Origin of the sequence: Enterobacter sp. GER_MD16_1505_Eko_090 (genome assembly GCF_003331015.1) — a bacterium.
Taxonomy (GTDB): domain Bacteria; phylum Pseudomonadota; class Gammaproteobacteria; order Enterobacterales; family Enterobacteriaceae; genus Enterobacter; species Enterobacter roggenkampii.
In genome coordinates this window covers 1-56,193 of sequence record NZ_PUQF01000009.1, presented here as the reverse complement: position 1 = coordinate 56,193, position 56,193 = coordinate 1, and the positions used below count along the sequence as shown (strand labels likewise).

The 56,193-nt window shown below is 57.0% G+C and carries 59 protein-coding genes (1 of these 59 only partly in view); 40 read left to right on the top strand and 19 right to left on the bottom strand.

Going from position 1 to position 56,193, the window contains the following annotated elements; genetic code table 11:
• The 5 genes from pckA to C6A40_RS11940 all read right to left on the bottom strand — a co-directional run.
• On the bottom strand, positions 1-965 hold the 5' portion of the coding sequence (pckA, locus tag C6A40_RS11960) for a phosphoenolpyruvate carboxykinase (ATP) (protein ID WP_021242192.1). Its footprint begins 655 nt before the window's first position; the window shows 965 of its 1,620 coding nt (coding positions 1-965); it begins with the start codon at positions 963-965; its stop codon lies off the left edge, out of view.
• A gap of 360 nt (positions 966-1,325) precedes the next feature.
• Positions 1,326-2,210, bottom strand: coding sequence for an Hsp33 family molecular chaperone HslO (hslO, locus tag C6A40_RS11955; RefSeq protein ID WP_161958630.1), 885 nt, complete (start codon positions 2,208-2,210; stop codon positions 1,326-1,328).
• A gap of 18 nt (positions 2,211-2,228) precedes the next feature.
• On the bottom strand, positions 2,229-2,630 hold the full coding sequence (gene hslR, locus C6A40_RS11950; protein WP_008503044.1) for a ribosome-associated heat shock protein Hsp15: 402 nt from the start codon (positions 2,628-2,630) through the stop codon (positions 2,229-2,231).
• On the bottom strand, positions 2,627-3,310 hold the full coding sequence (gene yrfG / locus C6A40_RS11945) for a GMP/IMP nucleotidase (protein ID WP_045333909.1): 684 nt from the start codon (positions 3,308-3,310) through the stop codon (positions 2,627-2,629). The genes hslR and yrfG overlap by 4 nt, the downstream gene beginning before the upstream one ends.
• 67 nt (positions 3,311-3,377) lie before the next feature.
• Positions 3,378-5,513: an intracellular growth attenuator family protein gene (locus C6A40_RS11940; RefSeq protein ID WP_058657457.1), complete on the bottom strand. Its 2,136-nt coding sequence runs from the start codon at positions 5,511-5,513 to the stop codon at positions 3,378-3,380.
• A gap of 324 nt (positions 5,514-5,837) precedes the next feature.
• Here C6A40_RS11940 and nudE point away from each other — a divergent pair, with 324 nt between their 5' ends.
• Positions 5,838-6,398 carry an ADP compounds hydrolase NudE gene (gene nudE, locus C6A40_RS11930; RefSeq protein WP_008503041.1) on the top strand — a complete coding sequence of 187 codons (561 nt, stop codon included), beginning with the start codon at positions 5,838-5,840 and terminating at the stop codon, positions 6,396-6,398.
• Between the two features lie 80 nt (positions 6,399-6,478).
• On the opposite strand, the gene mrcA is transcribed toward nudE, so the two are convergent.
• Complete coding sequence (mrcA, locus tag C6A40_RS11925) at positions 6,479-9,031, bottom strand: peptidoglycan glycosyltransferase/peptidoglycan DD-transpeptidase MrcA (RefSeq protein ID WP_023294724.1); 2,553 nt, start codon at positions 9,029-9,031, stop codon at positions 6,479-6,481.
• A 120-nt stretch (positions 9,032-9,151) separates the two neighbouring features.
• On the opposite strand from mrcA, the gene pilM reads away from it, so the two are divergent.
• The 12 genes from pilM to trpS all read left to right on the top strand — a co-directional run bounded on the left by pilM (position 9,152) and on the right by trpS (position 19,120).
• Positions 9,152-9,928 carry a pilus assembly protein PilM gene (gene pilM, locus C6A40_RS11920; RefSeq protein WP_045333914.1) on the top strand — a complete coding sequence of 259 codons (777 nt, stop codon included), beginning with the start codon at positions 9,152-9,154 and terminating at the stop codon, positions 9,926-9,928.
• Positions 9,925-10,419 (top strand): PilN domain-containing protein, encoded by a 495-nt coding sequence (locus C6A40_RS11915; protein WP_045333916.1) that lies wholly within the window; start codon positions 9,925-9,927, stop codon positions 10,417-10,419. The genes pilM and C6A40_RS11915 overlap by 4 nt, the downstream gene beginning before the upstream one ends.
• 3 nt (positions 10,420-10,422) lie before the next feature.
• A complete protein-coding gene (locus tag C6A40_RS11910; protein ID WP_045333918.1) occupies positions 10,423-10,878 on the top strand; it encodes a HofO family protein in 456 nt (151 codons plus the stop codon).
• On the top strand, positions 10,868-11,272 hold the full coding sequence (locus C6A40_RS11905; RefSeq protein WP_045333922.1) for a HofP DNA utilization family protein: 405 nt from the start codon (positions 10,868-10,870) through the stop codon (positions 11,270-11,272). The genes C6A40_RS11910 and C6A40_RS11905 overlap by 11 nt, the downstream gene beginning before the upstream one ends.
• Positions 11,184-12,422: a DNA uptake porin HofQ gene (gene hofQ, locus C6A40_RS11900; protein ID WP_045333924.1), complete on the top strand. Its 1,239-nt coding sequence runs from the start codon at positions 11,184-11,186 to the stop codon at positions 12,420-12,422. Before C6A40_RS11905 ends, hofQ begins: the two co-directional genes overlap by 89 nt.
• A 286-nt stretch (positions 12,423-12,708) precedes the next feature.
• Positions 12,709-13,230, top strand: a complete 522-nt coding sequence (gene aroK, locus C6A40_RS11890; RefSeq protein ID WP_003861630.1) for a shikimate kinase AroK — start codon at positions 12,709-12,711, stop codon at positions 13,228-13,230.
• 57 nt (positions 13,231-13,287) lie between these two features.
• On the top strand, positions 13,288-14,376 hold the full coding sequence (aroB, locus tag C6A40_RS11885) for a 3-dehydroquinate synthase (RefSeq protein WP_021242200.1): 1,089 nt from the start codon (positions 13,288-13,290) through the stop codon (positions 14,374-14,376).
• 92 nt (positions 14,377-14,468) lie between these two features.
• Positions 14,469-15,770, top strand: a complete 1,302-nt coding sequence (gene damX / locus C6A40_RS11880) for a cell division protein DamX (protein WP_045333925.1) — start codon at positions 14,469-14,471, stop codon at positions 15,768-15,770.
• Positions 15,771-15,837: 67 nt separating this feature from the next.
• On the top strand, positions 15,838-16,650 hold the full coding sequence (dam, locus tag C6A40_RS11875) for an adenine-specific DNA-methyltransferase (protein ID WP_008503033.1): 813 nt from the start codon (positions 15,838-15,840) through the stop codon (positions 16,648-16,650).
• Positions 16,651-16,691: 41 nt separating this feature from the next.
• Positions 16,692-17,369 carry a ribulose-phosphate 3-epimerase gene (rpe, locus tag C6A40_RS11870; protein ID WP_008503032.1) on the top strand — a complete coding sequence of 226 codons (678 nt, stop codon included), beginning with the start codon at positions 16,692-16,694 and terminating at the stop codon, positions 17,367-17,369.
• The gene (gene gph / locus C6A40_RS11865; protein ID WP_045333927.1) at positions 17,362-18,123 is read left to right on the top strand and encodes a phosphoglycolate phosphatase; all 762 of its coding nucleotides are present in this window, start codon (positions 17,362-17,364) and stop codon (positions 18,121-18,123) included. Before rpe ends, gph begins: the two co-directional genes overlap by 8 nt.
• The gene (trpS, locus tag C6A40_RS11860; RefSeq protein ID WP_045333928.1) at positions 18,116-19,120 is read left to right on the top strand and encodes a tryptophan--tRNA ligase; all 1,005 of its coding nucleotides are present in this window, start codon (positions 18,116-18,118) and stop codon (positions 19,118-19,120) included. Before gph ends, trpS begins: the two co-directional genes overlap by 8 nt.
• A gap of 144 nt (positions 19,121-19,264) precedes the next feature.
• On the opposite strand, the gene C6A40_RS11855 is transcribed toward trpS, so the two are convergent.
• From C6A40_RS11855 to nirB, 4 genes are all read right to left on the bottom strand, one after another.
• A complete protein-coding gene (locus tag C6A40_RS11855; RefSeq protein WP_008503029.1) occupies positions 19,265-19,435 on the bottom strand; it encodes a YhfL family protein in 171 nt (56 codons plus the stop codon).
• Between the two features lie 136 nt (positions 19,436-19,571).
• Positions 19,572-20,945, bottom strand: a complete 1,374-nt coding sequence (gene cysG, locus C6A40_RS11850; RefSeq protein WP_023326222.1) for a siroheme synthase CysG — start codon at positions 20,943-20,945, stop codon at positions 19,572-19,574.
• 134 nt (positions 20,946-21,079) lie between these two features.
• The gene (nirD, locus tag C6A40_RS11845) at positions 21,080-21,406 is read right to left on the bottom strand and encodes a nitrite reductase small subunit NirD (RefSeq protein WP_008503027.1); all 327 of its coding nucleotides are present in this window, start codon (positions 21,404-21,406) and stop codon (positions 21,080-21,082) included.
• The gene (gene nirB, locus C6A40_RS11840) at positions 21,403-23,946 is read right to left on the bottom strand and encodes a nitrite reductase large subunit NirB (protein ID WP_021242204.1); all 2,544 of its coding nucleotides are present in this window, start codon (positions 23,944-23,946) and stop codon (positions 21,403-21,405) included. Before nirB ends, nirD begins: the two co-directional genes overlap by 4 nt.
• Before the next feature lie 239 nt (positions 23,947-24,185).
• On the opposite strand from nirB, the gene C6A40_RS11835 reads away from it, so the two are divergent.
• Positions 24,186-25,487, top strand: a complete 1,302-nt coding sequence (locus C6A40_RS11835) for a cytosine deaminase (protein ID WP_045333946.1) — start codon at positions 24,186-24,188, stop codon at positions 25,485-25,487.
• Positions 25,488-25,505: 18 nt separating this feature from the next.
• On the opposite strand, the gene tsgA is transcribed toward C6A40_RS11835, so the two are convergent.
• Positions 25,506-26,690: an MFS transporter TsgA gene (gene tsgA / locus C6A40_RS11830; protein ID WP_045333929.1), complete on the bottom strand. Its 1,185-nt coding sequence runs from the start codon at positions 26,688-26,690 to the stop codon at positions 25,506-25,508.
• A 278-nt stretch (positions 26,691-26,968) separates the two neighbouring features.
• On the opposite strand from tsgA, the gene ppiA reads away from it, so the two are divergent.
• The 4 genes from ppiA to argD all read left to right on the top strand — a co-directional run bounded on the left by ppiA (position 26,969) and on the right by argD (position 30,131).
• Positions 26,969-27,541, top strand: a complete 573-nt coding sequence (ppiA, locus tag C6A40_RS11825) for a peptidylprolyl isomerase A (protein WP_014885514.1) — start codon at positions 26,969-26,971, stop codon at positions 27,539-27,541.
• 105 nt (positions 27,542-27,646) lie between these two features.
• The gene (locus C6A40_RS11820) at positions 27,647-28,231 is read left to right on the top strand and encodes a putative adenosine monophosphate-protein transferase Fic (RefSeq protein ID WP_008503022.1); all 585 of its coding nucleotides are present in this window, start codon (positions 27,647-27,649) and stop codon (positions 28,229-28,231) included.
• 30 nt (positions 28,232-28,261) lie between these two features.
• Positions 28,262-28,825, top strand: coding sequence for an aminodeoxychorismate synthase component 2 (gene pabA, locus C6A40_RS11815; protein WP_008503021.1), 564 nt, complete (start codon positions 28,262-28,264; stop codon positions 28,823-28,825).
• Between the two features lie 85 nt (positions 28,826-28,910).
• The gene (gene argD / locus C6A40_RS11810; protein ID WP_021242207.1) at positions 28,911-30,131 is read left to right on the top strand and encodes a bifunctional acetylornithine/succinyldiaminopimelate transaminase; all 1,221 of its coding nucleotides are present in this window, start codon (positions 28,911-28,913) and stop codon (positions 30,129-30,131) included.
• Here the strand turns inward: argD and C6A40_RS11805 are convergent.
• Both C6A40_RS11805 and crp read right to left on the bottom strand, forming a co-directional pair.
• Complete coding sequence (locus tag C6A40_RS11805) at positions 30,128-32,215, bottom strand: YccS/YhfK family putative transporter (protein WP_045333930.1); 2,088 nt, start codon at positions 32,213-32,215, stop codon at positions 30,128-30,130. The genes argD and C6A40_RS11805 overlap by 4 nt on opposite strands.
• Before the next feature lie 57 nt (positions 32,216-32,272).
• The gene (gene crp / locus C6A40_RS11800) at positions 32,273-32,905 is read right to left on the bottom strand and encodes a cAMP-activated global transcriptional regulator CRP (protein ID WP_000242758.1); all 633 of its coding nucleotides are present in this window, start codon (positions 32,903-32,905) and stop codon (positions 32,273-32,275) included.
• A 311-nt stretch (positions 32,906-33,216) separates the two neighbouring features.
• Between crp and C6A40_RS11795 the strand changes: the two genes are divergently transcribed.
• Complete coding sequence (locus C6A40_RS11795) at positions 33,217-33,621, top strand: OsmC family protein (protein WP_008503018.1); 405 nt, start codon at positions 33,217-33,219, stop codon at positions 33,619-33,621.
• Positions 33,622-33,706: 85 nt separating this feature from the next.
• On the opposite strand, the gene C6A40_RS11790 is transcribed toward C6A40_RS11795, so the two are convergent.
• From C6A40_RS11790 to C6A40_RS11780, 3 genes are read right to left on the bottom strand one after another with little or no spacing between them, the layout of a single operon-like run.
• Positions 33,707-34,576 (bottom strand): phosphoribulokinase, encoded by an 870-nt coding sequence (locus tag C6A40_RS11790; protein ID WP_008503017.1) that lies wholly within the window; start codon positions 34,574-34,576, stop codon positions 33,707-33,709.
• Positions 34,577-34,606: 30 nt separating this feature from the next.
• On the bottom strand, positions 34,607-34,825 hold the full coding sequence (locus C6A40_RS11785) for a YheU family protein (RefSeq protein WP_008503016.1): 219 nt from the start codon (positions 34,823-34,825) through the stop codon (positions 34,607-34,609).
• Positions 34,822-35,844 carry a hydrolase gene (locus C6A40_RS11780; protein WP_039267149.1) on the bottom strand — a complete coding sequence of 341 codons (1,023 nt, stop codon included), beginning with the start codon at positions 35,842-35,844 and terminating at the stop codon, positions 34,822-34,824. The genes C6A40_RS11785 and C6A40_RS11780 overlap by 4 nt, the downstream gene beginning before the upstream one ends.
• A gap of 228 nt (positions 35,845-36,072) precedes the next feature.
• Between C6A40_RS11780 and mdcA the strand changes: the two genes are divergently transcribed.
• From mdcA to mdcH, 8 genes are all read left to right on the top strand, one after another.
• Entirely contained in the window at positions 36,073-37,728 is a 1,656-nt protein-coding gene (gene mdcA / locus C6A40_RS11775) for a malonate decarboxylase subunit alpha (protein ID WP_021242210.1), read from the top strand.
• Complete coding sequence (locus C6A40_RS11770; RefSeq protein ID WP_021242211.1) at positions 37,728-38,585, top strand: triphosphoribosyl-dephospho-CoA synthase; 858 nt, start codon at positions 37,728-37,730, stop codon at positions 38,583-38,585. Before mdcA ends, C6A40_RS11770 begins: the two co-directional genes overlap by 1 nt.
• Before the next feature lie 9 nt (positions 38,586-38,594).
• Entirely contained in the window at positions 38,595-38,894 is a 300-nt protein-coding gene (gene mdcC / locus C6A40_RS11765) for a malonate decarboxylase acyl carrier protein (RefSeq protein WP_023294711.1), read from the top strand.
• Positions 38,887-39,720, top strand: coding sequence for a biotin-independent malonate decarboxylase subunit beta (locus C6A40_RS11760; RefSeq protein WP_058657455.1), 834 nt, complete (start codon positions 38,887-38,889; stop codon positions 39,718-39,720). Before mdcC ends, C6A40_RS11760 begins: the two co-directional genes overlap by 8 nt.
• Positions 39,720-40,520 (top strand): biotin-independent malonate decarboxylase subunit gamma, encoded by an 801-nt coding sequence (mdcE, locus tag C6A40_RS11755; RefSeq protein WP_025910348.1) that lies wholly within the window; start codon positions 39,720-39,722, stop codon positions 40,518-40,520. Before C6A40_RS11760 ends, mdcE begins: the two co-directional genes overlap by 1 nt.
• A 122-nt stretch (positions 40,521-40,642) precedes the next feature.
• Complete coding sequence (locus tag C6A40_RS11750) at positions 40,643-41,602, top strand: AEC family transporter (RefSeq protein WP_045333936.1); 960 nt, start codon at positions 40,643-40,645, stop codon at positions 41,600-41,602.
• Between the two features lie 2 nt (positions 41,603-41,604).
• Entirely contained in the window at positions 41,605-42,222 is a 618-nt protein-coding gene (locus tag C6A40_RS11745; RefSeq protein ID WP_045333938.1) for a malonate decarboxylase holo-ACP synthase, read from the top strand.
• Entirely contained in the window at positions 42,222-43,118 is an 897-nt protein-coding gene (gene mdcH, locus C6A40_RS11740; RefSeq protein ID WP_023294708.1) for a malonate decarboxylase subunit epsilon, read from the top strand. Before C6A40_RS11745 ends, mdcH begins: the two co-directional genes overlap by 1 nt.
• Positions 43,119-43,158: 40 nt before the next feature.
• Here the strand turns inward: mdcH and C6A40_RS11735 are convergent, their stop codons facing one another.
• Positions 43,159-44,091 carry a LysR family transcriptional regulator gene (locus tag C6A40_RS11735; protein ID WP_021242218.1) on the bottom strand — a complete coding sequence of 311 codons (933 nt, stop codon included), beginning with the start codon at positions 44,089-44,091 and terminating at the stop codon, positions 43,159-43,161.
• Between the two features lie 13 nt (positions 44,092-44,104).
• Positions 44,105-46,009 carry an ABC transporter ATP-binding protein gene (locus C6A40_RS11730; protein ID WP_045333939.1) on the bottom strand — a complete coding sequence of 635 codons (1,905 nt, stop codon included), beginning with the start codon at positions 46,007-46,009 and terminating at the stop codon, positions 44,105-44,107.
• Between the two features lie 138 nt (positions 46,010-46,147).
• Here C6A40_RS11730 and kefG point away from each other — a divergent pair, with 138 nt between their 5' ends.
• From kefG to slyD, 4 genes are all read left to right on the top strand, one after another.
• Positions 46,148-46,699: a glutathione-regulated potassium-efflux system ancillary protein KefG gene (gene kefG, locus C6A40_RS11720; RefSeq protein ID WP_014885493.1), complete on the top strand. Its 552-nt coding sequence runs from the start codon at positions 46,148-46,150 to the stop codon at positions 46,697-46,699.
• Positions 46,699-48,504, top strand: a complete 1,806-nt coding sequence (gene kefB / locus C6A40_RS11715) for a glutathione-regulated potassium-efflux system protein KefB (RefSeq protein ID WP_008503012.1) — start codon at positions 46,699-46,701, stop codon at positions 48,502-48,504. Before kefG ends, kefB begins: the two co-directional genes overlap by 1 nt.
• Positions 48,505-48,517: 13 nt before the next feature.
• Positions 48,518-48,718 carry a YheV family putative zinc ribbon protein gene (locus tag C6A40_RS11710; protein ID WP_045333941.1) on the top strand — a complete coding sequence of 67 codons (201 nt, stop codon included), beginning with the start codon at positions 48,518-48,520 and terminating at the stop codon, positions 48,716-48,718.
• A 94-nt stretch (positions 48,719-48,812) separates the two neighbouring features.
• Entirely contained in the window at positions 48,813-49,403 is a 591-nt protein-coding gene (gene slyD, locus C6A40_RS11705) for a peptidylprolyl isomerase (protein ID WP_008503010.1), read from the top strand.
• 51 nt (positions 49,404-49,454) lie between these two features.
• Here slyD and C6A40_RS11700 read toward each other — a convergent pair whose 3' ends face one another.
• Complete coding sequence (locus C6A40_RS11700; RefSeq protein WP_024907948.1) at positions 49,455-49,673, bottom strand: protein SlyX; 219 nt, start codon at positions 49,671-49,673, stop codon at positions 49,455-49,457.
• A gap of 238 nt (positions 49,674-49,911) precedes the next feature.
• On the opposite strand from C6A40_RS11700, the gene fkpA reads away from it, so the two are divergent.
• The 9 genes from fkpA to C6A40_RS11655 all read left to right on the top strand — a co-directional run.
• Positions 49,912-50,730 (top strand): FKBP-type peptidyl-prolyl cis-trans isomerase, encoded by an 819-nt coding sequence (gene fkpA, locus C6A40_RS11695; protein WP_008503008.1) that lies wholly within the window; start codon positions 49,912-49,914, stop codon positions 50,728-50,730.
• Between the two features lie 166 nt (positions 50,731-50,896).
• Positions 50,897-51,619, top strand: coding sequence for a helix-turn-helix transcriptional regulator (locus tag C6A40_RS11690; RefSeq protein ID WP_003861697.1), 723 nt, complete (start codon positions 50,897-50,899; stop codon positions 51,617-51,619).
• Positions 51,619-52,005, top strand: coding sequence for a sulfurtransferase complex subunit TusD (tusD, locus tag C6A40_RS11685; RefSeq protein ID WP_023345014.1), 387 nt, complete (start codon positions 51,619-51,621; stop codon positions 52,003-52,005). Before C6A40_RS11690 ends, tusD begins: the two co-directional genes overlap by 1 nt.
• Positions 52,005-52,364, top strand: a complete 360-nt coding sequence (tusC, locus tag C6A40_RS11680; protein WP_008503006.1) for a sulfurtransferase complex subunit TusC — start codon at positions 52,005-52,007, stop codon at positions 52,362-52,364. Before tusD ends, tusC begins: the two co-directional genes overlap by 1 nt.
• Before the next feature lie 7 nt (positions 52,365-52,371).
• Positions 52,372-52,659, top strand: coding sequence for a sulfurtransferase complex subunit TusB (gene tusB, locus C6A40_RS11675; protein ID WP_008503005.1), 288 nt, complete (start codon positions 52,372-52,374; stop codon positions 52,657-52,659).
• Between the two features lie 124 nt (positions 52,660-52,783).
• A complete protein-coding gene (gene rpsL, locus C6A40_RS11670; protein WP_000246815.1) occupies positions 52,784-53,158 on the top strand; it encodes a 30S ribosomal protein S12 in 375 nt (124 codons plus the stop codon).
• A 96-nt stretch (positions 53,159-53,254) separates the two neighbouring features.
• Positions 53,255-53,725 (top strand): 30S ribosomal protein S7, encoded by a 471-nt coding sequence (gene rpsG / locus C6A40_RS11665; protein ID WP_004106370.1) that lies wholly within the window; start codon positions 53,255-53,257, stop codon positions 53,723-53,725.
• Between the two features lie 96 nt (positions 53,726-53,821).
• Positions 53,822-55,936 carry an elongation factor G gene (gene fusA, locus C6A40_RS11660; RefSeq protein ID WP_008503004.1) on the top strand — a complete coding sequence of 705 codons (2,115 nt, stop codon included), beginning with the start codon at positions 53,822-53,824 and terminating at the stop codon, positions 55,934-55,936.
• 69 nt (positions 55,937-56,005) lie between these two features.
• Positions 56,006-56,193: GTP-binding protein (locus C6A40_RS11655; RefSeq protein ID WP_044347782.1), on the top strand; the 188-nt coding region annotated here is incomplete at its 3' end.

The window sequence follows — 56,193 nt, the reverse complement described above, 5'->3', positions numbered from 1 at the left end:
AAGTCGATGGAGCCGTCGGCACGCACGGTGACGTTTTCCAGCAGCGCATCGCGACGGATCGCGTGGAAGATATCCGGCTCGGCCTCTTCAGACAGGCGAATGGTCTTCGCGTAGCAGCCGCCTTCAAAGTTGAATACGCCGTCGTCATCCCAGCCGTGTTCGTCATCGCCAATCAGACGACGTTTGGGATCGGTAGACAGGGTGGTTTTCCCGGTGCCGGAAAGGCCGAAGAAGACCGCCACGTCGCCTTTTTCACCGACGTTAGCCGAGCAGTGCATGGAGGCGATGCCCCGCAGCGGCAGCAGGTAGTTCATGACCGAGAACATCCCTTTCTTCATTTCGCCGCCGTACCAGGTACCGCCGATCAGCTGGATACGCTCGGTCAGGTTGAAGGCAACAAAGTTTTCGGAGTTCAGACCCTGCTCTTTCCACTGTGGGTTGGTACATTTCGCGCCGTTCATCACGATGAAATCAGGGGTGAAGTCCTGCAGCTCTTCGTCGGTTGGACGAATAAACATGTTTTTCACGAAATGCGCCTGCCAGGCCACTTCGGTGATAAAACGTACGGAGAGACGGGTGTCGGCATTAGCGCCGCAGAAAGCGTCGACAATAAACAAACGCTTGCCGGAAAGTTGATGGGTGACGAGCCCTTTCAGGTGCTGCCAGGTTTCCGGAGAGAGCGGTTTGTTGTCGTTCTTCCCTTTGCCCTTGTCAGCCCACCACAGCGTATCGCGGGTGGTTTCGTCTCGGACGATATACTTATCTTTCGGCGAACGACCGGTAAAAATACCGGTATCGACGGCGATAGCACCAAGATTCGTCAACACACCGCGCTCGTATCCTTCCAGTGCTGGATTGAGCTCTTCCTGATACAGCGTATCGTAGTCGGGGTTGTAGACGACTTCCTGGACGTCGTGAATACCATAAGCCTTGAGATCTTGCGGGGTTAAACCAGTAACACGCATATCACTGCTCCTTAGTCAATATGTACTGCCTGAAATTGTAGGGTTTTTCTGAGGTTGTTTACCGCGACGGGGCTCATAGATTCACGCATCTGGACAAAACCCTTACTAACGGAAAACGCTGCGACTCCAGTCACAGCGCAGGCGGATTATCGCAGGAATCGCTTTTTTGTTGGGGAAAATGTTCCGAAAAGGTTAAAGGCTGGTGATTTTATCGGAAAGAATGTGAATGTAATCGCATACACGTAAGAAAATTACGTAAGAGTTACATTGGGAAAACGATTCAGCTTGGGTGGAGTTTTTTGCCCCTCAGCCCAGCCCTCTCCCCTTTGGGGAGAAGGTTAAGGTGAGGGGAAGAAAGGTTTAGTGAACCTGCGGATCCGCCGGGGAGGCGTTGTTGCGGATCTCAGCGATATCCATCGAATTGAACACATAGTGCGTACCGCAGTAGTCACAGTGCATATCAATTTCGCCGTCTTCCGCCATGATGCTGTCGATCTCTTCATCCGGCAGGGTTTTCAGTGCGCCAGCGCAGCGCTCGCGGGAGCAGGTGCACTTAAACTCCACGGACTGCGGGTCGTAGACGGTCACTTCTTCTTCGTGGTACAGACGCCACAGCACGTCGGTCGCCGACAGGTTGAACAGCTCTTCCGCCTTGATGGTTTCGGTCAGCGTCGCCAGGTGCTCAAAATCATTGGTCTGCGCGTCCTGCGCGGGCAGAACCTGCAGCAGCATCCCGCCAGCAGCTGGCTGTCCGTCCACTTCACCGGTGCGGATGAAGAGACGCGTCGGCAGCTGTTCAGAACGCATGAAGTAATCTTCCAGGCAGGCTGCCAGGGTATCGCCTTCCAGACCGACCACGCCCTGATAGCGTTCACCTTCCTCCGGGGAGATGGTGATCACCAGGTAGCCATTACCTACCAGCGTTTTGAGGTCAGCATTTTCAGGCACGTCGCCCTGAACGCGCGCCACGCCGCGCATCTGCTGCTGGTTATTGCCGTTGATCACCGCCAGCGACATTGGGCCGTCACCCTGTAGCTGCACGGTGATATCGCCGGCAAACTTCAGCGTTGCGGTCAGCAGGCTGGTGGCAACCAGCAGTTCGCCCAACAGGGTCTTCACCGGCAGCGGGTAGTTGTGGTTTTCCAGAATCTGTTTCCAGGTTTCGGATACGGTGACCAGCTCGCCGCGCACGGCGAATTGTTCAAACAGATAGCGGTGTAATTGGTCGTGTTGGGCCATTTTCATCTCTCGTGCGGGTGAGGGTTACTCGCTCTCACCGTGTTTAAATTTCATCAGATCGCGGCGCTCTTTTTTATCCGGTCGCCGGTCCGGGTGGGGCATGGTCAGCGCATTCATTTTGCGCGCCAGCGCAGTCTTCTCGCGCTTTTCAATGCTTTCCGCCGTCTCTTCATAAAGCAGGACGGCTTCCGGGGCGGGCCGTCGTTGTTCGGTAATGGCTTTAATCACTACCGTACGTTCATCGTTGCCCTGACGCAGCGTTAAGGTGGCATTCAGCTCAACCAGCTTGCTTGGTTTGCTGCGCTGGCCGTTGTAATGCACCTTTCCGCCGTCAATCATCTCGCGGGCAAGGGCGCGCGTTTTATAAAAACGCGCCGCCCACAGCCATTTATCCAGTCTTACCCCGTCAGAGGGTTTTTCTTTCATGGCTTCTCCTTCACGGTCAGTGAGGGGATCATCTGGCGGTAGTCGTTCAGTCCCGGGTGGCGCAGATAGCTTTTTTCAGCCAGGCCAGAGTCAGGATTGGTGACGCCCAGACAATAGCGAATGCCAAACCTTGCCGCGGAATCCAGAATGGGCTCGCTGTCGTCAATGAACAGCGTACGTTCCGGCTGCAAGCCCGTCTCTTCCGTCACCGCATGCCACAACCGCTGATCCTCTTTCGGATAACCAAATGTGTGGGTGGAAAGTAATAAATCAAGGTGTGATGCCAGACCCGTATGCTCCAGCTTCACGGCCAGGTTATGGGGATGCGCATTGGTCAGCAAAATACGGCGTTTGCCGCTTGCTTTCAGCGCGTCCAGGAACGGAACCGTATCCTCGCGCAGTACGGCGCGTGGACCCTGGGCGGTGGTCATGGCACAAATATCCAGACCGAGGCGCTCGCTCCAGTAGTCCAGACAGTACCAGTTTAGCGTATGTTGCACGGCGCTATATTGCGAACGAATGAATGCCTGCGCTTCTGCCGGGGAGATTCCCTGCTGCTCGCCATAGGTTTCCGGCACCAGCGTTTGCCAGAAATAGTTATCAAAGGCGAGATCGAGCAGCGTGCCGTCCATATCCAGCAGAACGGTGTCGACCTGCTGCCAGTCGATATCAAGATGCATAGGGGGGAACTCCAGCCAGAAGAAACGTGCGCGACAGGGTAGCACATCTTGTCGCGCAACGACGTTATCAGATCAGGCTCTCAGAGGAGGGGATCAGCTTAGGATTGAGGCAATTTTCATAATATTGCTGGATCTCTGCAAGCCGGGTGCGTGAGCGCTGGTAGCGTCGCAGGGCCATAAAGCCGTTCCAGAAAATGGCGATCAGCATCGCGGTCATCAGCAGAGAGGTGCCGATGTAGCGCCATAAACCTGCGCTATCCGGCATCCGGTGCAGGCCGATATGGCGAGTGCCGTTGGCATCAGTATAAACACTCGTGACAATCCCTTCTGCGCTGAACGGCGTTTGCATCAGCATCTGCGCCAGGCGCTGGAACTGGCTCCACTGCTCCTGCGCCGGGTAGTCATAAAGCGCAACCTGCGGGTAAGGCTGATCGACCAGGTCGCTGCCTTCATCGCTTGCAATCACAAAGCCGCCCGGTGCCGGGCTGTTCAGCGCCTGAGCCGCCCGGGTGGTCTCGCGCATCATAAACGGTGATGTGGAGGTGGCGACCAGGTTATCCAGCGATTCAGCACTCACCGGACGCAGCAGCACGTTGACGCCATCCAGTCGTCCCGCTTCGGCGCGCTTTACCAGCGAGTCCCAGTCTTTACTGTTCCCGAGGTTGACCAGGGCATTTTTAAGACGTATGCACTCATCCTGCGAAGAACAGAGATCCTGCGTTTTCAGAACGATGTCACCAAAATCATCCAGCAGAACCATGCCTGATTTTTGAATAGCCGAACGCAGCGCAGGGCTGACGCGCGAATCATCGTCCGGTTTCGGGTGCAGCTGGCGGTTAACCGTCTGGGTAAGCGCCGTGGCTTTATTCACCACTTCTGATTCCGGCAGCGGCAGCGGCGGTGCGTCGTTCCAGATAATTTGTGAGCAATCGAACGGCATAAACGGCGAGTTCTGGCGCGTGTTCCATGCCCCCGGCGTGTGAATATTACACATCCCGGTTCCCTTCAGGCGCAGCGTGTCTCCCACGCGCACACCGGCTTCATCCAGCTTGTTGACGCTGGTCGCTTCAATGGTTTGCGCCCCTTTGATCCACGACAGGGTGAATTTGATGGGCATATCCAGCGGTACGAAAAGCAGCAGCATGACTAAGACCAGCGCCGCGCCCCCGGCAATGACCGTGCTGCGAAGCCAGTGCTGAAGCGGGAAATTTTTCACTTCATCATGCAGGGATAAGAAGCGTCCCTGACGCACAACGTGGCGGTCAAGGTAGATATCAATATCGGTTTTCTGGCCTAAATCCTGCGCGATCCACGGTTGCCAGTGGCGCGGGTAGATCAGGTCAATAATCCCGAGCGAGATATTGTTGAGGTGTTCCTGATCGTTTTCACCGAACAGACCCCAGCGCTTTGGCGTCCCGCGCAGGCAGTGGATCTCGCGCAACGAGGTTTTGGCCGGCGGAGCAAAGAGCCCCCAAAGCCCGCCCGCCAGCAGCAGCACCGCACCGCCCGCCAGCCAGGGGACAAACACATCCGGCGTCAGCAGGCAGATAAAAAAGAGCAGGAAAGCGGCGACGATCAGCAGAGCTTCACGAATGCCGTCCGGGCGGCTCAGGGCGTATTCTTCATGGGTTTCCTGGCGAATGTTCAGCAGTTCAATCTGCTCTGTCTCTTCGCCACGAATGGAGGCCTGCGTTGAACTGGCGCGTTCCAGCGCAAAACGCGGGGCTTCCTGAAGATATTCATTCAGCGTGTGGCCGTTAAGCGAGATAACCAGAGGCAACGAATCGGTGTGAATCAGCTCAACGCTGTTTTCGTCATTAATGTATTGCTCCCATGACGGAGGCAGATGCACTTCGACGGAATCAAGGTAATAGCGCCACTTGTTGGGGTCATCAGTCGTGATGCCATAGCGCGTGATGGATCGCGTCACGCAGAGCACGGTATCACTCTGGGCATTAAGCTTTAACGCCACGGGCGCAGCGGTGGCACCCGTTGGCCCAGGCGTGAGCTGAGTACGGTTCAGGATTTCGAGATAGTTTTCAACCGCATCGCGCTCGTCTTGCGTGAGTTTACGCGTGGTCGCGCCCGCAAATGCAGTTAAAAAAGGCAGGCGATAACGGCGCTGTATGCGGCGCCTGTACAACCACCCTGCAACCAATGCGCCGGCCAGCATAGCAGCGAGAACAATCAAAATGGTGCTCATGCTTTCCCCATCTTACTTATCTTCTTACAGGTGTAGTCAGTAGCACCTTTACATTGAATGAGAGTCTGTGGCTGGCTATCGGCAAGTATGGAGTCGAACTTGAGCATTCTGAAGCGCATCCCAGTGACCGGTGATGATAGCAAAGCCTGTTATGGCGCGATATCAGCAAATTCCTGGAAACATTTCAACCTCTTGACATTTGTTTTGAATTGAGGATTGATCCCTGCTACGTTGCATAAATGTAAATAAAGAACGATTGACATTGCCGAAACCGTGCGGCGTATCGCACAATAACGCCAGTTCTCACTGCTAAGACCCATCACGATGAGCAAACCACTACAAAAACCCACCATTCTGAATGTTGAAACAGTCGCCAAATCGCGCCTGTTTAATGTCGAAAGTGTGGATCTGGAGTTCAGCAACGGTGTGCGTCGCGTTTATGAACGTATGCGCCCCTCGTCGCGCGAAGCGGTGATGATTGTGCCGATTGTCGACGATCATCTGATTTTGATCCGCGAATACGCTGTGGGAACGGAATCTTACGAGCTTGGGTTCTCGAAAGGGCTGATCGACCCGGGCGAAACCGTCTTTGAAGCGGCAAACCGCGAGCTGAAAGAAGAGGTGGGGTTCGGGGCGAATGAGCTTTCATTCCTGAAAAAACTGAGCATGGCGCCGTCCTATTTTTCCAGCAAAATGAATATCGTGGTGGCGGAAGATCTCTATCCTGAATCGCTGGAAGGGGATGAGCCGGAGCCGCTGCCGCAGGTTCGCTGGCCGCTGGCGCACCTGATGGACCTCCTGGAAGACCCTGACTTTAATGAGGCTCGCAACGTGAGCGCGCTGTTCCTGGTACGGGAGTGGTTGAAAGGGCAGGGGCGACTGTAGCCCATAAAAAATGCCGGGTGGCGGCTTCGCCTGACCCGGCCTACGCTGTGTTGCCCGGTTTTTACCGGGCATTTTTACATTTAGAACAGCTCGTGCGTTTCGCCGTTATCGATAATCTCTGTACCCACCTCATGCACCGCCTGTGTGGTTGGCTGTGTGCCCTCGATGAAATACTCCTCGCGACTATTACCGCCGTTGGCGAGCTGGCCCGTGCTGCGGTCGATATTGACCGTCACCACGCCAGGCGGTGGCGTCAGCGGCTGCTCCGGCACGCCTTCAAGAACGGCCTTCATGTAGGCGTCCCAGGCTGGCTGCGCGCTCTTCGCGCCGCCTTCGTAGCCGGAAATCTGATCTTTAATCGCGCCGGAGGCCGTGGTACGCCCTAAATCGCGGCGGTGATCGTCGAAGCCGATCCAGACCGAGGTCACCACGCCCGGACCGTAACCGGAGAACCACGCGTCTTTCGAGCTGTTGGTTGTCCCCGTTTTACCGCCGATATCATGGCGCTGCAGATCGCGTCCTGCGCGCCAGCCGGTACCCTGCCAGCCTGGCTCACCGAAGATGTTGGTGTTCAGCGCGCTTTTGATCAGGAAAGACAGCGGCGTGTTGATCACATGCGGGGCGTATTCCTGCGCGCCGGTCTGCGCCACCAGCGCCTGGTTCGCCTGCTCGAGCTGCGGCTGCGGCACCACGCCGCTCTGCTGCTCCTGCGACACGGCAGGGTCTTCCATGTCCTTGTTTTCAAGTACTTCAGATTTCGGCGTATTGCCATAAATGACCGGAATATCGCAGTCAGGGCAGGCAATTTTCGGCTTCGCCTCGAACAGCACGCCGCCCTGATCGTTCTCGATCTTGCTGATGAAGTACGGGTCAATCAGGAAGCCGCCGTTGGCCATCACCGAGTATCCACGCGCGACCTGAAGCGGCGTAAAGGAGGCTGAGCCTAACGCCAGCGACTCGGTGCGAACGATGTTCTGCGCCGGGAAACCGAAGCGCTGCAGATACTCTGCGGCATAGTCGACGCCCATGGCGCGCATGGCACGCACCATCACCACGTTTTTCGACTGTCCCAGACCCTGACGAAGACGAATCGGGCCGGCATATTCCGCAGGGGAGTTTTTCGGCTGCCAGTCGGAACCCGCCCCCGCATCCCAGCGGGAGATTGGCACGTCGTTGAGGATGCTGGCGAGGGTCAGGCCCTTATCCATCGCGGCCGTGTAGAGGAACGGTTTGATATTGGAACCGACCTGACGCAGCGCCTGGGTGGCACGGTTAAATTTGCTCTGGTTGAAATCGAACCCGCCGACCAGGGCCAGTACAGCACCGTTCTGCGGATTGATAGAAACCAGGGCCGAGTTGACGTCCGGCACCTGCGCCAGCCACCAGGATTCGCCAACCTTGCGCACCCAGATTTGCTGCCCGGTCTGCACCGCATCGGTCACTTTACGCGGCGTGGCGCCCTGCAGGGTATCCGAGCGGTACGGACGCGCCCAACGGATACCGTCCATGCGCAGGGAGACGGACGTACCGTCCGCCAGCGTCGCAACGGCTTCCTGAGGATCGGCCTGCGTCACCACCGCAGGAAGGAGCGGCCCGTAGGTAGGCAGTGCTCTCAGCGTACTGATGATTTTTTTGCTGTCCCACGCGCTTTCGCCCACCTTCCAGAGCACGTTTGACGGGCCGCGATAGCCGTGACGCATATCGTAGTCCATCACGTTGTTGCGCACCGCGTCCTGCGCCGCCTGCTGCACTTTACGGGTGACGGTGGTGTACACGCGATAGCCATCTTCATAGGCCTTGTCGCCATAGCGATTCACCATCTCCTGGCGAACCATTTCGGTCAGGTAAGGCGCAGAGAAGGCGATCTCCGGAGCATGGTAGTTAGCGTCAATGACGTCGTTGCGCGCCTGGTCGTACTCGCTCTGGCTGATATAGCCTTCGCTCAGCATACGTGACAGGACGACGTTACGACGCGCGGTGGCGCGATCGAGCGAGTAGAGCGGGTTAAACGTGGACGGCGCTTTTGGCAGACCGGCGATAGTGGCCATTTCGCTTAAGGTGAGTTGCTCCACAGGCTTACCGAAGTACACCTGCGCAGCCGCCCCCACGCCATAGGCACGGTAGCCCAGGTAGATTTTATTGAGGTACAGCTCAAGGATCTCGTCTTTGCTCAGCAGCTGCTCAATACGGATCGCCAGGAACACCTCTTTGATCTTACGGGTCAGCGTCTTTTCAGGGCTGAGGAAGAAGTTACGCGCCAGCTGCTGCGTAATGGTACTCGCCCCCTGAGAGGCGTGACCAGAGAACAACGCAATGCTCGCGGCACGGAAAATCCCCACCGGATCGACACCGTGGTGCTCGTAAAAACGGCTGTCCTCAGTGGCGATAAAGGCTTTCACCATCACGGGTGGAATTTGGTTTAAGGTCAGCGGGATACGACGCTTCTCGCCATACTGCGCCATGAGCTCGCCATCGGCGCTATAGACCTGCATCGGGATCTGGAGACGCACATCGCGAAGCGTGGCGACATCAGGTAGCTGTGGCTCAATATATTTGTACAAACCGTAAATCGAGCCTGCTCCCAGCAGAATGCAACAGACTGCAAGGATGAATAAATACTTTACGAACTTCACCGGAGATTTCCCATTTGGTTTCACTTGGGCAGTTTCTAAACAATCGCGCGGTAGTATAAAGGCAAGCCTGATTCATTGATATAGCCGTCAGGGCGACGGGCGATAAGGAGATCGTGAAGCATGGCCTTCAAAACATGGCAAACGGGCGTTCATATTCAACAGGATAGGGTGCTGATCGTGGCGCTGGACCGGGTGAAGTCCGGCTGGCGTCTGCGACGCTGGTGGGCAATCCCGCTGGCCGAAGGCATCATTCGTGACGGCAAAATTTGCCAGCCAGAACAGCTGGTTGATGCGTTGCGCGACTGGCGAAAAACGCTGCCGCACGCTCATCGGGTGTTCCTCTCTTTCCCGGCAGCACGTACCCTGCAGCGGTCGCTTCCCCGCCCGACCGTTGCGCTGCGCGACAGCGAGCAGCTCTCATGGCTGGGTAGCGCGCTCGCCCGCGAACTGGAGATGTCTGACGATACCCTCTGTTTCGACTACGCCCAGGATACCTTCAGCAATACCTTTCACGTGACGGCCGCACAAAACAACGAGGTCGATACCCTTCTGGCGCTGGCGAAAACGCTGCGTTTGCGGCTGGTGACCATTACCCCGGATGCCAGCGCGCTGACGAATCTTCTTCCCGCAGTGGCGCCAGCGAAGTGCGTCGCCTGGCGGGACGATCGGCAGTGGCTCTGGGCGATGCGCCACCAGTGGGGACGCCGCTTAACTACCGAAGCAGAAAACGTGGCCGAGCTGGCGGCGCTGCTGGCGCTTGGTCCGGATGACATCGCGCTGTTTGATTGCCAACGTGATCCGTGGGAAATCCTGGAACGCTGCCATGCTCCGCTGCCGGAATGCGGGGCTGATTATACCGTCGCGCTGGCGTTGGCCATGAGCGAGGTGCCCGGATGAGCATCCTGAATTTTCTGCCCTGGCGACAGCAGCGGCGCGCGCGATGCCTGCGCTTCTGGGGCGCAATGTGTATCGGCACAGTACTGTTGATGTTCGTAGTCATTGTTTGTCTGCGGATGAACCAGTTCGTGAAACTGCGCGCGCTGCAAACGGATCTGACGGGAATGCAGTCCGTGCAGCACGCGCTTGTCGCCCGGCAAAAACTGGCCGCACAGGCGCAGCTCCCCGTGCAAACCAGGCAACGACGCGCATGGCAACCGGTGCTGGCCTCCCTTTCCCGCGCCATTCCTGCACAGGTCTGGCTGACAGAGCTGCGCTATCAGCCGCCTGCGCTGATATTGACCGGTTACGCTATCACCCTGCCGGCCCTCTCTGCTCTGCGCGATGCGCTTGGCCAAATAGCGGGCTTTACGCCCGGGACGCCGGGCGAGCTTCGTCAGGATAGTCGGGGGCACTGGCTGTTTACGCTTCATCTCAAAAGCGAGGGGTAACGCGTGAATACCTTGTTAGAACGCTGGTGCGAAAGCCGTCCCTGGCATCGGGTACTCTGCTGGTGCCTGGGGAGTCTCCTGGCAGGGCTGTTCGCGTGGGGCGCGTTGCTCAGACCGGTAGACAGGCAGTGTGCTGAACGACAACACCAGCTGATTGAGGATGTAAGCACTAACGCATCGTTATGGCCTGTTGTCAGAAAGGGGCCGTTTCGTCCGGACTCTGCGAAGGCTCGGGCGCTGACGCCGTTCTCCCCGCTCGATTTTCAGGGCGATGAGACGACGCTGGTTCACTGGAAGCCGCTGCAGAATGGAGGGGAGCTGGCGCTGGATGCTGAGTGGCAGGCCATTCCGGAACTTTTTTCCCGGCTGGCACAGCAGGATGTGGAGATCGCCGCTTTCGCAATTGCGCCACAAGGTAGGGCGTTACGCCTGCAGCTGGAGCTGGAACATGCGAAATAGCGCGCGATGTTTGCTGGTTTGCTCAGTGCTGCTATTGACCGGTATGCGCGATCCGTTTCGTCCCCCGGACGATCCTTGCGCCATTGGCGAGCTGGCGCAGTGGCGCTTTCGCGGCATGGTGGAAGGGCAGGAGACTATCGGCATTTTACAGGATGGGGAAAAGCGCTGGCACCGGCTGAAAATGCATGAGCGCTTCCCGGCTGGCTGGAGGATAACCGCCGTCAATGCAGCGGAGCTGGCGGTTGATGTGGGTGACACCTGTGACCCGGGAAAATGGACGTGGCAACGAGAAGGAACGGACAAAAATGAATTTACGGATAATGCTGTGGCTGCTGGCGTTCAGCCAACCGCTGTGGGCCGCCGCGCCAAAACCGGTCACGCTGGTGGTGGATGACGTGCCTGTGGTCCAGGTGTTACAGGCCCTGGTCGCACAGGAGAACCGTAATCTGGTGGTATCGCCTGATGTCAGCGGTACGCTTTCGCTTAACCTGACGCGCGTCCCCTGGAGGCAGGCGTTACGGACGGTCGTCTCCAGCGCCGGGCTCGTCTTGCGCGAGGAGGGCGGCATTTTTTACGTGCATACCGCGGCCTGGCAGCGTGAACAGCGGGAGCGTTCAGAACAGGAACAGGCGCGTCGACAGCTTGATGCCCCGCTGGTCACTCAGGGCATTCCCTTTTCTTATGCCGACGCCGGGGAGCTGCAAAAAGCCGCGGAAAAACTCCTGAGCCCAAAGGGGAGTTTATCCGTCGACACGCGTACTAACCGCCTGCTGATTCGGGATAACCAGGCTGCGGTGGATACGCTGCAGCGCTGGGCCGCCGAGATGGATATTCCCGTCGAGCAGGTCGAACTGGCGGCGCATATTGTGACCATCAACGAAAAAAGCCTGCGCGAGCTGGGGGTGAAGTGGAATCTCGCCGACGCTACCGACGCGGGCAAGGTGGGGCAGCTCACGACGCTGGGCAGCGATCTTTCTGTCGCCAGCGCCACCAGCCACGTGGGGTTTAATATCGGTCGGATTAACGGCAGGTTGCTTGATCTGGAACTTTCAGCGCTGGAGCAAAAACAGCAGGTCGATATTATCGCCAGCCCGCGGCTGTTGGCCTCGCATATGCAACCGGCCAGTATCAAGCAGGGCAGCGAAATTCCGTATCAGGTCTCAAGCGGGGAAAGCGGCGCCACCTCCGTTGAGTTTAAAGAGGCGGTACTCGGAATGGAGGTCACACCGGTAGTATTGCCGGGGGGACGCGTGCGCCTGAAACTACACATCAGCGAAAATATGCCGGGACAGGTTCTGCAGCAGGCCGATGGCGAAACGCTGGCTATCGACAAGCAGGAGATAGAAACCCAGGTGGAGGTAAAAAGTGGAGAAACGCTGGCGTTGGGCGGAATTTTTTCCCAGAAGAACAAAACCGGCAGTGACAGCGTACCCGGTCTGGGAAGCATCCCCTGGATTGGATCGCTTTTTCGTCATGACGGGAAAGACAACGAACGGCGTGAATTAGTGGTGTTTATTACACCACGTCTGGTCGGTATTCGCTGACGGGTAACGATCCCCGCAATGATTTTGCATTCAGTTTGTTGCAGATGTTTGACGTGGGGCATGAATTAGCATACAAGGAGTACCGATTTGAGTTGGACTTACGTCTTATTACCTTATGCGCCCGGCGCGGTGATTTAATCAGTTGCCAAACAAGCCGGAGTATTGAGATAATTTTTAGTCTGACTCTCGCTCTATTGCATATGAGGTTTCAGTTCATGTCCTGCTACGCCGGGTGTCTGCGAAGCGGGGATTACCATTAACGAATAGTCTTAGTAGTACCGATAAAATGGCAGAGAAACGCAATATCTTTCTGGTTGGGCCTATGGGTGCCGGCAAAAGCACTATTGGGCGTCAGTTAGCTCAACAACTCAATATGGAATTTTACGATTCTGATCAAGAGATTGAGAAACGAACCGGAGCTGATGTGGGCTGGGTTTTCGACGTAGAAGGCGAAGAAGGTTTCCGTGACCGAGAAGAAAAAGTGATCAACGAACTCACGGAAAAACAGGGCATCGTTCTGGCAACAGGCGGCGGCTCTGTGAAATCTCGCGAAACCCGCAACCGTCTCTCCGCCCGTGGCGTAGTGGTCTATCTTGAGACGACCATTGAGAAACAGCTGGCACGTACGCAGCGCGATAAAAAGCGCCCGCTGCTGCAGGTTGAAACGCCACCACGCGAAGTTCTGGAAGCGTTGGCCGATGAACGCAATCCGCTGTATGAAGAGATTGCCGATGTGACCATTCGTACCGACGACCAGAGCGCTAAAGTGGTTGCAAACCAGATTATTCATATGCTGGAAAGCAACTGATTCTGGCTTTATATACACTCGCCTGCGGGTAATAGCATTAAAGGTGGATGTCGCGTCATGGAGAGGATTACAGTTACTCTCGGGGAACGTAGTTACCCTATCACCATCGCGGCTGGTTTGTTTAACGACCCAGCTTCCTTTTTACCACTGAAAGCGGGTGATCAGGCGATGCTGGTCACCAACGAGACGCTGGCTCCGCTTTATCTCGACCGCGTACGCCACCTGCTTGAGCAGGCGGGCGTAAAAGTCGACAGTGTGATTCTCCCCGATGGCGAGCAGTATAAAAGCCTGACGGTACTGGATACCGTCTTTACCGCATTGCTGCAAAAACCGCATGGTCGCGATACAACACTGCTTGCCCTGGGCGGCGGTGTTGTGGGCGATCTGACCGGCTTTGCGGCCGCAAGCTATCAGCGTGGTGTCCGCTTTATTCAAATCCCTACCACGCTGCTGTCCCAGGTCGACTCCTCTGTGGGTGGCAAAACGGCAGTGAACCATCCGCTTGGCAAAAACATGATTGGCGCGTTCTATCAGCCCGCATCGGTGGTGGTGGATCTCGACTGTCTGAAAACCCTGCCGAAGCGCGAACTGGCTTCGGGTCTGGCGGAAGTGATCAAATACGGCATTATTCTGGATGGCGAGTTCTTTAACTGGCTTGAAGAGAATATGGATGCGCTGCTGGGCCTCGATGAGGCAAAACTGGCATACTGCATTCGTCGTTGCTGTGAGCTGAAAGCAGAAGTTGTTGCCGCAGACGAGCGTGAAACGGGCTTACGTGCTTTACTGAATCTTGGGCATACGTTTGGTCACGCGATTGAAGCCGAAATGGGTTACGGCAACTGGCTGCACGGTGAAGCCGTCGCGGCCGGCATGGTGATGGCTGCCCGCACCTCTGAACGCCTTGGGCAGTTCAAACCGGAAGAGACGGCACGTATCATTGCGCTGCTTGAGCGTGCAGGTTTGCCGGTGAACGGGCCGCAGGAGATGTCGGCGCAAGCGTATTTACCCCACATGATGCGCGATAAAAAAGTATTGGCAGGTGAGATGCGTCTTGTACTCCCGCTTGCAATAGGGAAGAGTGAAGTGCGCGGCGGAGTGCCGCACGATGTCGTTCTTGGCGCTATCGCTGACTGTCAGCAGGCGTAACAACTAGAAAGGTCAGGCCACTGTCGCAGGTGGTCGTTTAGCTTCAGGTGAAATGCAAAGTCGTTGGCATAAGCCTTTGAGTGGGGTGTTAAATGGATGAATTCAAACCAGAAGACGAGCTGAAACCCGATCCCAGCGATCGTCGTACTGGTCGTTCTCGTCAATCTTCAGAACGTGATAACGAGCCGCAGATCAACTTTGACGATGTTGATCTGGATGCAGACGATCGTCGCCCTTCGCGCAGCCGCAGCGCGCACGAAGAGCGAGCAGAAGAGGATTATGAGTCCGAAGAAGATTCAATGGACGAACAGCCTGTAGAGCGTCGCCCGCGTAAACGTAAAAAAGCCGCTGCGCCAAAACCGGCTTCCCGCCAGTACATTATGATGGGCCTTGGCGTTCTGGTGCTTGTGCTGCTGATTGTCGGCATTGGCTCCGCGCTTAAAGCACCGTCAACGAACTCAACCGAGCAAACGGCTTCCGCTGAGAAGAGCATCAACCTTTCCGGTAACGATGCGTCCAATCAGGCGAATGGCGCACAGCCAGCGCCGGGTGCTACTTCCGCAGAGCAGACCGCCGGTAACACCACAGCGCCGCAGGATGTTTCTCTGCCGCCCGTTTCTTCAACCCCAGCTCAGGGTCAGGCACCTGCTGCGCCTGAAGGTCAGCAGCGTGTGGAAGTTCAGGGAGACCTGAACAATGCGCTGACGCAGCCGCAGAACCAGCAGCAAGTTGATAATGTCGTGGTTAACTCTACGCTGCCAACTGAACCTGCAACCGTTGCCCCGATTCGCGGTGGTAACGCTCAGCCGCAAACGGCCGCGACGGAAACCAAACCGCACCAGACGCAGACTGCGACACGTCCTGAACGTAAGCAGGCAGTGATTGAGCCTAAGCGTGAAACTAAACCTCAGGCAGTGGTAAAAGCGCCTGAAGTGAAAGCCGTACCGGCCCAGCCGAAACGCACGGAAACGGCTGCGGTGAGCGAGCCTGCTAAAGCGCCCGTCACGCAGACTGCGCCGAAAGCCACGGCGACCACCACGGCACCGGCTGCCACAGCGGCACCAGCCGCGACGGCAACCGCATCCAGCAGCGCGGCAGGTAAAACGGCAGGTAACGTCGGTTCGCTGAAGTCTGCGCCTTCCAGCAACTACACGCTGCAGCTGAGCAGTTCGTCTAACTACGACAACCTCAACAGCTGGGCGAAGAAATCAAATCTGAAAAACTATGTTGTTTATCAGACGACCCGTAACGGTCAGCCGTGGTATGTGCTGGTGAGCGGTGTTTATTCGTCAAAAGATGAAGCAAAACGTGCCGTAGCGGCGCTGCCAGCTGACGTTCAGGCGAAGAACCCATGGGCGAAGCCGATTCATCAGGTTCAGGCCGATCTGAAGTAATGTTTAAAGCGCAGGATGCTGTCGGAGCTTTCTCCACAGCCGGAGAAGGTGTAATCAGTTAGTCAGCATGAAAAAAAATCGCGCTTTTCTGAAATGGGCAGGGGGGAAATACCCCCTGCTCGATGATATTAAAAAGCACCTGCCTGAAGGCGAGTGTCTTATCGAACCTTTCGTGGGTGCGGGATCGGTGTTCCTCAACACCGATTTTTCTCGTTATATCCTGGCGGATATCAACAGCGACCTTATCAGCCTCTATAACATCGTTAAGCTCCGTACCGATGAGTATGTCGCAGAGGCGCGCAAGCTGTTTACGCCCGAGAACAATAACCCGGACGTTTACTACCAGTTCCGCGCGGAGTTTAACCAGAGCCAGGATCCGTTCCGCAGAGCCCTGCTGTTCCTCTATCTCAATCGTCATGGTTACAACGGCCTGTGCCGGTATAACCTGCGCGGGGAATTTAACGTGCCGTTTGGTCGCTACAAGCGCCCGTATTTCCCACAGGACGAGCTTTATCACTTTGCTGAAAAAGCGCAGAACGCGGAGTTTCATTGCCTCTCCTATGAAGAGTGTATGGAACTGGCAGGCGTCAATTCGGTGGTTTACTGTGACCCCCCATACGCGCCGCTGTCTGCGACGGCGAACTTCACCGCCTACCACACCAACAGCTTCAGCCCTGCCGAGCAGGCGCGTCTGGCGGAGATGGCGGAAAAGCTGGTCAGCAAAAGAATTCCGGTGTTAATTTCGAATCACGACACGCCTGATACGCGCGAATGGTACAAAGCCGCGAAGCATTTTCAGGTAAAGGTGCGGCGTAGCATTAGCAGCAACGGCGGCACACGTAAAAAGGTGGACGAACTCCTGGCTCTTTATCGCCCCTGAGCCGTTTTGCCCGCCGGTAAACACATTTCAAGGAGAAGCGGATGAAACAGTTTTTGATTGCTCCCTCAATTCTGTCGGCCGATTTTGCCCGCCTGGGTGAAGATACCGCCAACGCACTGGCGGCTGGCGCGGATGTCGTCCATTTCGACGTGATGGATAACCACTACGTTCCTAACCTGACCATCGGTCCGATGGTGCTCAAGGCGCTGCGTAACTATGGCATTACCGCCCCGATCGACGTTCACCTGATGGTGAAACCGGTTGATCGCATCGTGCCTGACTTCGCCGCGGCGGGTGCCAGCATCATCACCTTCCATCCGGAAGCCTCTGAACATGTGGATCGCACGCTGCAGCTGATCAAAGAGAACGGCTGTAAAGCGGGTCTGGTGTTTAACCCGGCCACGCCGCTGAGCTATCTCGACTATGTCATGGACAAGCTGGACGTGATCCTGCTGATGTCCGTTAACCCCGGTTTTGGCGGCCAGTCATTCATTCCTCACACGCTGGATAAGCTGCGTGAAGTCCGCCGTCGTATCGACGAGTCAGGCTACGACATTCGTCTGGAAGTAGACGGCGGCGTGAAAGTGAATAACATTGGTGAAATTGCGGCGGCAGGCGCGGATATGTTCGTTGCTGGTTCAGCCATTTTCGACCAACCGGATTACAAAAAAGTCATCGATGAAATGCGCCGCGAGCTGGCGAAGGTAAGTCATGGATAAATTACAGGCTATTCGGGGGATGGCATTCGACCTCGACGGCACGCTGGTTGACAGCGCGCCGGGCTTAACGAGCGCCGTCGACCAGGCGCTGTATGCACTTGAACTCCCCGTTGCGGGTGAAGAGCGCGTCGTCACGTGGATTGGCAACGGCGCCGATGTTCTGATGGCGCGCGCGTTGACGTGGGCGCGTCAGGAGCGTGCGTCGCAGCGTTCCGCCCAGGGTAAACCGAGCGTCGATCACGCGGACATCCCGCAGGAAGAGCAGCTGCGTATTCTGCGCAAACTGTTCGATCGTTTCTATGAAGAGACCGTCGAGGAGGGCAGCTTCCTGTTCCCTGACGTTCAGGAAACGCTGAGCGCGCTGCACGCGAAGGGCATCCCGCTGGGTCTGGTGACCAACAAACCCACGCCGTTTGTCGCACCGCTGCTGGAAGCGCTCAATATCGCGAAGTATTTCTCCGTGATTGTGGGCGGCGACGACGTGCAGAACAAAAAGCCCCATCCGGAACCGCTGCTGCTGGTGGCAGGAAAATTATCCTTAACGCCTGCGGAGCTGCTCTTTGTCGGCGATTCCCGCAATGATATTCTGGCTGCCCGCGCGGCCGGTTGTCCTTCCGTGGGGTTAACCTATGGCTACAACTACGGTGAAGCCATCACGCTGAGTGAGCCGGACGTCGTTTTCGACCACTTCAAAGATTTGTTGCCCGCACTCGGGCTTTCGCACAGTGAACATCAGGAATTGAACAATGACTAAGCCCATCGTTTTTAGTGGCGCACAGCCTTCAGGTGAATTGACCATTGGTAACTACATGGGTGCGTTACGTCAGTGGGTCAGCATGCAGGATGACTACCATTGCATTTACTGCATCGTTGATCTCCATGCGATTACCGCCCGTCAGGATCCTGAGAAGCTGCGCAAAGCCACGCTGGACACCCTGGCGCTGTATCTGGCCTGCGGCATCGATCCGGAGAAGAGCACCATCTTCGTTCAGTCTCACGTGCCGGAGCACGCGCAGCTGGGCTGGGCGCTGAACTGCTACACCTATTTTGGCGAGCTGAGCCGCATGACGCAGTTCAAGGATAAATCCGCGCGCTACTCTGAAAACATCAACGCCGGACTGTTTGACTATCCGGTACTGATGGCGGCAGACATCCTGCTGTACCAGACAAACCAGGTACCTGTCGGCGAAGACCAGAAGCAGCACCTGGAGCTGAGCCGCGATATCGCCCAGCGCTTTAACGCGATCTACGGCGATGTGTTTAAAGTACCAGAGCCATTTATTCCGAAGTCCGGCGCACGCGTGATGTCGCTGCTGGAGCCGACCAAGAAGATGTCCAAGTCTGACGATAACCGCAACAACGTTATCGGCCTGCTGGAAGATCCGAAATCGGTTGTCAAAAAGCTCAAGCGCGCGGTGACCGATTCCGACGAGCCGCCAGTCGTGCGCTACGACGTGCAGAACAAAGCGGGCGTCTCCAACCTGCTGGATATCCTCTCGGGCGTCACCGGCCAGAGCATCCCTGAGCTGGAAAAACACTTCGAAGGCAAGATGTACGGCCACCTGAAAGGCGAAGTGGCAGATGCCGTTTCCGGTATGCTGACCGAGCTGCAGGAGCGTTATCACCGCTACCGTAACGACGAAGCGTTCCTGCAGAAAGTGATGAAAGAGGGGGCGGAAAAAGCCAGCGCGCGCGCGTCCGAAACCCTGAAAGCGGTGTATGAAGCGATTGGGTTTGTGGGTAAACCTTAAGTTTGCTTTGCCGGGTGGCGGCTTCGCCTTACCCGGCCTACGGGACCGTGTAGGTCGGGTAAGCGTCAGCGCCACCCGACAAAAAACACACTCTCCAAAACTAAAAAACCGGGATATCCCGGTTTTTTTATGCCTGTAAAACGCTTACTGCTGTGCCGCCGGGCCGCAACCACCGATGATCTTCGAAATGGAGATCGCCGGGTGCAGCAGGTAATCGTAGCTGCAGTTATTTTTGGTGTTTTGAACGTGACCGGTGCAGGCCGTCAGCGTCGATAACAGGCCAACCAGAACGGCGGCTTTTGCCAGTTTGAACATATGCATTCCTTGTCTAAAAATGGATGTAATACGAGGGAATAAATGGAAAAGTTCCACTATGCGAGCGGTATGGTATCGGTAGGCGTAAGAGGGGAGTAGTCCGCTTAAGGACTACTCCAGGAAGGGAGAATATGAGTTAGTGATTCGAGAACCAGTTCAGCCTGTCGCGCAGTTCAACCACGCGGCCCACCACAATCAGCGCCGGGCTTTCGACCTGCTGCGCCAGCTCGCCTAACTGCGTCAGCACGCCATTCACCACGCGCTGCGTAATGGCGGTGCCGTTTTCGACCAGCGCGACGGGCATATCCGCATTCATACCGTGCTCCAGCAGCTTCGCCTGAATCGTGGCGGCCTGATTGAGCCCCATGTAGAACACCAGCGTCTGCTTTTCGGCGGCCAGGTTATGCCAGTCCAGCTCGCTGCCGGTCTTCAGGTGGCCCGTCACCAGACGTACGCTCTGGGCGTAATCCCGGTGGGTCAGCGGAATGCCAGAGTACGCTGAACAGCCGGACGCCGCCGTAATGCCGGGCACCACGGAGAACGGAATACCCGCGTCGCACAGGGTTTCCAGCTCTTCACCGCCGCGTCCAAAGATAAACGGATCGCCCCCCTTCAGGCGGACCACGCGTTTTCCCTTTTGCGCTTCGCGCAGCAGGATCTGGTTAATCTCCTCCTGCGGCACGCAGTGGTAGCCCGCGCGCTTGCCCACGAAAACGCGGTCGGCGTCGCGGCGCACCAGGTTCATGATGTCATCGGAGACCAGACGGTCGTACACCACGATATCCGCCTGCTGGATCTGCTGTAGCCCTTTCAGCGTCAGCAAACCCGCATCTCCGGGGCCTGCGCCCACCAGCACCACTTCGCCGCGATGGTCCAGCGGTTCGCTTAGCAACTGCTCGGTCGTCTCTTCAACGGCTTTGGTGTCCTGATTCGCCAGCGACTGCGCCAGCCTGTCGTTCACAAAGAATTTTTCCCAGAAGCGACGGCGCTCGCCCACGGTCGCGAAGGTTTGCTTCACGCGTGAACGCAGCTGACCGGCATAATGCGCAATCTGGCCAAGGTGTTGAGGCAACAGGGCTTCCAGTTTTTCCCGCAGCAGACGCGCGAGAACCGGCGAACGTCCCCCGGACGATACCGCAATCATCAGCGGCGAGCGGTCGATAATCGACGGCATGATAAAGCTGGCCTCTTTCGGCGCATCCACCACGTTGCAGAAGATACGGCGCGCTTCGCAGGCGTCGCTCACGCGCTGGTTCACTTCATCGTCATCCGTCGCGGCAATGGTCAGCCAGCAGGTGTCCAGCAGGGATTCATTAAACGCACCCTGTTCCAGCGTGAGCATCCCTTCCTGGGCCCAAACCTCAAACTGGGGGGCGAAGGACAGGGCATTCACGGTCAGGCGGGCGCCAGCCTCTAACAGCAGGCGCGCTTTGCGCTCGGCCACGTCGCCGCCGCCCACGAGCAGGCAGTCGCGGTTGCGTAATTGACAAAAAATCGGCAGGTGATCCACGACGTTACCTCACAGCATTCATGGCGGGGGAAGAATTGACGTCAGGATAACAGCAGGAATCGTACAGAACATACGGTTTTTCCTGCCGTTACCCATAAGGGGTCATAAGCCTTTCCTATTGAAAAGGCGAGGGGTTACGCTTTCAGCTGCACCTCGCCGTCCTTCACGCGGACGTCGTAGTGTTTGACCGAGAAGCTTTCATCTTCCATGCAGAGTCCGTCGGTTAAGCGGAAACGCTGCTTTTTCAACGGGCTGGCGACCCACAGTTCACCCTGGTGCTCGGCAATCAGTCCGCGGGAGAGCACGCTGGCCTCAAAGAACGGGTCGATATTGCTGATGGCAAAAACCTGTTCATCGTGGCGAGGGCGGAAAATCGCCACCTGCTCGTTGCCCAGCAGCGCACAGACGCCGGTGGCGGGGAGAATGTCGTTAATATTGCAGATGTTTACCCACTGGCTCATGCGTTTTCCTCCACCAGCGTGACCGGAATACGTTCATACGGCGTGGCCGGACGATGCTGTTCGCGCTCCGGCACAACCTGTACGTTCGGGTCGCGCTGGGTGCTGTTGATAAAGTGTTTGAAGCGCGTCTGCGCCGCCGGGGTGTTGACGGTTTCCGTCCACTCGCAGATCACCGCCTCGCGCAGGCGCGCCATCTCCGCTTCCAGATGTTCGTTCAGGCCCAGCTTGTCGTCGATAATGACCGATTTCAGGTAGTCGATGCCGCCCTCGAGGTTATCGAGCCAGGAGGCGGTACGGGTCAGCTTATCGGCGGTACGGATGTAGAACATCATGAAGCGGTCGAGATACTGAATCAGCGTGTCGCGATCGAGATCCGCCGCCAGCAGGTCCGCATGGCGCGGTTTCATCCCGCCGTTGCCGCATACATACAGGTTCCAGCCTTTTTCGGTGGCAATAATACCCACGTCTTTACCCTGCGCTTCCGCACATTCGCGGGTACAGCCGGAGACGCCGAACTTCATTTTGTGCGGGGTACGGATGCCTTTGTAGCGGTTTTCCAGCTCAACGCCGAAGCCCACGCTGTCGCCGACGCCGTAGCGGCACCAGGTGCTGCCCACGCAGGTTTTTGCCATGCGCAGCGCTTTGGCGTACGCGTGGCCGGTTTCGAAGCCCGCTTCAATCAGCTGACGCCAGATTTCCGGCAGGTCGTCCTTCTGCGCGCCAAACAGGCCGATACGCTGGGAGCCGGTAATTTTGGTGTAGAGGTTAAATTCACGTGCGATACGGCCCACCGCGACCAGCCCTTCCGGCGTAATTTCACCACCGGCAGAGCGTGGAATCACGGAGTAGGTGCCGTCTTTCTGGATGTTGGCCAGGAAGTTGTCGTTGGTGTCCTGCAGCGGCGTGTGCTCGGGTTTGAGCACGTACTCGTTCCAGCAGGAGGCCAGCAGGGAGCCGACGGTCGGTTTACACACCTCACAGCCGTAGCCCTGGCCGTGCTTCGCCAGCAGTTCGTCGAAGGACTTGATACCTTCCACGCGGATCAGGTGATACAGCTCCTGGCGAGAGTAAGCGAAGTGTTCGCACAGGTTGTTGTTCACTTCGATGCCCTGTTTCGCCAGCTCGGCGTTCAGCACCTGAGTGACCAGCGGAATACAGCCGCCGCAGCCGGTACCGGCTTTGGTTTCCGCTTTCAGCGCCGCAACGGTGTGGCACCCTTTGTTGATCGCGGAGATCAGCATGCCTTTGGTGACGTCGAAGCAGGAGCAAATCTGCGCGCTGTCCGGCAGTTTATCCACGCCGATGGACGGCTTACCGCTGGAGGCATGCGCCGGGAGGATCAGCGCGTCCGGGTTTTCCGGCAGCTCGATAGCGTTGAGCACCAGCTGGAGCAGGTTGCCGAAGTCGCTGGTGTCGCCCACCAGTACCGCGCCGAGCAGGGTTTTGTTGTCCTGGCTGACGATGAGACGTTTGTAGACCTCTTTGCTTTCGTCGAGATAGACGTAGCTGCGCGCGCCGGGCGTGCGGCCATGCGCATCGCCAATACCGCCTACGTCCACGCCCAGCAGCTTCAGCTTGGCGCTCATGTCTGCGCCGGTGAAGGCGTTTTCGCTGCCGAGGATATGATCCACGGCGACCTGCGCCATTTTGTACCCTGGCGCGACCAGGCCGAATACGCGGTTGTTCCAGCTGGCGCATTCGCCGATGGCGTAAATATCCGGGTCGGAGGTCTGGCAGGTGTCGTTAATCATGATCCCACCGCGCTGCGCGACGGCCAGGCCGCACTGCGTTGCCAGCTTGTCGCGCGGGCGGATGCCGGTGGAGAAGACGATGAAGTCCACTTCCAGCTCGCTGCCGTCGGCAAAGCGCATGGTCTTGCGTGCTTCAGTCCCTTCCTGAACGATCTCTTTGGTGTTTTTGCTGGTGTGAACTTTCACGCCCATGCTTTCGATCTTACGGCGCAGCTGATCGCCACCCATGTGGTCGAGCTGTTCGGCCATCAGCATTGGCGCAAATTCGATAACGTGGGTTTCAACCCCGAGGTTTTTGAGCGCGCCAGCCGCTTCCAGACCCAGCAGACCGCCGCCGACCACTGCGCCGCGTTTGCTTCGACGCGCGCAGGATTCGATGGCGTTGAGGTCCTCAATCGTGCGATAAACGAAGCAATCCTGCGTTTCCGAGCCTTTAATGGGTGGGATCCACGGATACGAGCCCGTCGCCATGATCAGCTTGTCGTAAAAAACCGTACGGCCGGCGCTGGAGTGGATCACTTTTTCCTGACGGTTGATGGTGATAGCGCGTTCGCCCACCAGCACTTTTACGCCATGCTTCTCGTAGAAACCTTCACGCACCAGAGAGAGCTCTTCGGCGGTATGATGGGAGAAGTAGGAAGACAGGTGCACACGGTCGTACGCCTTGCGGGGTTCTTCACAGAACACGGTAATATCGAACTGCTCAGCATCGGCTTTATCGAGAAGATCCTCAATAAAGCGGTGGCCGACCATGCCGTTACCGATGATAGCGAGTCTGACTTTGCTCATTATTGCCTCGATTTCTTTTCTATTATTGCCTACCTTAACGATTCAGCAGGGGCGCTTATTGATGCAAATCAAATACGCCTTCGCCTACCCCTTAGGTGGTATATGACTGATTTGTCAGGATTTTTATAAGTGGCGGAAATCGCAGGCTTTTCGTGTTCGTTGAATTTGTGTACAAATCAGGGGCGGTTTTGCAAAAATCGATACGCCTGAATATCAGCTGCGTTTATGAGGGGAAAGGTATGTCTACATCACCGTTATGGCTTGTTCAGAATGTGCGTTTACCGGGTCGGGAAGGGCTGTGGCAACTTGCCATCGAGAACGGGCGTTTTGGTGACATCACCCCCATGGACGATACCCACGCCGAAAGTTATGAGGTACTGAACGCGCGCGGTGGGCTTGCTCTCCCGCCGTTCATCGAGCCGCATATTCATCTTGATACCACCCAGACGGCGGGGGAGCCGAACTGGAACCAGTCCGGCACGCTGTTCGAAGGCATTGAGCGCTGGGCGGAGCGCAAAGCGCTGCTCAGCCATGACGACGTGAAAGCACGCGCCTGGAAAACGCTGAAGTGGCAAATCGCTAACGGCATTCAGTTTGTCCGCACCCATGTGGATGTCTCTGACCCGACGCTCACCGCCCTGAAGGCGATGCTGGAGGTGAAGCAGGAGGTGGCCCCGTGGGTAACGCTGCAAATCGTCGCGTTTCCGCAGGAAGGTATTCTCTCTTACCCGAACGGCGCGGCGCTGCTGGAAGAAGCGTTAAAACTGGGGGCCGACGTGGTGGGGGCGATCCCGCACTTCGAATTTACCCGGGAATATGGCGTCCAGTCGCTGCACATCGCTTTTGAGCTGGCGAAGAAGTATGACCGCCCGCTGGATATCCACTGCGATGAAATTGACGACGAACAGTCGCGGTTTGTCGAGACGGTGGCCGCGCTGGCGTATGAGGCCGGCATCGGCCCGCGCGTGACGGCCAGCCACACCACCGCCATGCACGCCTACAACGGCGCTTACACCTCGCGGCTTTTCCGTCTGCTGAAGATGTCGGGGATTAACTTCGTCGCTAACCCGCTGGTCAACATCCACCTGCAGGGGCGCTTTGATGACTATCCGAAGCGTCGCGGTATCACCCGCGTGAAAGAGTTGCAGGAAGCAGGCATCAACGTCTGCTTCGGTCATGACGATGTCTTCGACCCGTGGTACCCGCTCGGCACCGGCAACATGCTGCAGGTGCTGCATATGGGGCTACACGTCTGCCAGATGATGGGCTATCCGCAAATCGACAGCGGCCTGAACCTGATTACCCATAACAGCGCCCGCACCTTTGGCCTGAGCGATTACGGTATTGAAACGGGAAATCCGGCAAACCTGATTATTCTGCCTGCGGAGAGTGGGTTTGAAGCGGTGCGCTGTCAGGTGCCGGTGCGCTGGTCGATTCGTCAGGGGCGGATTATTGCCACTACGCAGCTGGCGCAGACCTGGATCCAGATGGATACCGGAGGAGAAGAGGTCAGTTTCGCCAGAAACAGCCCCTCTGCGTAATGCAAAGGGGCGCAGGGTTTAGTGCGATGCCGCTGCCGCGTTGTGCTGGCGGTGGCGGGTCACAAAGCCCAGGATGAAGCACATGATGAACACCACGGCGTACAGACCGTTCGCGGTGTGCAGCGCCGCCAGCGGGCCGCTGTGGGCAACGATCGGGCCCGTCACCACGAAGGTCAGCATGGTACCGATGGTGCCGCAGGTCAGAACGAAGTTAACCAGCTTCGGCGAGGCCACTTTGGTCTGCAGGGAGCCCAGGGTGATGATCGAGGTGTAAATCGCGCTGGAGAAGAAGCCCAGGGTCAGAATGAACCACGGCATATGCTCCGGCGAACCGTTGATGAACAGATACATCAGCACGGTCGCCAGGCCCGCCAGCACGGTCAGAATGCGCTGCAGGTCGAAGAAGCGCAGGATGAAGCTAAACGCCCACATGCCGAACATGTAGGACATCCAGAAATCGCTCACCAGTTTGCCCGCGTCGTTCAGGCTCATGCCCAGACCTTTGGCATATTCCGGTACCCAGGAGATAAAGCCCAGCTGGCCCAGGATGTAGCACAGGGCGGCGATGGAGAGGAACAGCACGCCGATACCCCATTTCTCTTTCGCCACAGGCTCTGCGGTGGTTTGCGCTTTTTTGCCCAGCACCGGGAACTCGCAGCCGAAGGTCAGAATGAAAATAGCAACGTAGACCAGACCGATGCAGGCGTAGACCCAGTACCACTCAATGCTGCGTGCCAGCAGAACGGCAGCGACCATCGGGAAGATCATTCCGGCCATGCTGAAGAAGGAGTCGGTAAACAGCAGGCGCGCGCCGCGCTGGCGGCCTTCATACATATGGGTAATCAGGAACGTCCCGATCGACATGGTGATCCCGCTGACCAGGCCGAGCACGAACATGGCGGCTGAGAACAGGGCGATGCTGTGGCTGAGCATCAGACCCGCCACGGCGGCGAGCATCAGCACGAAGCCGAAGCGAAGCTGGGTTTTCAGCGGCACGATTTCCATCAGCCAGGCATTCAGGAAGATAGAGATCAGGATCCCTGCGTTGAGGAAGGTGAAGGTGTTGCTCATGCTGGAAACGGGCAGCTGGAAGTAGTCTGCGATATTCCCCATCACCATCCCGGTGACGATCACCAACGCGCCGGTCAGGGCGTAGGAGAAGAAGCTGATCCATGTGAGCTTGATGCGATTGCTGTTAGTCATGTCTGGCCTGTTCAAAAAAAGAAAAGCGCCGAAGGGGCGCTGAGAGCGGGCAGATTTTAGTCGCTAAAGTGATCCATTCCTATCTTTTAAGGGTAATGATTGTGTCATTGCAGGTTTTAATGTGATCTAAATCACATTAAGTGGCGGTCTAACCAATCGTTTGCGCAGTAATAATTGTTTCAATTTCGTAAAATTAGGTAAAAGGCTGGTCTACGTTCATACTGCTCTTTAGAATCAAGCCATTCGCTTTTTATACTGCGCTTTGTTAAGGAATTCTCATGCTCAAATCAACACTGGCGGCTGTCGCAGCTGTGTTTGCTCTTTCTGCCGTTTCCCCTGCTGCGCTGGCAGCAAAAGGGGACCCTCACGTTCTGCTGACCACCTCCGCCGGGAATATTGAGCTGGAACTGAATAGCCAGAAAGCTCCGGTTTCTGTGAAAAACTTCCTCGACTATGTGAACAGTGGTTTCTATAACAACACCACCTTCCACCGCGTGATCCCGGGCTTCATGATTCAGGGCGGCGGCTTCAACGAGCAGATGCAGCAGAAACAGCCGAACCCGCCAATCAAAAACGAAGCGGACAACGGCCTGCTGAACAAACGCGGCACGATCTCTATGGCGCGTACCGCAGACAAAGATAGCGCGACCAGCCAGTTCTTCCTCAACGTGGCGGATAACGCCTTCCTCGACCACGGCCAGCGCGACTTCGGCTATGCGGTGTTCGGTAAAATCGTGAAAGGGATGGATGTGGCCGATAAGATTTCTCAGGTGCCTACCCATGACGTCGGTCCGTATCAGAATGTGCCGTCCAAACCTGTCGTGATCCTCTCCGCAAAAGTTCTGCCGTAACGTTCTTCGACGCGGGCGATGCTCGCCCGTGTTGTGACCCCTCCCTGCGAAAGCGCGTTTTGCTGCTTATACTTGTGGCAAACGGACTATTCAGGGAGGCGTTAAGTGAAAAAACTCACCGACAAGCAAAAATCCCGTCTCTGGGAGCAGCAGCGTAGCGTCAACTTTCAGGCCAGTTGTCTCCTTGAGAAAGGTAATGGTCCATCGGATCCCGAGATTGAGAGCCTGGCGCTTGGGCCTTCCGCGCCCGGGTTACCCCATCTGTGCCTTATTCACCGCCATCTCTACCGCAGAGAGATGAAGCGGGCAGGTGAGTTCCGTACCGACGATATTTTCAAAGGTGATATTCCCTTCTGCCATTTCGAATACATCGAAAAGATGGGTAATGAACTGATGGCGGCGCTGGAAAGCGAAAAGTATCTGGCTGGCCTTGAGAAAGCGGCGTTCATTGAAAAAATTAGCCATTATTATTGTGAAATCAACATGCTGCATCCTTTTGCGCGTGGTAACGGTATTGCTCAGCGCGTTTTCTTTGAGCAGCTGGCGATCCATGCGGGCTATTCACTTGACTGGCGCGATATCGATCCCGAGGAGTGGGTGTCCGCTAACCGCAGCGGCGCAACGGGGGATTTAACCGCGCTAAACGCGATCTTTGCCAAAGTAGTGAGCGAAGCGCGGGAATCTGAGTAGAATAGGGCGGCATTTTTTTCGGGAGCCGCCATGATTCTGCTGATTGATAACTACGATTCCTTCACCTGGAACCTTTACCAGTATTTTTGCGAACTGGGCGCAGAGGTGGTTGTCCGACGTAACGACGAGATTGGCCTGGCCGATATCGAGACGCTGGCTCCGCAGAAAATCGTGATTTCACCCGGCCCCTGCACGCCGTCGGAATCAGGTATTTCGCTGGAGGTTATCCAGCACTATGCCGGCAAGCTGCCGATCCTCGGCGTTTGTCTGGGCCATCAGGCGATTGCCCAGGCCTTTGGTGCCACCATCGTGCGCGCCGCCAAAGTCATGCACGGTAAAACCTCGCCGGTCACCCACACGGGCACCGGAGTGTTCACGGGGCTCAATAATCCGTTAACCGTGACGCGCTACCATTCGCTGGTGATTGACCCGTCGACGCTGCCCGACGGCTTTGAGGTGACCGCCTGGAGCGATACGCAGGAGATCATGGGGATTCGTCACCGCGAATGGGATCTCGAAGGCGTGCAGTTCCATCCGGAAAGCATCCTCAGCGAGCAGGGGCACGCGCTGCTGGCAAATTTCCTCCATCGCTGAATATCTGTTGCCTTGCTATGATTTTTTATGCATATTTTGTGATTATATTTTCACAATCAATGTGACATAAATGGATGGGCATGACATGGCAACTGAACAACCAGCAATTACCCGCGCGACATTCGATGAAGTGATTCTGCCGATTTATGCACCGGCTGAATTTATCCCGGTGAAGGGGAAAGGCAGCCGCGTCTGGGATCAGCAGGGCAAGGAGTATGTGGATTTCGCGGGCGGTATTGCGGTCACGGCGCTGGGTCATTGCCATCCCGCGCTGGTGGAGGCGCTGAAAACCCAGGGTGAAACCCTGTGGCACACCAGCAACGTGTTCACCAACGAACCGGCGCTGCGCCTGGGCCGTAAGATCATTGATGCCACGTTTGCCGAGCGCGTGCTGTTTATGAACTCCGGCACCGAAGCCAACGAAACCGCCTTTAAGCTGGCGCGCTACTACGCGACCACGCGCCACAGCCCGTACAAAACCAAAATCATCGCCTTCCACAATGCCTTCCACGGACGCTCCTTCTTTACCGTCTCCGTTGGCGGCCAGCCGAAGTATTCCGACGGGTTTGGTCCGAAACCGGCCGACATCATCCACGTGCCGTTTAACGATCTGCACGCGGTGAAAGCGGTGATGGACGACCACACCTGCGCGGTGGTGGTCGAGCCTATTCAGGGGGAAGGCGGCGTGACCGCGGCAACCCCGGAATTCCTGAAAGGGCTGCGCGCGCTGTGCGACGAGCATCAGGCGCTGCTGGTGTTTGATGAAGTGCAGTGCGGGATGGGGCGTACCGGGGACCTGTTTGCCTATATGCACTACGGCGTGACGCCGGATATTCTGACCAGCGCGAAAGCGCTCGGCGGCGGTTTCCCGGTAAGTGCGGTTCTGACGACACAGGAGATCGCCTCCGCGTTCCACGTCGGTTCTCACGGCTCTACCTACGGCGGTAACCCGCTGGCGAGCGCCGTAGCGGGGGCCGCGTTCGACATCATCAACACGCCAGAGGTGCTAAACGGCGTTAGCGCGAAGCGCGAGCTGTTTGTGAAGCACCTGAAGCAGATTGACGAGCAGTACGACGTGTTCAGCGAGATCCGCGGGATGGGGCTGCTGATTGGCGCCGAGCTGAAGCCGCAGTACAAGGGCCGCGCGCGTGATTTCCTGCACGCCGCCGCTCGCGAAGGGGTGATGGTGCTCAACGCCGGGCCGGACGTGATGCGCTTTGCGCCGTCGCTGGTGGTGGAAGACAAAGACATCGAAGACGGCTTAACCCGCTTTGCCGCGGCGGTTGCAAAGATCGTTAAAGGCTAATATTCGGTTCGTTTCAACCTTCGCGTTAACCAAACCCCATGGTGCGGACGCTGACGCCATGCCACCGACGAAATGGTGTGCATGGTGTTCAGATGCCCCAGCACGCGCTGCACGTGTTGCTCCAGGGTGCTCATTGGCCCGTGGGTTAACGTCTCCGGCGCTTCCAGAATATTTAAATCCCCCGACTCGCCCGGTGAGTCATACTCCAGACGCTGCTGGCAGCGCTGCAACGCAATTTCACACGACTGCAGGTAGCGCTGCGCCAGATCCGGCGTCAGCATCGTGTGCTCGCGCGCCAGCGTCGTCATGGCGTTAATGTGCTCAACGATAAACTGACTGTGCGTTACCCACAGCTTCATATCGGCCAGATAATGTGAGTTAAAGCCCGGCTCCTGCATCGCCTGGTTGAGCGAGTTGAACAGGGCGTTGTGCGCCTGGTTGACCTTCATGCGTTGATACGCCAGCGGGGAGGGCTGCGGGTCGTCGCTCAGGATGAGGCGAATGGCCTGCTGGTCGGCCTCCAGCGCGTCGTGGGCGTTCTGCCTGAGCAGCCCGCTCTGCCACTGCGGCCACAGCCAGACCATGCCGCCGAAGGCAATCAGGCAGCCGATCAGGGTATCAATCAGCCTGGCGATAATAAACTGTTCGCCGTTCAGCGTAAGCAGCTGCAGGGTGTATACCGCCGTCACCGTAAAGCCCACCATCGCCCAGCCGTAATTTTTGCGGATAATCAGGTAGCTCACCAGCGTGATCGCCAGCATGCCTGCCAGGGTATAGCCTTCCGGCACGTGGAAGTGCAGCGTTACGCCTGCAATGATCAGCCCGGCCATGGTGCCGCCCGCCCGGTGCAGAATACGCACCCGCGTGGCGCCGTAGCCGTTCTGGGTGACGAACAGCACGGTCATTAAGATCCAGTAGGGCTTCGGCAGATGCAGCGCCATGCCCATCAGGCTGGCGATACTGAGCATGACGCTAATTCGTGCGGCATTGCGCAGGGCGGACGATTTGAGAGACAGATAGCTTTTGAGCGCGGGCAACAGGGGAAGCCGTTTTTGTTTATCCGCCATCAGGTCGCGGGAATAAAGCGGGCGCTGGGTGCGCAGCACGCGGGCGATGCGGCTGAAGTGCCAGGCGGCAAACTGGCCGACCGGGTTATCCGGATGCTGACGGGCGATTTTCTCCAGCGCACCGAGCTGTTTTTCCATGTTAAAGCGCGTGGGATAGCGGTGGTAGAGAATATCGTCAGCCAGCACGCGCAGGCGTGCCGAGACGGTCTGCGCGTTCCAGCGGATCACCGCTTCGGCGTGGCTGCGCTCAACCAGCTTTTGCACCTCCTGCGGGTGGTGCAGGCTAACGGAGATATGCTCCTGCAGATCCAGGCCTACCTGGAAGGTGCGCAGCAGCCGTTTGTATTCGTGGTTCTTGTTGGCGGCGAGCATATGCAGCTGCTGATAGCACTGGCTTATCAGATCCACCACCTTCTGCTGGCGCGTCAGCAGCGGCGGTAAGGCTTTTTCCGGATCGGTATGCTGGGTGAGCAGGGTGTATTTGGCTTCGCAGTATTCCGCCAACTGCACATAGAGCAGGCTCAGGGATTCGCGCAGCGGCTGTTCCCGCCACAGCCAGAACCAGAACCAGTTAAACAGCCCGTACCACAGTGTCCCCAGCGCGTAGATCAGTAGCGGCTCCCACACCGGCATATTCCCGGCGAGGCTCAGCGTGAAGATGGCCGCAATCAGCGAGGCGGGAAGCAGGCGGGCGTGCAGCGAGCTGATTTCCGCCGTGACGCCGAGCGTCATCGCCAGCACCGTCAGGATCAGCGGCAGCGGGATATCCCGGGCCAGTAAAAGCTGTACGGCAAGGCTACAGCCAGCAAACAGGCAGCCGCCCACGATCAGACGTTTGAAAAAGCGCTTATGCGGTGTGTCCAGGCCAGCAATGTTGCAGCAGGCGGGCACGAGGGAAAAGAGCAGGCCTTGCTGAAGGTGTCCGAGGATCAGGCCGATGGCCACGGGTAGACACAACACCAGCGTTTGTCGCAGTGCGTAGTTAACTTCCGGGTGATAGATCAGCCTGCGCCACATGAGGAGTAGAGACAAAAACGGCGTGACACCTTGCGATGGCACGCCGTTTAAGCGGAATTAACGCGTTCCGTAAACCACGATGGTTTTACCGTGGGCGGAGATCAGGTTTTGATCTTCCAGCATTTTCAGGATACGGCCCACTGTTTCACGGGAGCAACCGACGATCTGACCAATTTCCTGACGGGTAATTTTAATTTGCATGCCGTCCGGGTGGGTCATGGCGTCCGGCTGTTTCGCCAGGTTCAGCAGAGTTTGTGCGATGCGGCCCGTCACGTCCAGGAAGGCGAGGTTGCCCACTTTCTCTGAGGTGACCTGCAGACGGCGCGCCATCTGGGAAGAGAGACGCATCAGAATGTCAGGGTTAACCTGAATCAGCTGACGGAACTTCTTGTAAGAAATTTCAGCCACTTCACATGCTGTCTTTGCACGAACCCAGGCGCTACGTTCCTGGCCCTCTTCAAACAGGCCCAGTTCACCGATGAAATCGCCCTGGTTCAGATAAGAAAGGATCATCTCTTTCCCTTCTTCATCTTTGATCAGCACTGCCACCGAGCCTTTAACGATGTAATACAACGTTTCCGCTTTTTCACCCTGGTGAATCAGCGTGCTCTTTGATGGGTACTTATGAATGTGGCAATGAGACAAGAACCATTCGAGAGTCGGGTCTGTTTGCGGTTTGCCAAGCACCATGCGCTGTTATCCTCTGTTATAAGCTGTCACCAGAGTCATCAGATGCATCCGGACTCTGGGGTTGCAATCGAATTCTTACCCATACCCTGGGAAGTCGGCTACCGTAACGTTTCGCAGCCAGTAAAGTTTGATGTCCTCTGCATACATGTGTAACGTCAATGTATTACTGTAGCATCCTGAGTGTTTTAGCATAGCTTTCGCCGCGTGTCTCCTGGTGTCTCGCTTCAGCATGATGCAGGTCGCCTTCCATTGCGAGAAATGTAACGCACGCGTAATCTGTCACCAAAAATGCAACGTTGGAGTTTAAGAATATGCAAGCGCGCGTGAAGTGGGTTGAAGGTTTAACGTTCCTGGGCGAGTCCGCGTCAGGGCATCAGATTTTGATGGATGGTAACTCCGGCGATAAAGCGCCCAGCCCAATGGAAATGGTGCTGATGGCGGCAGGGGGATGCAGCGCCATTGACGTGGTGTCGATTCTGCAAAAAGGCCGTCATGATGTGACGGATTGTGAGGTCAAACTCACGTCAGAACGCCGCGAAGAGGCGCCACGCCTGTTCACCCACATCAATCTGCACTTTGTGGTCACCGGTAAAGAACTGAAAGACGCGGCGGTTTCACGTGCGGTGGACCTGTCTGCGGAGAAGTACTGCTCTGTCGCGTTAATGCTGGAGAAAGCGGTAAAAATCACCCATTCGTATGAAGTGATCGAGGCTTAATGTTTTGGCGGGTGGCACTTCGCTGACCCGCCCTACAAAAGCACGACCGTAGGCCCGGTAAGCGCAGCGCCACCGGGCAAAAAACTCACGCGATCTGTTTCCCTTCCATCAATCGCTCCACCAGCGGCGTCATGATGAGCTCCATCGCCAGCCCCATTTTTCCGCCCGGTACGACTAATGTATTCATGTGAGAAATAAACGAGCCCTGCAGCATCGCCAGCAGCCAGGGGTAGTCAATGCCTTCGAGATTGCGGAAATGGATCACCACAAAGCTCTCATCCAGGGATGGGATACTTTTGGCCGCGAACGGGTTGGAGGTGTCCACCGTCGGCACGCGCTGGAAGTTGATATGGGTGCGGGAAAACTGCGGCGTCAGGAAGTTGATGTAGTCTTCCATGGAGCGCACCACCGAATCCATCACTGCTTCGCGCGAGTGGCCGCGCTCGCTCATGTCACGCGTCAGCTTCTGGATCCACTCCAGGTTAACGATAGGCACCACGCCAACCAGCAGATCCACGTGGCGCGCCACGTCGTGCTGCGGCGTGACCACGCCGCCGTGTAATCCTTCGTAGAACAGCACGTCGGTAGGTTCCGGCAGGGGCTGCCAGGGGGTAAAGGTGCCCGGCACCTGATTCCAGGGAACGGCTTCATCATAGGTATGCAGATACTTGCGGGACTGCCCTTTACCGCTCTGGCCGTACTCAATAAAGGTTTGTTCCAGCAGGCCGAAGTCATTGGCTTCCGGACCGAAGTAGCTGATGTGTTTACCCAGATCGCGCGCCTTACGGATGGCCATGTCCATCTCCGGGCGCGTGTAGCGGTGAAAGCTGTCGCCTTCGACCTCCGCCGCACGGAGATTCAGCTGGGCGAAAATCTTGCGAAATGCGAGGCTGGTGGTGGTGGTTCCCGCACCACTCGACCCCGTAACGGCAATAACCGGATGTCTGGCAGACATAGCAACTCCCTGACTGAAAAGGGTGGAAGATCAGCCGTGAAACGCGTTGCGGGGCATGATATTGACCGTCTCATGCAGTTCTGACCACACCAGCACCACGTCGCCGCTTTTCAGCTGGCGCTTTACATCGTTGACCTTTTGCTCAAGCGAGCGTTCCTGTTCACCATAATCGGTGCCTTCGCGTAATACAAAGCTTTCAATCAGATTATCGAGCGTTTCGGGAGCCAGATCCTGCCAGGGAATAATCATGTTGCACCGTCCAGATAAGGGGTTAGCCAGTCAGGAATACGCGCCTCAAGCCACATTTTCGGGCGACGCAGCGTGCCGCCGATAAACCCGACGTGGCCGCCGTGCTCGGTCAACTGATAGTGAACGTTGTCGGGCAGGAATTCCTGAGCGGGAATCGAGTGATGATCCATAAAAGGGTCATCTTTGGCGTGAATGATCAGCGTTGGCTGCGTGATCTTGCTGAGCAGCGGCATGGCGCTGCACTGACGATAATAGTCAATTGCATCGGCGAAACCGTGAATTTTCGCGGTGATCAGATCGTCGAATTCGCGTATGCGGCGCACTTTTTTCAGCTGGCGCAGGCTTACCGGGAGAGTATCCGGGTAGGCCTTCAGCTTACGCGCGGCATTGGCCTTCAGCAGGTTGAGCAGGTAGCGCTGATAGACGCGGGAAAAGCCTTTGTCCATGTGGTAGCTGCACTGCTCCAGCATGAACGGGGCGGAGACGATGACGGCGGCATCCAGCGGGACGCTTTCCCCTTCTTTAGCTAACAGGCAGGCCAGCATATTTCCGCCCAACGAGTAGCCTACGGCCGCGGTGGGCACGGTGCCAAAGTTGTCCCGCAGCCAGTGTAAAAACCACGTGCCGTCTTCTGTTTCACCCGAGTGATAGATACGCTTCTGCCGGTTCGGCTCGCCGCTGCAGCCGCGAAAATGCATCACCACGCCGAGCCAGCCGCGCGCTTTGGCTGCCTCAATGAGCCCGTGTGCATACGGGCTGTGCAGGCTGCCTTCCAGACCGTGAAAAACCACCAGCCGCGGCTTATGGCGAGCCTGCTCCGGCGCTTCGCTCCAGGCGAGATCCAGAAAGTCACCGTCTGGCAGATCTAGCCGCTGCCAGTGTGGGGTGAACTGAACCTTGCGGCGGATCAGTCGCGGCAGCATGGTCTGCAAATGGCGATTGGCGACGCCGCGCATAGGCACGAACTCAGTGCTGTCTTCGGCGGCAATGTCGAAGCCTGATGGAATGATTTGGGTCATAGGCGCGATGCTGATTCTTGTCGGAAATTTACGATACTTTCCGAATTGTACCCCGTTTAGCCTGGTTTTCCGAAACATGAACTGATCCCGATCACAAATATTTACCTTGATTATTACTCTCAGGCTAATGATTCAGCTCTACGCTTAATTGATGCCTTTCTCACCAGAGCGCACACTCTACTCAACGTTAAGCAAATCAAAATGATTAGCTGAATCAGGAGGTTAATAATGTTATCTGGGCAAACACCCACCCGGCAATGGAACACGCGACGCAGCGAAAAAGCGCGTCGTCTGGCCTCCGTACCGGTGCAGGGCAAGGTACTGCCAACCGGCGATCTCGTCGCCATGCTGGAAAAACTGATCGCGCCAGGCGACAAGGTCGTGCTGGAAGGTAACAACCAGAAGCAGGCCGATTTCCTTTCCCGCTCGCTGGCCGAAGTGAACCCGCAGATCGTCCACGACCTGCATATGATCATGCCGAGCGTTGGCCGTAGCGAACATTTGGATATCTTTGAGAAAGGCATCGCCCGCAAGCTGGATTTCTCCTTCTCCGGGACGCAGAGCCTGCGCATCTCCCAACTGCTGGAGGATGGTCAGCTCGAAATCGGCGCGATTCACACCTACATCGAACTCTACTCCCGTCTCTACGTCGACCTGTCGCCCAACGTGGCGCTGATTGCTGGCTTTAAAGCTGACCGCAAAGGCAACCTCTATACCGGGGCGAGCACCGAAGATACCCCGGCGCTGGTGGAAGCCGCCGCGTTCCATGACGGCATCGTCATCGCGCAGGTGAACGAGCTGGTGGATGACGAGTGTGACCTGCCGCGCGTGGACATACCGGGTTCGTGGATTGACTTTGTGGTGGTGGCCGATAAGCCGTTCTTTATCGAACCGCTGTTTACCCGCGACCCGCGCCTGATTAAACAGGAACACATCCTGATGGCGATGATGGCCATCAAGGGTATTTATGCGGAACACCAGGTGCAGTCCCTGAACCACGGGATCGGCTTTAACACTGCGGCGATTGAGCTGCTGCTGCCTACCTACGGTGAACAGCTCGGCCTTAAAGGCAAAATCTGTAAACACTGGACGCTGAACCCGCATCCGACGCTGATCCCGGCTATTGAAAGCGGCTGGGTCGAGAGCGTGCACTGCTTCGGCGGCGAGCTGGGGATGGAAGAGTACATCCGCGCGCGTCCGGACGTCTTCTTTACCGGTGCCGACGGCTCCATGCGCTCCAACCGCGCGTTCTGCCAGCTGGCAGGTCAGTACGCGGTGGATATGTTCATCGGCTCTACGCTGCAGGTGGACGGCTACGCCAACTCCTCAACCGTGACCCGTGGTCGTCTGTCCGGCTTCGGCGGTGCGCCAAACATGGGTCACGACCCGCACGGTCGTCGCCACGCCACGCCAGCCTGGCTGAACATGATCACCGAACCTGACCCAATGCAGCGCGGCAAAAAACTCGTCGTGCAGATGGTGGAAACCTTCCAGGCGGGCGTGAAGCCGACCTTCGTGGAAAAACTCGATGCCGTTGACGTGGCGAAAGCCTCCGGTATGCCGCTGGCGCCGGTGATGATCTACGGCGATGACGTCACCCACGTGCTGACGGAAGAGGGGATTGCCTACCTCTATCGGGCGAAAGATCTGGAAGAGCGTCGCGCCATGGTCGCCGCCGTCGCGGGGATCACCGACATCGGTCTGGGCGTGGATGCCAAACGCGTGGCGGAACTGCGTCAGAGCGGCAAGGTGCTCTATCCGGAAGATATGGGGATTCGCCGCACTGATGCCACCCGCTCTCTGCTGGCGGCAGGCAGCGTGTCTGATCTCGTGGAATGGTCCGGCGGTCTCTATAACCCACCTGCGAAATTCCGGAGCTGGTAATGAAACTTCTCCCCCAGATTCAGGTTGAAGGCGGTGCCGAATGGCTGGCGCGAACCGCCACGCAGTGTCTGATTGACGAAGCACGTTTAAGCCCGAAACCCGGTCTGGTGGACAGTCGGGGGAACGGCGCGCACCACGATTTATCCCTTGCGCTGATGGAGTGCTCCGCGCACAGCCTGACCTCCACGTTTCAGGCACTGGCGCTGCAAAGCTGGCAGCGCCCGGCAGATATCGCACTTCGGCAAACCGTCGGGCGACTCGGTCGCGAAGGCGAGCAGCAGATGATGGCCGCAACCGGTGGCGTAAACACCCATCGCGGCGCGATTTGGGCGCTGGGGCTGCTGGTCAGCGCGGTGGCGATGCTCGGCGGTGATGCCAGGGCGCAAGACGTCGCCCGCACCGCCGCACAGCTGGCGAGACTGCCGGACGACGCGGCGCCGAAGGTGTTCAGTAAAGGCCTGCGCGCCACGCACCGTTACCGCGTGCCGGGCGCGCGTGAAGAGGCGCAGCAGGCGTTCCCGCACGTTATGCAGCGCGCGCTGCCGCAGCTTCGTCTGAGCCGCCTCAACGGCAGCAGCGAAACGCACGCCAGGCTCGACGCGCTGATGGCCATCATGACCTCACTCACCGACACCTGCGTGCTGTCACGTGCCGGAATGGAAGGGCTTGATGCTATGCAGGACGGCGCCCGTGCGGTGCTGAATGCCGGCGGCAGCGCAACGCCTGCGGGCCAGCAGGCGCTGGCGAGGTTAGACCGTCAGATGCTGGCGCTCAACGCCTCACCGGGCGGCGCTGCCGACCTGCTTGCCGCCACGCTGTTTCTCGACCGCATCGAAACGCCAAATTCAAAGCATTAAGAGGATGTTATGGAAAAAATCACATTGACCGTGCCAGCCAGCCGCACGTTAAGCGGCAGGGCGCTGGCAGGGGTAGTCGGTTCCGGGGATATGGAGGTGCTCTTCACCGCCGAACCGGGCCAGACGTTAACCATTGATATCACCACCTCCGTGGACAACAGCCGGGGGCGCTGGGAGGCGCTGTTCAACCGTTTGCAAACCGTCAGCAGCCTGCCCGCAGGGAAGCTAACCATCCACGACTTCGGCGCGACGCCGGGCGTGGCGCGCATTCGCATCGAACAGGTTTTTGAGGGGGTGAGCCATGCGTGATGACAGCAGCTTTATCGAACTGAAAGCGCGCCAGCGCGCGCAGGCCCTGCTCGACGAGGGCAGCTACCGCGAACTGCTGGATCCGTTTGAAGGCATTATTTCTCCGTGGCTTGGGCCACAGGGCATTGTGCCGCAGGCGGACGACGGCATGGTGGTGGCGAAGGGCACCATCAACGGCAAGCCTGCCGTCGTCGTGGCGATTGAAGGCGCGTTCCAGGGCGGCAGCATGGGCGAAGTGTCCGGCGCCAAAATGGCGGCGGCGCTGGAGCTGGCGGCGGAGGATAACCGCAACGGCATTCCGACTCAGGCGGTACTGTGCCTCGAAACCGGCGGCGTGCGTCTGCAGGAGGCGAACCTCGGCCTGGCGGCGATTGCCGATATTCACGCGGCGATTGTGGACCTGCGTCGCTACACGCCGGTTATTGGCATTGTGGCCGGAACCGTGGGCTGCTTCGGTGGGATGTCCATCGCGGCGGCGCTCTGCAGCTACCTGATCGTGACCCGCGAAGCGCGTCTTGGCCTCAACGGCCCGCAGGTTATCGAACAGGAGGCGGGCATTGAGGAGTACGACTCCCGCGATCGTCCGTTTATCTGGAGCATGACCGGCGGTGAAGTGCGCTATCAAAGCGGGCTGGTGGATGCGCTCGTCGGCGACGGTATCAACGCGGTGAAACAGGCGATGAACGACGCGATTGCTAAAGGCGTTCCCGCGAAACATCGCACCGATAACTACGACGATTACCTGAACCGTATGACGAATTTCGACACCCGCAAACAGGCTGATGCCGAACAGATTAACGCGCTTTTTGCCCGGGAGGTGAAATGATGAGTAACGCAATAAGCCGTGGCGAACGCTGGCTGGACATCCTCGCCCCGAACGCCAAACGTATCGAGGGGCTATGCCCGTCCGTCCAGGCGGCAGACGGCGAGCTGAACGGCGAGGCGGTGCGCTTTGTTGCCGTGGTGCCGGATGCCAACAACCACTTCCCGCGTGCGGCGAAAGGGGAAGTGGGGCTGCTGGAAGGCTGGACCCTGGCGAAAGTGGTCAGTGAAACCGTCGCGGCGGATGCTGACAAACCCGTGAAGCGCCCGATTGTGGCGGTGATCGACGTCCCAAGCCAGGCCTATGGCCGACGCGAAGAGGCGTTTGGGATTCATCAGGCGCTGGCCGGTGCGGCAGCAGCCTATGCGAATGCCCGCCTGGCCGGTCACCCGGTGATTGGGCTTATCGTCGGCAAGGCGATGTCCGGCGCGTTCCTGGCGCACGGCTACCAGGCTAACCGTCTGATCGCCTTTAACGACAAAGGCGTGCTGATCCACGCGATGGGCAAAGAGTCTGCGGCGCGCATCACGCTGCGTACCGTCGAGGCGCTGGAAAAACTGGCGGCGACCATTCCGCCAATGGCCTACGACATCAGCAACTACGCCACGCTGGGGCTGCTCTCTAACCTGCTGGATATCAGCAACCCGGATGCCCCCTCCGATAACGATCTGACGCTGGTGAAATCCACCCTGCAACAGGCCATCAGTGACGCTCGTCAGGACACCACGTTGAAAAACCGTCTGGGTGCTGACAATCGCCGCAGCTCGGCGCTCGTACGCGAACGTATGCGAGCCAGCTGGTAAGTAAAAAGAGACCTGCCAGATGCATCAACCCGTGGGCGCGTGACAGCGCCCACGCGGGAACCTGCATCCTGAAAATAATAATCATCGCGCCAGTGCTAAAACTTTTTTACTACAGGTGATTTATGACTTACGTAATTGTTCATGCTCTTGCACCGATTTTCGTCATCATGCTGCTGGGATTCTGGGCCGGCAAGGCAAAGATGGTCGATAACAAAAATGTTTCCCTGCTTAATATCTTCGTAATGGATTTTGCACTCCCTGCCGCGCTGTTCAGCGCTACCGTGCAAACGCCATGGACCGGCATCGTAGCCCAGTCGCCGCTGATCCTGGTGCTGACGCTGGCGATGTGGATCACCTATGCGGCCATCTACTTCCTCGCCACCGGCGTCTTTAAGAAGTCGCCACAGGATGCGGCCGTGCTGACGCTCACCGTCGCGCTGCCCAACTATGCAGCGCTGGGTCTGCCGATTCTGGGCAGCGTGCTGGGCGAAGGTTCCTCTACGTCGCTCTCCGTCGCGGTCTCCATCGCCTGCGGTTCGGTGCTGATGACCCCGTTCTGCCTGCTCATTCTGGAGCGTGAAAAAGCGCGCGCTGAAGGCAATAGCTCCGGCTCAACGCTCTCGATGCTGCCGGTGCTGATGTGGCGTTCCATTAAAAAACCGATCGTGATGGGCCCGCTGCTGGGCGTGATTTTGTCCGCCATCGGCATCAAAATGCCGGAGCTGGTGCTGGCGGCGATCAAACCGCTGGGGCTGTCCGCGACCGCTGCAGCGCTGTTCCTGACCGGGGTGATCCTCTCTGCCCGTAAGCTGCAGATTAATACCATGGTCATCACCTCCACGATCGCCAAGCTGCTGATTCAGCCAGCCATTGCCTGGGGTATCGTCTTGATCTTTGGTCTGCACGGCTCCGTGGCGATCACCGCTATCCTGATGATTGCGCTGTCTGCGGGCTTCTTCGGCGTCGTGTTCGGTAACCGCTTTGGCGTGCAGTCGCCGGATGCTGAAGCCGTGCTGCTGTTAAGCTCCGTCCTGTGTATCCTGTCGCTGCCGCTGTTTATCTCGCTAACTTCAGGAATGTAACCATGACCACCCCATTACGCCCGCACGACCTTATCTGGCTTACTTCCCGCGATGCGCTGGAAGGCATCACTGAATCCTGGGTGGAGGCCGCCTGGCATACCGGCCTGCCGGTGGTGGTGCGGCGTGATGTGGATAGCGAAGGCCGGATCCCCGTTGGCGTGCGCGGTTTACGTCGCGACCAGCGGGCGGCCGGATGGGTGAAGCCCGAAAACGTGCGGCGTGTGGTATCACCGGAAGACCTGTGCGCAACCGCCGATCTGCTGCGCTCGCCCTTTGTGACTCAGCCACCCGTTCAGGTGGCGCTTCAGCTTTCTCAGCAGGCGTGGCCGTGGACGTGGGGCATTACCGGCAGTACCGGCTACGCGCTGGCGACCGGTATCCCGGTGATCCATGCCGACAGCGATCTCGATCTGCTTATCCGCGCTCCGCTGCCGATCTCACCGGACGCCCTGACGACGTGGCAGTCCCGGCTAAGCCGTGCGCTGTGTCGTGCCGATACGCAGGTGGATACGCCCGAGGGCGGTTTCGCGCTGGCGGAGTGGCTGCGCGACGGCAAAACGCTGCTGAAAACCCGCCGTGGACCGCGCCTGGTGGCGGATCCGTGGCGCAGGGAGGAGTGATGAAAATAGTGTTTACCTTTCCGGGGCAGGGCACGCAGCACGAAGGCATGCTGCAAAACCTGCCGGGAACGGAACTGGCTCAGGCGCGTGAGGTGCTTGGCACCGAAGTGGATACGCTGGATAGCGCAGACGCGTTAAGCCATACCCGCGCGGTTCAGCTTTGCCTGCTAATTGCAGGCGTGGCCTGGGCGCGCGAGCTGGAACGGCGCGGCGTGGCGCCGGATATCGTCAGCGGGCTGTCCATCGGCGCTTATCCGGCGGCGGTCATTGCAGGCGCGCTGGACTTCACGGATGCGCTGAAGCTGGTGGCGCTGCGTGGAGATCTGATGGAGCAGGCGTATCCGCACGGCTACGGCCTGACGGCAATTATGGGGCTCACTCTGCCGCAGGTGGAAGACCTTATCCAGGGCACCGGGACCTACATTGCCAACCTGAATGCCGAAACGCAGATCGTGATTGCCGGAACCGATGAAGGGATGGCGGAGGCGGCGTCGCGCGCGCTGGCGAAAGGGGCGAGCAAGGCCAAACGGCTGGCGGTCAGCGTGCCGTCGCACTGCGAACTGCTGACAGCACCCGCGCAAAAGCTGGCAACGGCGTTTGAATCGGTCACGCTTTCACGCCCACGCTGCGCCTACCTGAGCGGCAGCACCGGGCGCGTGTTGTGGCAGCCGGAAAAGATCGCCGACGATCTGGCGATGAACATGGCGCGTACGGTGCGCTGGCAGGAGGCGATGATTTCAGCGAATGAACGCGAAGCCCGGCTGGCGATCGAGATGCCCCCCGGCGGCGTACTGACCTGCCTGACGCGTCAGGCGCCGTGGGAAGGAGAGACGATTTCACTGGAGCGCAGCGGGGTGGACGTGGCGGTACATCTGGCGAAGCGACTCCGTGCGTGATGGTTTAGCCCGGTAAGCGTAGCGCCACCGGGCAATAACATCAGGCACTATCCTGCAAACTGCGGGCATACATCCGCCCTTCGGCGGCCAGCGCCCGCAGGCTTGGATCCTGCTCGCGGTTGCGGGCAAAGACGATGGCGATCAGCTGTTGCATCTGGTACGGCTCGGCAAGCTTCAGGAGCTGCACGGAATTCTCATAGACCTTTTTCATCCTGCCCGGCATCAGCGTAAAGCCCACTCCCGCCTGCACCAGACTGAGCATGGAGAAAATGTCATTCACCCGGGTAACAATCTCCGGCTCGAACCCGGCGATATGAAACGCCTCCTGGAAGCCTGCATAGGTGGCGAACCCTTCCGCAAGAGAGACAAATTTCCGATCTTTATAGTCGCGCAGATCGGCCGGGCCGCGGGTATTGAGCGTCGCGGAGGCCGGTGCGGCAAGGAAGATGTCGTCATGGAACAGCGGGAGCACTTCCAGGCTGTTACGGTCGATATCGCTCTCGGAAATGGAGATAAGAATGGCGTCCAGAGAGCCTTCATCCAGCATGTGCAGCAGGGTTTCGTTGGAGCCCATCGTCAGATCCATTTCCAGATCCGGACGACGTAGCTTCATGCCCATGATCAGACGCGGCACGGTTTCCAGGGTGAGCGAGTAGAGCGTTCCGACTCGCAGCCGCCCCTGGCCGATCCCGGCAATTTTGCGCGACGCTTCCAGCCCGCGCTCCATCACCTGCATCACTTCCTGACAATATTCCAGTAAGGTCCAGGCGGAAGGGAGAGCAATCAGGTTGCGCCCCTTATGGGTAAAGAGCGGACAGCGCACGTTCTCTTCCAGCGTGTGCAGCGCACGGTGAACGCTGACGCCGCTCAGGCCCAGAGTTTCGGCGGTACGCGCGATATTCCCCTTCTCCATAAACGTCATGAAGATGCTGAGCTTGCGGAATGTAATCTCGCTCGTGTTATCGAAACTCATAGCCCTCCCGGTATCAGTCAGCCTGCAGCATCGCTTCCAGCTGTTCCTGCGCGTCCAGCCACGCCATCTCACACTCTTCAAGGCTGGATTTGGTCTTCGCCTGGGTTTGCAGGCAGTCCGTCAGTTCGGCTTTACGGCTCTGGTCATACAGACCGCTGTCGCCGAGCTTCTCTTCAACGGTAGCAAGCGTGGCGTTGAGCTTTTCCATCTCTTTTTCGAGACGGGCAATCTCTTTACGCAGCGGCTGAGTCTGGGTGCGCAGCTCCGCTTCACGGCGCTTCTGGTCTTTACGTGCCTGCGCGCTGTTGGCGTTGTCTTTCGCCGACTCTTCCGGCTGGTTTTCCTGCTTCTGCACGTCCGTCAGCCACTGCTGGTAGTCTTCCAGATCGCCGTCGAACGGTTCGACTTTGCCGTCGTGCACTAAGTAGAGATCGTCCGTGGTGGAGCGGATCAGGTGACGGTCGTGTGACACCACCACCAGTGCGCCTTCGAACTCAATCAGCGCTTCGGTCAGCGCCTGACGCATGTCGAGATCCAGGTGGTTGGTCGGTTCATCGAGCAGCAGCAGGTTCGGGCGCTGCCAGACGATCAGCGCCAGCACCAGACGGGCCTTTTCGCCGCCGGAGAAGCGCTCGGTGTTTTCGGTGACCTTATCGCCCTGGAAGCCGAAGCCGCCGAGGTAGTCGCGCAGCTTCTGCTCCATCTCCTGCGGCGCCAGACGCGCGAGGTGCTGAATCGGGGATTCATCCGCGCGTAAAAATTCCAGCTGATGCTGGGCGAAGTAACCCAGCTTGATGCCCTTCGCCAGGCCGATTTCACCCTTGACCGGATTAAGCTCGCCCGCCAGCAGTTTGATCAGCGTGGATTTACCGGCACCGTTGCGCCCGAGCAGACCAATACGTGAACCCGGCACCAGGTTGAGCTTGATGGAGTCGAGAATAATGCGGTCGGCATAACCCGCGCTGACCTTTTCCATTTTCAGCAGGGGATTTGGCAGGCTTTCCGGGGCCCGGAAGCTGAAGTGGAACGGGTTGTCGACGTGCGCCGGGGCGATCATCTCCATGCGCTCCAGCATCTTGATGCGGCTCTGGGCCTGCTTCGCCTTTGACGCCTTGGCCTTGAAGCGATCTACAAAGCTTTGCAGGTGCGCCACGCGCTGCTGCTGGCTTTCATACATGGACTGCTGCTGGGCAAGACGCGTCGCGCGCTGGCGCTCGAAGGAGCTGTAGTTGCCCGTGTACTCGAACATCGTTTGCTGTTCGATATGAATGATTTTATCCACCACCGGGTCAAGGAAGTCTCGGTCGTGGGAGATCAGAATCAGAGTGCCCTGATAGCTCTTGAGCCACTTCTCCAGCCAAATAACCGCATCGAGATCGAGGTGGTTAGTCGGTTCATCGAGCAGCAGCAGGTCAGAGCGGCAGATCAGCGCCTGCGCCAGGTTGAGGCGCATGCGCCAGCCGCCGGAGAAGTCGCTGACCGGGCGTTCCAGCTGCTCATTGCTGAAGCCCAGGCCGTGCAGCAGGCTGGAGGCGCGGGAGCGAATGGTCCACGCGTCGATGGCGTCCAGCTTGCCGTGAACGGTGGCGATGGCGTGGCCGTCGTTGCGCTCGTTTGCGGCATTGAGTTCCGCTTCGAGCTTACGGTACTCACGATCGCCGTCGATAACATAGTCGAGTGCCGGTTCGCTCAGGGCTGGCGTCTCCTGGTTCACCCAGGCGAGCTGCCAGTTCCCCGGGAAGGTGCAGTTACCGCCATCCGCGCTAATCTCGTTTTTCAGCAGCGCCAGCAGCGTGGATTTACCACAGCCGTTTTTGCCGACCAGGCCCACTTTCTGGCCCGGGTTGATGGTAGCAGTGGCGTTATCCAGCAGGACGCGCACGCCGCGACGAATTTGTAACGAGGAGAAAACAATCATAGAAGCGCCGTATGTTCCGACTATGTTAATTTGTCATTATGATAATGTAAGGTGTGGGCCGTTTTCCGCACCGGGCCGCCATGGTAGCCCAAAACAGCGACGATACACAAAAACAGAAACAAGACCGGGAGGGGAATGATGTCTCAGACAGCAAAAGTGCTGCTGCTGTATGCCCATCCGGAATCTCAGGACTCGGTGGCAAACCGGGTGCTGCTTAAGCCGGCTACTCAGCTCAGCAACGTGACGGTGCACGATCTCTACGCGCACTATCCTGATTTCTTTATTGATATTCCTTACGAGCAGGAACTGCTGCGTCAGCATGACGTGATTGTGTTCCAGCATCCGCTTTATACCTACAGCTGTCCGGCGCTGCTCAAAGAGTGGCTGGACCGCGTGCTGAGTCGGGGCTTCTCCAGCGGGGTGGGGGGCAACCAGCTGGCGGGAAAGTACTGGCGTAGTGTGATTACGACCGGTGAACCCGAAAGCGCCTACCGCCACGACGGGCTGAACCGCTATCCGATGAGCGACATTCTGCGGCCTTTTGAGCTGACGGCGGCCATGTGCCGTATGCACTGGATGAGCCCGATTATTGTCTACTGGGCCCGTCGTCAGGATCCGAAAGAGTTGGCCAGCCACGCCAGAGCCTACGGTGAATGGCTGGCGTCACCGATTCCGGCAGGAGGGCGTTAATGGAAGGATCGAATTTGCTCCTCGCCGGGGTGCTGTTTTTATTTGCGGCCGTCGTCGCGGTGCCGCTTGCAGCGCGTATTGGTATCGGTGCGGTACTGGGGTATCTGCTGGCGGGGATCGCGATTGGCCCCTGGGGACTGGGATTCATCAGCGATGTGGATGAAATTCTCCATTTCTCCGAGCTGGGCGTGGTGTTCCTGATGTTCATCATTGGCCTTGAGCTCAACCCTTCTAAATTGTGGCAGCTCCGACGCTCCATCTTTGGCGTAGGTGCCGCTCAGGTGTTGCTCAGCGCCGCGATTCTGGGTGGCCTGTTAATGCTGACGAATTTCTCCTGGCAGGCGGCGGTGATCGGCGGGATAGGCCTTGCGATGTCGTCGACGGCGATGGCCCTGCAACTGATGCGCGACAAGGGGATGAACCGTAACGAAGCCGGTCAGCTGGGTTTTTCGGTGCTGCTGTTCCAGGATTTGGCGGTCATCCCGGCGCTGGCGCTGGTGCCGCTGCTGGCGGGCTCCGGTGACGACCACTTTGACTGGGCGAAAATCGCCATGAAGGTGCTGGCCTTCGCGGGGATGCTCATCGGCGGGCGTTTCCTGTTACGTCCAGTGTTCCGCTTTATTGCCGCGTCGGGCGTTCGCGAGGTATTTACCGCCGCGACGCTGCTGCTGGTGCTGGGATCGGCGTTATTCATGGACGCGCTGGGGCTGTCGATGGCGCTCGGGACCTTTATCGCCGGGGTGCTGCTGGCGGAGAGCGAGTATCGGCACGAGCTGGAAATTGCCATCGATCCCTTCAAAGGGTTGCTGCTAGGTCTGTTCTTTATTTCGGTCGGGATGGCGCTCAACCTTGGCGTGCTCTATACCCATCTGCTGTGGGTTGTGGTGAGCGTCGCTATCCTGGTGGCGGTGAAAACGCTGGTGCTGTACGTTATGGCGCGCATTTACGGCCTGCGCAGTTCGGAGCGCATGCAGTTTGCGAGCGTGTTGAGCCAGGGAGGCGAGTTCGCGTTTGTGCTGTTCTCTACCGCCTCGTCCCAGAAGCTGTTTAAAGACGATCAGATGGCGCTTTTGCTGGTAACGGTCACGCTGTCCATGATGACCACGCCGCTGCTGATGAAGATGGTGGATAGACTACTGTCGCGCCGCCTGAACCCGGCAGACGACGAAGACGAAGCGCCGTGGGTGGAAGACGATAAGCCCCAGGTGATCGTGGTGGGCTTTGGCCGCTTTGGACAGGTAATCGGCCGTTTGCTGATGGCGAACAAAATGCGCATTACGGTGCTGGAGCGGGATATCAGCGCGGTCAACCTGATGCGCAAATATGGCTACAAGGTTTACTACGGCGACGCGACCCAGCTTGAGCTACTGCGCTCGGCGGGGGCAGAGGCGGCAGAGTCCATCGTCATTACCTGTAACGACCCGGAAGACACGATGAAGCTGGTGGATCTCTGCCAGCAGCATTTCCCCCATCTGCATATTCTGGCGCGTGCGCGGGGACGTGTTGAAGCTCACGAATTATTGCAGGCGGGTGTGAAACACTTCTCCCGTGAGACGTTCTCCAGTGCGCTGGAGCTGGGGCGCAAGGCGCTGATCTCGCTTGGCATGCATCCGCATCAGGCGCAGCGCGCCCAGATGCATTTCCGCCGGCTGGATATGCGGATGCTGCGCGAGCTGATGCCGGTCCATACCGATACGGCGCAGATCTCCCGCGTGCGGGAAGCGCGTCGCGAGCTGGAGGAGATCTTCCAGCGCGAGATGCAGCAGGAACGACGCCAGCTCGATGGCTGGGATGAATTTGAATAAAGGGTAACAAAAGATGGCTGTACATAAACGCTTTATCGCGGGTGCAAAATGCCCGACCTGCCAGGCGCAAGATACCCTGGCGATGTGGCGGGAAAATAATATTGATGTTGTTGAGTGTGTTAAGTGCGGTCACCAGATGCGTGAGGCCGACAAAGAGGCGCGCGAGCACGTTCGCAAAGAAGAGCAAGTTATCGGGATTTTTCATCCGGACTAGCGATATGCCCTGAGTTTTTTTAAGCTAAAGGGTACACAGGTGCAGATTTCCGCTACAATCTGCGCCAGCAATTTTCCCACGCTCAGGAGATATCATGAAAGTAGCAAAAGACCTGGTGGTCAGCCTGGCCTATCAGGTACGTACAGAAGACGGTGTGTTGGTTGATGAGTCTCCGGTGAGTGCGCCGCTTGACTACCTGCATGGTCACGGTTCCCTGATTTCCGGCCTGGAAAACGCGCTGGAAGGTCATGAAGTTGGCGACAAATTTGACGTTGCTGTAGGCGCGAACGACGCTTACGGTCAGTATGACGACAACCTGGTTCAGCGCGTTCCTAAAGACGTGTTCATGGGCGTTGACGAACTGCAGGTTGGCATGCGCTTCCTGGCGGAAACCGACCAGGGCCCGGTTCCAGTTGAAATCACCGAAGTGGAAGATGACCACGTCGTGGTTGACGGCAACCACATGCTGGCTGGCCAGAACCTGAAGTTCAACGTAGAAGTTGTTGCGATCCGCGAGGCGACCGAAGAAGAGCTGGCTCATGGCCACGTTCACGGTGCGCACGGTCACGACCATGACCACGATCACGGCCACGACGGCTGCTGCGGTGGTCACGGCCACGACCATGGTCATGACCACGGCCACGGTAAAGGTGGTTGCGGTAACGGCGGCTGCGGCTGCCACTAATTCCGTCATGCGGAAAATAAAAAAGCGGGATTATCCCGCTTTTTTTACGCCTCAATAATGAGGCGGTGGCGTCTCTTCTGACTGAGAGGCGATGTTCGACGGCTGCGTAGCCTTCAGCTTTTCCGTCAGCAGGCGCATATGATCCCGCAGTTTCGCCATTTCGAGCTCATGTGCGGTCACGGTCTGGTTTAGCTCTTCGATGGTGATGTCCTGAAAAGCCAGGCGGCTTTCCAGCTCAGCCATTCTCGCTTCTAATGCTGTATCCTTCATCATTCACCTCGTTTATTTCAGATTCGCCATAATGGCCCAGCGGCGGCGCAGTTTAACTGAGTTTATCCTTAAGTACAGTTCGCATCCCTCTGGCAAGAAACTTATTTAAACAAAAATAGTCTGAAAAGTGGCGAGAATTGGACGTGTCTGTCTGTAGATTTCTTCTGCAACGTTTTATAGTACGTCACTCATTTACGTTTAACGCTGGGGTGAGAGTCCCCAGGCCCTGGAGATATGGATGAAATCACTGTTTAAAGTAACGCTGCTGGCGACGACGATGGCTGTTGCGCTGAACGCGCCGCTGTCATTCGCTGCTGATACTGCTGCGAAGCCTGCTGCCACTGCAGACAGCAAAGCAGCGTTCAAAAATGACGACCAGAAATCCGCCTACGCACTGGGCGCATCTCTGGGTCGTTACATGGAAAACTCTCTGAAAGAACAAGAGAAACTGGGCATCAAACTGGATAAAGCTCAGCTGATCGCGGGCGTTCAGGACGCATTTGCCGATAAGAGCAAGCTGTCTGACCAGGAAATTGAACAGACTCTGCAGGCGTTCGAAGCGCGTGTGAAGGGCGCCGCGCAGACTAAGATGGACGCGGACGCTAAAGACAACGAAGCGAAAGGCAAAGCCTACCGCGATGCCTTCGCTAAAGAGAAGGGTGTGAAAACCTCTTCGACTGGCCTGGTATACAAAGTTGAGAAAGAAGGCACCGGCGATGCGCCTAAAGACAGCGACACGGTTGTCGTGAACTACAAAGGTACGCTGATCGACGGTAAAGAGTTTGATAACTCTTACACCCGTGGTGAGCCGCTCTCCTTCCGTCTGGATGGTGTGATCCCTGGCTGGACTGAAGGCCTGAAAAACATCAAGAAAGGCGGCAAGATCAAGATGGTTATTCCACCGGATCTGGCCTATGGCAAAACCGGCGTTCCGGGGATCCCTGCCAACTCTACGCTGGTCTTTGACGTAGAGCTGCTGGACATCAAACCGGCACCGAAAGCGGATGCCAAGGCAGACGCACCGGCTGACGATAAAGCCGCTGCTGCTAAGAAGTAATGCTGAAAAAAAACCGCCGCCTTTAAGGCGGCGGTTTTTTATTGTGGGGCAGATATAATTAACACTGGAAAGCGTTAGGCACGCTGTATTAATTTAGTTGTCCGTGTAGATAATGAGCCTGCCCTGAAAACCTAACGACAGGCTCCTGAAAAGGAGTGTTTTTTTCATGTCCAGGTCGCTTTTAACCAACGAAACCAGTGAACTTGATTTGCTGGATCAACGTCCTTTTGACCAGACCGACTTCGATATTCTGAAATCCTATGAAGCGGTAGTGGACGGGTTAGCGATGCTCATTGGCTCCCACTGCGAAATCGTATTGCACTCCCTGCAAGATCTGAAGTGTTCCGCCATCCGCATTGCGAATGGTGAGCATACTGGCCGTAAAATTGGCTCGCCAATTACCGACCTTGCATTGCGTATGTTGCATGACATGACCGGCGCGGACAGCAGCGTCTCCAAATGCTATTTCACCCGCGCCAAAAGCGGCGTGCTGATGAAATCAGAAACCATCGCGATTCGAAACCGCGAGCATCGTGTAATTGGGCTGCTGTGCATCAACATGAACCTTGATGTGCCTTTCTCGCAGATCATGAGCACCTTTATTCCACCCGAAACGCCGGATGTTGGCTCTTCTGTTAACTTTGCCTCTTCCGTCGAAGATCTCGTCACGCAGACGCTTGAGTTCACCATTGAAGAGGTGAATGCCGACCGCAACGTCTCGAACAACGCCAAGAATCGCCAGATCGTGCTCAATCTCTATGAAAAAGGGATTTTTGATATTAAAGACGCCATCAACCAGGTGGCCGATCGTCTGAACATCTCCAAGCACACGGTCTATCTCTATATTCGCCAGTTCAAAAGCGGTGATTTCCTGGGACAAGACAAGTAATGCGTTATGCGTTAATGGTGACAGGCCCGGCGTACGGGACTCAGCAGGCAAGCAGCGCGCTGCAGTTTGCGCATGCGCTGCTGGCAGCCGGACATGAGCTGGCGAGCGTCTTCTTCTATCGGGAAGGGGTGTATAACGCGAACCAGTTTACGTCGCCGGCGAGCGATGAGTTTGATGTGGTGCGCGGCTGGCAGGCATTAAACGAAAAGCAGGGCGTAGAACTGCACATCTGCGTGGCGGCGGCACTGCGCCGCGGCGTGACCGATGCAACCGAAGCCGCCCGTCTTGGTTTGTCGGGTTCTAACCTGCAGCCCGGTTTTTCGTTAAGCGGTTTGGGCGCGCTGGCACAGGCGGCGCTCACCTGCGACAGAGTGGTGCAATTCTGATGAAGCGCGTGGCATTTGTTTTTGCGTCTGCGCCGCACGGGAGCGCTTCTGGCCGCGAAGGGCTGGATGCGTTACTTGCGACGTCCGCGCTGACCGAAGATATCGGCGTCTTCTTTTTAGGGGACGGTGTGTTTCAGCTTCTGGCAGGTCAGCAGCCACAGGCCATTCTGGCGCGGGATTACATCGCTACGTTTAAAGTGCTGCCGCTGTATGACATTGAAACCCTTTATGTCTGCGCCGACTCGCTGGCCGCTCGCGGTTTGGATGAGAAGACGCCTTTCGTGCTGGATGTGACCGTCGTCTCTTCTGCGGCATTGCGCGAACACCTTTCCCACTACGACACCGTTCTGACTTTCTGAGGCTACCATGCTCCATACTCTGAGCCATTCACCATGGCAATGTGATATCGACGCGTTACTGAGTATGCTGCGCGACGGTGATGACCTGCTGCTGATTCAGGACGGCGTGCTTGCCGCACTTGAAGGCAGCCGCTTCGTTGAAATGCTCACGAATGCCCCCATAACAGTTTCTGCGCTGAAAGACGATCTGGATGCGCGGGGTCTTTCTGGTCAAATTTCAGCCAAAATTGACGTGGTTGGCTATACTGATTTCGTCAATCTTACTGTGACGCACGCCAGTCAAATGAACTGGTGATTTGAGATCGCTGTATATTTCTTGACACCTTTTCGACGTAGCCCTAAAATTTCGCGTCCTCATATTGTATGAGGTCGTTTTATTACGTGTTTACGAAGCAAAAGCTAAAACCAGGAGCTATTTAATGGCAACAGTTAACCAGCTGGTACGCAAACCACGTGCACGCAAAGTTGCGAAAAGCAACGTGCCTGCGCTGGAAGCCTGCCCGCAGAAACGTGGTGTATGTACTCGTGTATATACCACCACTCCTAAAAAACCAAACTCCGCACTGCGTAAAGTATGCCGTGTGCGTTTGACTAACGGTTTCGAAGTGACTTCCTACATCGGTGGTGAAGGTCACAACCTGCAGGAGCACTCCGTGATCCTGATCCGTGGCGGTCGTGTTAAAGACCTTCCGGGTGTTCGTTACCACACCGTTCGTGGTGCGCTGGACTGCTCAGGTGTTAAAGACCGTAAGCAGGCTCGCTCCAAGTACGGCGTGAAGCGTCCTAAGGCTTAATGGTTCTCCGTTAAGTAAGGCCAAACTGATTTATCTTAATGTCATACTAAACTCTTTGAGTTTTGGACAATCCTGAATTAACAACGGAGTATTCCCATGCCACGTCGTCGCGTCATTGGTCAGCGTAAAATTCTTCCAGATCCGAAATTCGGATCAGAACTGCTGGCAAAATTTGTAAATATCCTGATGGTAGATGGTAAAAAATCTACTGCAGAAGCAATCGTATACAGCGCGCTGGAGACCCTGGCTCAGCGTTCTGGTAAAAATGAACTGGAAGCTTTCGAAGTCGCTCTCGACAACGTTCGCCCAACTGTAGAAGTTAAGTCCCGCCGCGTTGGTGGTTCTACTTATCAGGTTCCAGTTGAAGTTCGTCCGGTTCGTCGTAATGCCCTGGCAATGCGTTGGATCGTTGAAGCTGCTCGTAAACGCGGTGATAAATCCATGGCTCTGCGTCTGGCGAACGAACTTTCTGATGCTGCAGACAACAAAGGTACTGCAGTTAAGAAACGTGAAGACGTTCACCGTATGGCAGAAGCCAACAAGGCGTTCGCACACTACCGTTGGTAATCCCTTCGGAGTCTTAGTCACCAGGCGGGCGCTTCAGAGAAGCCGCCCGCTCTGGGTAACTTAACTGAACGCCTAAAGATATAAACGAGGAATCAAATGGCTCGTACAACACCCATCGCACGCTACCGTAACATCGGTATCAGTGCGCACATCGACGCCGGTAAAACCACTACTACCGAACGTATTCTGTTCTACACCGGTGTAAACCACAAAATCGGTGAAGTTCATGACGGCGCAGCCACCATGGACTGGATGGAACAGGAGCAGGAGCGTGGTATCACTATCACCTCCGCAGCGACTACTGCATTCTGGTCAGGTATGGCTAAGCAGTACGAACCGCATCGCGTAAACATCATCGACACCCCAGGGCACGTTGACTTCACCATCGAAGTAGAACGTTCCATGCGTGTTCTTGACGGCGCGGTAATGGTTTATTGCGCAGTTGGTGGTGTTCAGCCACAGTCTGAAACCGTATGGCGTCAGGCGAACAAATATAAAGTTCCACGCATCGCGTTCGTTAACAAAATGGACCGTATGGGTGCTAACTTCCTGAAAGTTGTTGGCCAGATCAAAACCCGTCTGGGCGCGAACCCTGTTCCGCTGCAGCTGGCAATTGGTGCTGAAGAAGGCTTCACCGGCGTTATCGACCTGGTGAAAATGAAAGCCATCAACTGGAACGATGCAGACCAGGGCGTTACCTTCGAATACGAAGATATCCCAGCTGCAATGCAGGACCTGGCTGACGAATGGCACCAGAACCTGATCGAATCCGCTGCTGAAGCTTCTGAAGAGCTGATGGAGAAATACCTGGGTGGTGAAGAACTGACTGAAGAAGAGATCAAAAAAGCTCTGCGTCAGCGCGTTCTGAACAACGAAATCATCCTGGTAACCTGTGGTTCTGCGTTCAAGAACAAAGGTGTTCAGGCGATGCTGGATGCGGTAGTTGACTACCTGCCATCCCCAGTTGACGTTCCTGCGATCAACGGCATCCTGGACGACGGTAAAGATACCCCGGCTGAGCGTCACGCAAGCGACGAAGAGCCATTCTCTGCACTGGCGTTCAAAATTGCTACCGACCCATTCGTGGGTAACCTGACCTTCTTCCGCGTTTACTCTGGTGTGGTTAACTCCGGTGACACCATCCTGAACTCCGTGAAAGCGGCGCGTGAGCGTTTTGGCCGTATCGTACAGATGCACGCTAACAAACGTGAAGAGATCAAAGAAGTTCGTGCGGGCGACATCGCTGCAGCTATCGGTCTGAAAGACGTGACCACTGGTGACACCCTGTGTGACCCGGATCACCCGATCATTCTGGAGCGTATGGAATTCCCAGAGCCGGTAATCTCCATCGCAGTTGAACCAAAAACCAAAGCTGACCAGGAAAAAATGGGTCTGGCTCTGGGCCGTCTGGCGAAAGAAGACCCATCATTCCGCGTATGGACTGATGAAGAATCTAACCAGACCATCATCGCTGGTATGGGTGAACTGCACCTGGACATCATCGTTGACCGTATGAAGCGTGAATTCAACGTTGAAGCGAACGTGGGTAAACCTCAGGTTGCTTACCGCGAAGCGATTCGCGCGAAAGTTACCGATATTGAAGGTAAACACGCTAAGCAGTCTGGTGGTCGCGGTCAGTACGGTCACGTTGTGATCGACATGTACCCACTGGAGCCGGGCTCTAACCCGAAAGGTTACGAGTTCATCAACGACATCAAAGGTGGTGTAATTCCTGGCGAATACATCCCAGCCGTTGATAAAGGCATCCAGGAACAGCTGAAAGCGGGCCCTCTGGCTGGCTATCCGGTTGTTGACATGGGTGTTCGTCTGCACTTCGGTTCTTACCACGACGTTGACTCCTCTGAACTGGCGTTTAAACTGGCTGCGTCTATTGCCTTTAAAGAAGGCTTTAAGAAAGCAAAACCAGTTCTGCTTGAGCCAATCATGAAGGTTGAAGTAGAAACTCCTGAAGAGAACACCGGTGACGTTATCGGTGACTTGAGCCGTCGTCGCGGTATGCTGCGTGGTCAGGAATCCGAAGTAACTGGCGTTAAGATCCACGCTGAAGTTCCGCTGTCTGAAATGTTCGGATATGCAACTCAGCTGCGTTCTCTGACCAAAGGTCGTGCATCATACACCATGGAATTCCTGAAGTATGATGATGCGCCTAACAACGTTGCTCAGGCCGTTATTGAAGCCCGTGGTAAGTAATCCACAGGATTAAAACCTAAGTCCCGTGCTCTCTCCACAGGGGAGAGCACTATAGTAAGGAATATAGCCGTGTCTAAAGAAAAATTTGAACGTACAAAACCGCACGTCAACGTTGGTACTATCGGCCACGTTGACCATGGTAAAACTACCCTGACTGCTGCAATCACTACCGTTCTGGCTAAAACCTACGGTGGTTCTGCTCGTGCATTCGACCAGATCGATAACGCACCAGAAGAAAAAGCTCGTGGTATCACCAT

Coding starts and splice junctions, on each gene's coding strand:
- hslO (WP_161958630.1), bottom strand. CDS start 2,210: ATGAAAATGGCCCAACACGACCAATTACACCGCTATCTGTTTGAACAA.
- hslR (WP_008503044.1), bottom strand. CDS start 2,630: ATGAAAGAAAAACCCTCTGACGGGGTAAGACTGGATAAATGGCTGTGG.
- yrfG (WP_045333909.1), bottom strand. CDS start 3,310: ATGCATCTTGATATCGACTGGCAGCAGGTCGACACCGTTCTGCTGGAT.
- C6A40_RS11940 (WP_058657457.1), bottom strand. CDS start 5,513: ATGAGCACCATTTTGATTGTTCTCGCTGCTATGCTGGCCGGCGCATTG.
- nudE (WP_008503041.1), top strand. CDS start 5,838: ATGAGCAAACCACTACAAAAACCCACCATTCTGAATGTTGAAACAGTC.
- pilM (WP_045333914.1), top strand. CDS start 9,152: ATGGCCTTCAAAACATGGCAAACGGGCGTTCATATTCAACAGGATAGG.
- C6A40_RS11915 (WP_045333916.1), top strand. CDS start 9,925: ATGAGCATCCTGAATTTTCTGCCCTGGCGACAGCAGCGGCGCGCGCGA.
- C6A40_RS11905 (WP_045333922.1), top strand. CDS start 10,868: ATGCGAAATAGCGCGCGATGTTTGCTGGTTTGCTCAGTGCTGCTATTG.
- hofQ (WP_045333924.1), top strand. CDS start 11,184: ATGAATTTACGGATAATGCTGTGGCTGCTGGCGTTCAGCCAACCGCTG.
- aroK (WP_003861630.1), top strand. CDS start 12,709: ATGGCAGAGAAACGCAATATCTTTCTGGTTGGGCCTATGGGTGCCGGC.
- aroB (WP_021242200.1), top strand. CDS start 13,288: ATGGAGAGGATTACAGTTACTCTCGGGGAACGTAGTTACCCTATCACC.
- damX (WP_045333925.1), top strand. CDS start 14,469: ATGGATGAATTCAAACCAGAAGACGAGCTGAAACCCGATCCCAGCGAT.
- dam (WP_008503033.1), top strand. CDS start 15,838: ATGAAAAAAAATCGCGCTTTTCTGAAATGGGCAGGGGGGAAATACCCC.
- rpe (WP_008503032.1), top strand. CDS start 16,692: ATGAAACAGTTTTTGATTGCTCCCTCAATTCTGTCGGCCGATTTTGCC.
- gph (WP_045333927.1), top strand. CDS start 17,362: ATGGATAAATTACAGGCTATTCGGGGGATGGCATTCGACCTCGACGGC.
- trpS (WP_045333928.1), top strand. CDS start 18,116: ATGACTAAGCCCATCGTTTTTAGTGGCGCACAGCCTTCAGGTGAATTG.
- C6A40_RS11855 (WP_008503029.1), bottom strand. CDS start 19,435: ATGTTCAAACTGGCAAAAGCCGCCGTTCTGGTTGGCCTGTTATCGACG.
- nirD (WP_008503027.1), bottom strand. CDS start 21,406: ATGAGCCAGTGGGTAAACATCTGCAATATTAACGACATTCTCCCCGCC.
- nirB (WP_021242204.1), bottom strand. CDS start 23,946: ATGAGCAAAGTCAGACTCGCTATCATCGGTAACGGCATGGTCGGCCAC.
- C6A40_RS11835 (WP_045333946.1), top strand. CDS start 24,186: ATGTCTACATCACCGTTATGGCTTGTTCAGAATGTGCGTTTACCGGGT.
- tsgA (WP_045333929.1), bottom strand. CDS start 26,690: ATGACTAACAGCAATCGCATCAAGCTCACATGGATCAGCTTCTTCTCC.
- ppiA (WP_014885514.1), top strand. CDS start 26,969: ATGCTCAAATCAACACTGGCGGCTGTCGCAGCTGTGTTTGCTCTTTCT.
- pabA (WP_008503021.1), top strand. CDS start 28,262: ATGATTCTGCTGATTGATAACTACGATTCCTTCACCTGGAACCTTTAC.
- argD (WP_021242207.1), top strand. CDS start 28,911: ATGGCAACTGAACAACCAGCAATTACCCGCGCGACATTCGATGAAGTG.
- C6A40_RS11805 (WP_045333930.1), bottom strand. CDS start 32,215: ATGTGGCGCAGGCTGATCTATCACCCGGAAGTTAACTACGCACTGCGA.
- crp (WP_000242758.1), bottom strand. CDS start 32,905: ATGGTGCTTGGCAAACCGCAAACAGACCCGACTCTCGAATGGTTCTTG.
- C6A40_RS11795 (WP_008503018.1), top strand. CDS start 33,217: ATGCAAGCGCGCGTGAAGTGGGTTGAAGGTTTAACGTTCCTGGGCGAG.
- C6A40_RS11790 (WP_008503017.1), bottom strand. CDS start 34,576: ATGTCTGCCAGACATCCGGTTATTGCCGTTACGGGGTCGAGTGGTGCG.
- C6A40_RS11785 (WP_008503016.1), bottom strand. CDS start 34,825: ATGATTATTCCCTGGCAGGATCTGGCTCCCGAAACGCTCGATAATCTG.
- C6A40_RS11780 (WP_039267149.1), bottom strand. CDS start 35,844: ATGACCCAAATCATTCCATCAGGCTTCGACATTGCCGCCGAAGACAGC.
- mdcA (WP_021242210.1), top strand. CDS start 36,073: ATGTTATCTGGGCAAACACCCACCCGGCAATGGAACACGCGACGCAGC.
- C6A40_RS11770 (WP_021242211.1), top strand. CDS start 37,728: ATGAAACTTCTCCCCCAGATTCAGGTTGAAGGCGGTGCCGAATGGCTG.
- mdcC (WP_023294711.1), top strand. CDS start 38,595: ATGGAAAAAATCACATTGACCGTGCCAGCCAGCCGCACGTTAAGCGGC.
- C6A40_RS11760 (WP_058657455.1), top strand. CDS start 38,887: ATGCGTGATGACAGCAGCTTTATCGAACTGAAAGCGCGCCAGCGCGCG.
- mdcE (WP_025910348.1), top strand. CDS start 39,720: ATGAGTAACGCAATAAGCCGTGGCGAACGCTGGCTGGACATCCTCGCC.
- C6A40_RS11750 (WP_045333936.1), top strand. CDS start 40,643: ATGACTTACGTAATTGTTCATGCTCTTGCACCGATTTTCGTCATCATG.
- C6A40_RS11745 (WP_045333938.1), top strand. CDS start 41,605: ATGACCACCCCATTACGCCCGCACGACCTTATCTGGCTTACTTCCCGC.
- mdcH (WP_023294708.1), top strand. CDS start 42,222: ATGAAAATAGTGTTTACCTTTCCGGGGCAGGGCACGCAGCACGAAGGC.
- C6A40_RS11735 (WP_021242218.1), bottom strand. CDS start 44,091: ATGAGTTTCGATAACACGAGCGAGATTACATTCCGCAAGCTCAGCATC.
- C6A40_RS11730 (WP_045333939.1), bottom strand. CDS start 46,009: ATGATTGTTTTCTCCTCGTTACAAATTCGTCGCGGCGTGCGCGTCCTG.
- kefG (WP_014885493.1), top strand. CDS start 46,148: ATGTCTCAGACAGCAAAAGTGCTGCTGCTGTATGCCCATCCGGAATCT.
- kefB (WP_008503012.1), top strand. CDS start 46,699: ATGGAAGGATCGAATTTGCTCCTCGCCGGGGTGCTGTTTTTATTTGCG.
- C6A40_RS11710 (WP_045333941.1), top strand. CDS start 48,518: ATGGCTGTACATAAACGCTTTATCGCGGGTGCAAAATGCCCGACCTGC.
- slyD (WP_008503010.1), top strand. CDS start 48,813: ATGAAAGTAGCAAAAGACCTGGTGGTCAGCCTGGCCTATCAGGTACGT.
- C6A40_RS11700 (WP_024907948.1), bottom strand. CDS start 49,673: ATGAAGGATACAGCATTAGAAGCGAGAATGGCTGAGCTGGAAAGCCGC.
- fkpA (WP_008503008.1), top strand. CDS start 49,912: ATGAAATCACTGTTTAAAGTAACGCTGCTGGCGACGACGATGGCTGTT.
- C6A40_RS11690 (WP_003861697.1), top strand. CDS start 50,897: ATGTCCAGGTCGCTTTTAACCAACGAAACCAGTGAACTTGATTTGCTG.
- tusD (WP_023345014.1), top strand. CDS start 51,619: ATGCGTTATGCGTTAATGGTGACAGGCCCGGCGTACGGGACTCAGCAG.
- tusC (WP_008503006.1), top strand. CDS start 52,005: ATGAAGCGCGTGGCATTTGTTTTTGCGTCTGCGCCGCACGGGAGCGCT.
- tusB (WP_008503005.1), top strand. CDS start 52,372: ATGCTCCATACTCTGAGCCATTCACCATGGCAATGTGATATCGACGCG.
- rpsL (WP_000246815.1), top strand. CDS start 52,784: ATGGCAACAGTTAACCAGCTGGTACGCAAACCACGTGCACGCAAAGTT.
- rpsG (WP_004106370.1), top strand. CDS start 53,255: ATGCCACGTCGTCGCGTCATTGGTCAGCGTAAAATTCTTCCAGATCCG.
- fusA (WP_008503004.1), top strand. CDS start 53,822: ATGGCTCGTACAACACCCATCGCACGCTACCGTAACATCGGTATCAGT.